This window comes from Baekduia sp. (genome assembly GCF_035685985.1).
GTDB lineage: Bacteria > Actinomycetota > Thermoleophilia > Solirubrobacterales > Solirubrobacteraceae > Baekduia.
Window position 1 is genome coordinate 1 of record NZ_DASRZV010000006.1, and the last position, 56702, is coordinate 56702.

55 protein-coding genes (1 of these 55 running past the window's edge) are annotated in these 56702 nt (G+C 73.5%); 39 read left to right on the forward strand and 16 right to left on the reverse strand.

Translation table 11 applies throughout. The annotated features are described in order from the left end of the window. Positions 1-239, reverse strand: a 239-nt coding sequence (locus VFG42_RS01860; protein WP_324904651.1) for an ATP-binding cassette domain-containing protein, incomplete at its 3' end; no start/stop codon positions are given. Positions 240-566: 327 nt separating this feature from the next. On the opposite strand from VFG42_RS01860, the gene VFG42_RS01865 reads away from it, so the two are divergent. From VFG42_RS01865 to VFG42_RS01880, 4 genes are all read left to right on the forward strand, one after another. Further along, entirely contained in the window at positions 567-1733 is a 1167-nt protein-coding gene (locus VFG42_RS01865) for a Re/Si-specific NAD(P)(+) transhydrogenase subunit alpha (RefSeq protein ID WP_349260370.1), read from the forward strand. Beyond that, a complete protein-coding gene (locus VFG42_RS01870) occupies positions 1733-2050 on the forward strand; it encodes an NAD(P) transhydrogenase subunit alpha (protein WP_324904655.1) in 318 nt (105 codons plus the stop codon). Before VFG42_RS01865 ends, VFG42_RS01870 begins: the two co-directional genes overlap by 1 nt. A gap of 14 nt (positions 2051-2064) precedes the next feature. After that, complete coding sequence (locus VFG42_RS01875; protein WP_349260371.1) at positions 2065-3459, forward strand: NAD(P)(+) transhydrogenase (Re/Si-specific) subunit beta; 1395 nt, start codon at positions 2065-2067, stop codon at positions 3457-3459. An 81-nt stretch (positions 3460-3540) separates the two neighbouring features. After that, on the forward strand, positions 3541-3927 hold the full coding sequence (locus VFG42_RS01880; protein WP_324904659.1) for a hypothetical protein: 387 nt from the start codon (positions 3541-3543) through the stop codon (positions 3925-3927). Between the two features lie 3 nt (positions 3928-3930). On the opposite strand, the gene VFG42_RS01885 is transcribed toward VFG42_RS01880, so the two are convergent. Next, positions 3931-4350, reverse strand: a complete 420-nt coding sequence (locus tag VFG42_RS01885) for a DUF1707 domain-containing protein (protein ID WP_324904661.1) — start codon at positions 4348-4350, stop codon at positions 3931-3933. A 143-nt stretch (positions 4351-4493) separates the two neighbouring features. Then, on the reverse strand, positions 4494-5960 hold the full coding sequence (locus VFG42_RS01890) for an MFS transporter (protein ID WP_324904663.1): 1467 nt from the start codon (positions 5958-5960) through the stop codon (positions 4494-4496). A gap of 100 nt (positions 5961-6060) precedes the next feature. Here VFG42_RS01890 and VFG42_RS01895 point away from each other — a divergent pair, with 100 nt between their 5' ends. Then, the gene (locus VFG42_RS01895; RefSeq protein ID WP_324904665.1) at positions 6061-6642 is read left to right on the forward strand and encodes a helix-turn-helix domain-containing protein; all 582 of its coding nucleotides are present in this window, start codon (positions 6061-6063) and stop codon (positions 6640-6642) included. A gap of 26 nt (positions 6643-6668) precedes the next feature. On the opposite strand, the gene VFG42_RS01900 is transcribed toward VFG42_RS01895, so the two are convergent. The 6 genes from VFG42_RS01900 to VFG42_RS01925 all read right to left on the reverse strand — a co-directional run bounded on the left by VFG42_RS01900 (position 6669) and on the right by VFG42_RS01925 (position 11582). After that, entirely contained in the window at positions 6669-7733 is a 1065-nt protein-coding gene (locus tag VFG42_RS01900; RefSeq protein WP_324904668.1) for an SDR family oxidoreductase, read from the reverse strand. 21 nt (positions 7734-7754) lie between these two features. Continuing rightward, on the reverse strand, positions 7755-8447 hold the full coding sequence (locus VFG42_RS01905; protein WP_324904670.1) for a response regulator transcription factor: 693 nt from the start codon (positions 8445-8447) through the stop codon (positions 7755-7757). Further along, positions 8440-9831 carry a PspC domain-containing protein gene (locus tag VFG42_RS01910; RefSeq protein WP_324904672.1) on the reverse strand — a complete coding sequence of 464 codons (1392 nt, stop codon included), beginning with the start codon at positions 9829-9831 and terminating at the stop codon, positions 8440-8442. The genes VFG42_RS01905 and VFG42_RS01910 overlap by 8 nt, the downstream gene beginning before the upstream one ends. A gap of 63 nt (positions 9832-9894) precedes the next feature. Further along, positions 9895-10074, reverse strand: coding sequence for a hypothetical protein (locus VFG42_RS01915; RefSeq protein WP_324904674.1), 180 nt, complete (start codon positions 10072-10074; stop codon positions 9895-9897). Beyond that, positions 10071-11207: a PspC domain-containing protein gene (locus tag VFG42_RS01920; protein ID WP_324904676.1), complete on the reverse strand. Its 1137-nt coding sequence runs from the start codon at positions 11205-11207 to the stop codon at positions 10071-10073. The genes VFG42_RS01915 and VFG42_RS01920 overlap by 4 nt, the downstream gene beginning before the upstream one ends. A gap of 48 nt (positions 11208-11255) precedes the next feature. Next, the gene (locus VFG42_RS01925; protein ID WP_324904678.1) at positions 11256-11582 is read right to left on the reverse strand and encodes a hypothetical protein; all 327 of its coding nucleotides are present in this window, start codon (positions 11580-11582) and stop codon (positions 11256-11258) included. 36 nt (positions 11583-11618) lie between these two features. Here VFG42_RS01925 and VFG42_RS01930 point away from each other — a divergent pair, with 36 nt between their 5' ends. From VFG42_RS01930 to VFG42_RS01950, 5 genes are all read left to right on the forward strand, one after another. Continuing rightward, entirely contained in the window at positions 11619-13271 is a 1653-nt protein-coding gene (locus VFG42_RS01930; RefSeq protein WP_324904680.1) for a glycerol-3-phosphate dehydrogenase/oxidase, read from the forward strand. A gap of 147 nt (positions 13272-13418) precedes the next feature. After that, complete coding sequence (locus VFG42_RS01935; protein ID WP_324904681.1) at positions 13419-15308, forward strand: hypothetical protein; 1890 nt, start codon at positions 13419-13421, stop codon at positions 15306-15308. A 9-nt stretch (positions 15309-15317) separates the two neighbouring features. After that, a complete protein-coding gene (locus VFG42_RS01940) occupies positions 15318-16043 on the forward strand; it encodes a RibD family protein (protein WP_324904683.1) in 726 nt (241 codons plus the stop codon). Then, on the forward strand, positions 16040-16954 hold the full coding sequence (folP, locus tag VFG42_RS01945) for a dihydropteroate synthase (protein ID WP_324904685.1): 915 nt from the start codon (positions 16040-16042) through the stop codon (positions 16952-16954). The genes VFG42_RS01940 and folP overlap by 4 nt, the downstream gene beginning before the upstream one ends. A 117-nt stretch (positions 16955-17071) precedes the next feature. Continuing rightward, complete coding sequence (locus tag VFG42_RS01950; protein ID WP_324904687.1) at positions 17072-18448, forward strand: Rho termination factor N-terminal domain-containing protein; 1377 nt, start codon at positions 17072-17074, stop codon at positions 18446-18448. A 59-nt stretch (positions 18449-18507) separates the two neighbouring features. On the opposite strand, the gene VFG42_RS01955 is transcribed toward VFG42_RS01950, so the two are convergent. Next, on the reverse strand, positions 18508-18972 hold the full coding sequence (locus tag VFG42_RS01955; RefSeq protein ID WP_324904689.1) for a hypothetical protein: 465 nt from the start codon (positions 18970-18972) through the stop codon (positions 18508-18510). 237 nt (positions 18973-19209) lie between these two features. On the opposite strand from VFG42_RS01955, the gene VFG42_RS01960 reads away from it, so the two are divergent. The 10 genes from VFG42_RS01960 (at position 19210) to VFG42_RS02005 (ending at position 28463) form a co-directional block, all read left to right on the forward strand. Then, positions 19210-19935 carry a response regulator transcription factor gene (locus VFG42_RS01960; RefSeq protein WP_324904691.1) on the forward strand — a complete coding sequence of 242 codons (726 nt, stop codon included), beginning with the start codon at positions 19210-19212 and terminating at the stop codon, positions 19933-19935. Beyond that, on the forward strand, positions 19932-20624 hold the full coding sequence (locus tag VFG42_RS01965) for a HAMP domain-containing sensor histidine kinase (protein ID WP_324904694.1): 693 nt from the start codon (positions 19932-19934) through the stop codon (positions 20622-20624). The genes VFG42_RS01960 and VFG42_RS01965 overlap by 4 nt, the downstream gene beginning before the upstream one ends. Continuing rightward, the gene (locus VFG42_RS01970) at positions 20621-20800 is read left to right on the forward strand and encodes a hypothetical protein (RefSeq protein WP_324904695.1); all 180 of its coding nucleotides are present in this window, start codon (positions 20621-20623) and stop codon (positions 20798-20800) included. Before VFG42_RS01965 ends, VFG42_RS01970 begins: the two co-directional genes overlap by 4 nt. Continuing rightward, positions 20797-21507, forward strand: coding sequence for a Flp pilus assembly protein CpaB (gene cpaB, locus VFG42_RS01975; RefSeq protein WP_324904697.1), 711 nt, complete (start codon positions 20797-20799; stop codon positions 21505-21507). Before VFG42_RS01970 ends, cpaB begins: the two co-directional genes overlap by 4 nt. A gap of 203 nt (positions 21508-21710) precedes the next feature. After that, positions 21711-23084: an IPT/TIG domain-containing protein gene (locus tag VFG42_RS01980; RefSeq protein WP_324904699.1), complete on the forward strand. Its 1374-nt coding sequence runs from the start codon at positions 21711-21713 to the stop codon at positions 23082-23084. 120 nt (positions 23085-23204) lie between these two features. Beyond that, positions 23205-24353 carry an MFS transporter gene (locus VFG42_RS01985; protein WP_324904701.1) on the forward strand — a complete coding sequence of 383 codons (1149 nt, stop codon included), beginning with the start codon at positions 23205-23207 and terminating at the stop codon, positions 24351-24353. Between the two features lie 43 nt (positions 24354-24396). Beyond that, positions 24397-25581 (forward strand): CpaF family protein, encoded by a 1185-nt coding sequence (locus tag VFG42_RS01990; protein ID WP_324904703.1) that lies wholly within the window; start codon positions 24397-24399, stop codon positions 25579-25581. Next, entirely contained in the window at positions 25578-26438 is an 861-nt protein-coding gene (locus VFG42_RS01995; RefSeq protein ID WP_324904705.1) for a type II secretion system F family protein, read from the forward strand. Before VFG42_RS01990 ends, VFG42_RS01995 begins: the two co-directional genes overlap by 4 nt. Further along, entirely contained in the window at positions 26435-27280 is an 846-nt protein-coding gene (locus tag VFG42_RS02000) for a type II secretion system F family protein (RefSeq protein ID WP_324904707.1), read from the forward strand. Before VFG42_RS01995 ends, VFG42_RS02000 begins: the two co-directional genes overlap by 4 nt. 94 nt (positions 27281-27374) lie before the next feature. Further along, positions 27375-28463, forward strand: a complete 1089-nt coding sequence (locus tag VFG42_RS02005; protein ID WP_324904709.1) for a quinolinate phosphoribosyl transferase — start codon at positions 27375-27377, stop codon at positions 28461-28463. Between the two features lie 74 nt (positions 28464-28537). Here VFG42_RS02005 and VFG42_RS02010 read toward each other — a convergent pair whose 3' ends face one another. Then, on the reverse strand, positions 28538-30163 hold the full coding sequence (locus VFG42_RS02010; RefSeq protein ID WP_324904711.1) for a DUF3352 domain-containing protein: 1626 nt from the start codon (positions 30161-30163) through the stop codon (positions 28538-28540). A 407-nt stretch (positions 30164-30570) separates the two neighbouring features. On the opposite strand from VFG42_RS02010, the gene VFG42_RS02015 reads away from it, so the two are divergent. Genes VFG42_RS02015 through mraY form a run of 7 tightly spaced genes read left to right on the forward strand, consistent with a single transcriptional unit; the run spans position 30571 to position 38351 of the window. Continuing rightward, positions 30571-31020 (forward strand): division/cell wall cluster transcriptional repressor MraZ, encoded by a 450-nt coding sequence (locus VFG42_RS02015; protein WP_324904713.1) that lies wholly within the window; start codon positions 30571-30573, stop codon positions 31018-31020. Between the two features lie 20 nt (positions 31021-31040). Next, entirely contained in the window at positions 31041-31991 is a 951-nt protein-coding gene (rsmH, locus tag VFG42_RS02020) for a 16S rRNA (cytosine(1402)-N(4))-methyltransferase RsmH (RefSeq protein ID WP_324904715.1), read from the forward strand. After that, the gene (locus VFG42_RS02025) at positions 31988-32959 is read left to right on the forward strand and encodes a hypothetical protein (protein WP_324904717.1); all 972 of its coding nucleotides are present in this window, start codon (positions 31988-31990) and stop codon (positions 32957-32959) included. Before rsmH ends, VFG42_RS02025 begins: the two co-directional genes overlap by 4 nt. A gap of 6 nt (positions 32960-32965) precedes the next feature. Continuing rightward, a complete protein-coding gene (locus VFG42_RS02030) occupies positions 32966-34639 on the forward strand; it encodes a penicillin-binding protein 2 (protein WP_324904719.1) in 1674 nt (557 codons plus the stop codon). A 31-nt stretch (positions 34640-34670) separates the two neighbouring features. Next, positions 34671-36098, forward strand: a complete 1428-nt coding sequence (locus VFG42_RS02035; protein WP_324904721.1) for a UDP-N-acetylmuramoyl-L-alanyl-D-glutamate--2,6-diaminopimelate ligase — start codon at positions 34671-34673, stop codon at positions 36096-36098. Further along, entirely contained in the window at positions 36079-37383 is a 1305-nt protein-coding gene (locus VFG42_RS02040; protein WP_324904723.1) for a UDP-N-acetylmuramoyl-tripeptide--D-alanyl-D-alanine ligase, read from the forward strand. The genes VFG42_RS02035 and VFG42_RS02040 overlap by 20 nt, the downstream gene beginning before the upstream one ends. Next, the gene (mraY, locus tag VFG42_RS02045) at positions 37383-38351 is read left to right on the forward strand and encodes a phospho-N-acetylmuramoyl-pentapeptide-transferase (RefSeq protein ID WP_324904725.1); all 969 of its coding nucleotides are present in this window, start codon (positions 37383-37385) and stop codon (positions 38349-38351) included. Before VFG42_RS02040 ends, mraY begins: the two co-directional genes overlap by 1 nt. Before the next feature lie 43 nt (positions 38352-38394). On the opposite strand, the gene VFG42_RS02050 is transcribed toward mraY, so the two are convergent. Next, positions 38395-39867: a metallophosphoesterase gene (locus VFG42_RS02050; protein ID WP_324904727.1), complete on the reverse strand. Its 1473-nt coding sequence runs from the start codon at positions 39865-39867 to the stop codon at positions 38395-38397. A 47-nt stretch (positions 39868-39914) separates the two neighbouring features. Here VFG42_RS02050 and murD point away from each other — a divergent pair, with 47 nt between their 5' ends. From murD to VFG42_RS02085, 7 genes are all read left to right on the forward strand, one after another. Continuing rightward, positions 39915-41246 carry a UDP-N-acetylmuramoyl-L-alanine--D-glutamate ligase gene (gene murD / locus VFG42_RS02055; RefSeq protein ID WP_324904730.1) on the forward strand — a complete coding sequence of 444 codons (1332 nt, stop codon included), beginning with the start codon at positions 39915-39917 and terminating at the stop codon, positions 41244-41246. A gap of 7 nt (positions 41247-41253) precedes the next feature. Beyond that, the gene (gene ftsW / locus VFG42_RS02060; protein WP_324904731.1) at positions 41254-42495 is read left to right on the forward strand and encodes a putative lipid II flippase FtsW; all 1242 of its coding nucleotides are present in this window, start codon (positions 41254-41256) and stop codon (positions 42493-42495) included. Then, the gene (locus VFG42_RS02065) at positions 42455-43480 is read left to right on the forward strand and encodes a UDP-N-acetylglucosamine--N-acetylmuramyl-(pentapeptide) pyrophosphoryl-undecaprenol N-acetylglucosamine transferase (protein WP_324904733.1); all 1026 of its coding nucleotides are present in this window, start codon (positions 42455-42457) and stop codon (positions 43478-43480) included. Before ftsW ends, VFG42_RS02065 begins: the two co-directional genes overlap by 41 nt. Beyond that, positions 43473-44810: a UDP-N-acetylmuramate--L-alanine ligase gene (locus VFG42_RS02070; RefSeq protein ID WP_324904735.1), complete on the forward strand. Its 1338-nt coding sequence runs from the start codon at positions 43473-43475 to the stop codon at positions 44808-44810. Before VFG42_RS02065 ends, VFG42_RS02070 begins: the two co-directional genes overlap by 8 nt. 62 nt (positions 44811-44872) lie before the next feature. Next, on the forward strand, positions 44873-45682 hold the full coding sequence (locus tag VFG42_RS02075; RefSeq protein WP_324904738.1) for a cell division protein FtsQ/DivIB: 810 nt from the start codon (positions 44873-44875) through the stop codon (positions 45680-45682). Positions 45683-45885: 203 nt separating this feature from the next. Beyond that, the gene (ftsZ, locus tag VFG42_RS02080; RefSeq protein ID WP_324904740.1) at positions 45886-46962 is read left to right on the forward strand and encodes a cell division protein FtsZ; all 1077 of its coding nucleotides are present in this window, start codon (positions 45886-45888) and stop codon (positions 46960-46962) included. Between the two features lie 227 nt (positions 46963-47189). Next, a complete protein-coding gene (locus tag VFG42_RS02085; protein WP_324904742.1) occupies positions 47190-47315 on the forward strand; it encodes a hypothetical protein in 126 nt (41 codons plus the stop codon). A gap of 63 nt (positions 47316-47378) precedes the next feature. Here VFG42_RS02085 and VFG42_RS02090 read toward each other — a convergent pair whose 3' ends face one another. Continuing rightward, positions 47379-47624 (reverse strand): hypothetical protein, encoded by a 246-nt coding sequence (locus VFG42_RS02090; RefSeq protein ID WP_324904744.1) that lies wholly within the window; start codon positions 47622-47624, stop codon positions 47379-47381. A 115-nt stretch (positions 47625-47739) separates the two neighbouring features. Here VFG42_RS02090 and VFG42_RS02095 point away from each other — a divergent pair, with 115 nt between their 5' ends. The 5 genes from VFG42_RS02095 to gcvPB all read left to right on the forward strand — a co-directional run bounded on the left by VFG42_RS02095 (position 47740) and on the right by gcvPB (position 52733). Continuing rightward, entirely contained in the window at positions 47740-48237 is a 498-nt protein-coding gene (locus VFG42_RS02095) for a ferritin (RefSeq protein ID WP_324904746.1), read from the forward strand. A 34-nt stretch (positions 48238-48271) separates the two neighbouring features. Beyond that, positions 48272-49354, forward strand: coding sequence for a glycine cleavage system aminomethyltransferase GcvT (gcvT, locus tag VFG42_RS02100; RefSeq protein ID WP_324904748.1), 1083 nt, complete (start codon positions 48272-48274; stop codon positions 49352-49354). A gap of 11 nt (positions 49355-49365) precedes the next feature. Then, positions 49366-49752, forward strand: coding sequence for a glycine cleavage system protein GcvH (gene gcvH, locus VFG42_RS02105; RefSeq protein WP_324904750.1), 387 nt, complete (start codon positions 49366-49368; stop codon positions 49750-49752). Between the two features lie 21 nt (positions 49753-49773). Further along, the gene (gene gcvPA / locus VFG42_RS02110) at positions 49774-51156 is read left to right on the forward strand and encodes an aminomethyl-transferring glycine dehydrogenase subunit GcvPA (protein ID WP_324904752.1); all 1383 of its coding nucleotides are present in this window, start codon (positions 49774-49776) and stop codon (positions 51154-51156) included. Between the two features lie 98 nt (positions 51157-51254). Continuing rightward, a complete protein-coding gene (gene gcvPB, locus VFG42_RS02115; RefSeq protein WP_349260373.1) occupies positions 51255-52733 on the forward strand; it encodes an aminomethyl-transferring glycine dehydrogenase subunit GcvPB in 1479 nt (492 codons plus the stop codon). A 49-nt stretch (positions 52734-52782) separates the two neighbouring features. Here the strand turns inward: gcvPB and VFG42_RS02120 are convergent, their stop codons facing one another. The 3 genes in view from VFG42_RS02120 to VFG42_RS02130 are tightly spaced (at most 5 nt apart) and all read right to left on the reverse strand, a layout consistent with a single transcriptional unit that may run on beyond the window. Then, positions 52783-54135, reverse strand: coding sequence for a hypothetical protein (locus VFG42_RS02120; RefSeq protein ID WP_324904756.1), 1353 nt, complete (start codon positions 54133-54135; stop codon positions 52783-52785). A 5-nt stretch (positions 54136-54140) separates the two neighbouring features. Continuing rightward, positions 54141-56381: an MMPL family transporter gene (locus VFG42_RS02125; protein WP_324904758.1), complete on the reverse strand. Its 2241-nt coding sequence runs from the start codon at positions 56379-56381 to the stop codon at positions 54141-54143. Further along, positions 56378-56702, reverse strand: the 3' portion of a protein-coding gene (locus VFG42_RS02130; protein WP_324904760.1) for a S8 family serine peptidase. The gene runs 635 nt beyond the window's last position; only the last 325 of its 960 coding nucleotides appear in the window; its start codon lies off the right edge, out of view; it ends in the stop codon at positions 56378-56380. Before VFG42_RS02130 ends, VFG42_RS02125 begins: the two co-directional genes overlap by 4 nt.

Consider the following 56702-nt stretch of genomic DNA (forward strand, 5'->3'; position numbering starts at 1 on the left):
ATCCGCACCAGCGTCGTCTTGCCGGCACCGTTGGGACCGAGTAACGCCACCACGGTTCCCTTCGGCGCCACAAGGTCGACTGCGGTGAGCGCCTCGGTGGCGCCGAACCGTTTGCTGAGCGCCTCAACCTCGATCATCGGCGTGGTCTTGGAGCGAAACCGACTTGGAGTGCTGCATCCGGCCACTCGCACGTCGCTGGTATCGAACCGCTCCGCAGATTTCTCATTGGTGACGCCCATCGGTTCCCTTTTTTCAGATCGCAGTGTTGTCGCCTCGAGCAGGATCTCGGGTCGACGCGCGTCAGCGCCGCAGTCCCTCGTCTGAGGAGCGTCCAACGGCCCGTGTGCAGACGGTTGGATGATGTCCCGAGCTTCGCGGACTGCCATCCGTGATTTCCCGCTTACAGCTGCGTGAATCGCCCCCAAGAATGCAGGGCGTGGCTGGACCTCGCCGCAGCACCATGCCGTGGCCACATACGGCTCGTCGGCGCTGCTGTGAGCAACTACGGATCGTTGTCGCGGTCGCGCCCCGATGATCGTCCGCGTCGGTGCTGCGACGGTGCCGTCATGACAGCCGATCCGCGTACGCTGACGATCGGGATTCCGGCGGCATGTCGCAACGGCGAGCGGCGGGTCGCGCTCGTCCCCGACGTCATCCGCCGTCTCGTGGCGGCAGGCGTTGAGGTGCTCGTGCAACCGGGCGCCGGAGCCGGCGCGCTGATCGACGACCGGCGGTTCACCGACGCCGGCGCGACGCTGTCAGATGACGCTTGGGGCGCCGCGGTGGTGGTGACGATCGCGCCTCCCAGTGGCGAGGAGATCGCCCGGCTGGCGCCCAACGCGGTGCTCGTCGGGTTCTTGGCGCCGCTGACCGCGACCGACACGCTGGCGTTGCTGCGCCAGCGCGGGGTGACCGCATTTGCGATGGAGTCGATCCCGCGGATCAGCCGCGCGCAGGCGATGGACGCGCTGTCCTCGCAGGCGAGCCTGTCGGGATACAAGGCCGTGATCGAAGCGGCCGAGCATGCGACGAGGCTGCTGCCGATGATGACGACGGCGGCGGGCACGATCCCGCCCGCGCGGGTGCTGGTGCTCGGCGCCGGTGTCGCCGGGTTGCAGGCGCTGGCGACGGCGCGTCGGCTCGGCGCGCGGACGACCGGATATGACGTGCGGCCCGAGGCCGCCGAGCAGGTGCGCTCGGTCGGCGCCGAGTGGCTCGAGCTCGGCATCCAAGCAGCCGGCGAAGGGGGATATGCCAGAGAGCTGACCGACGTCGAGCGCGACCGCCAGCAGCAGGCGCTGAGCGACGCGATCGCGCGCTTTGACATCGTGATCACGACCGCCCTGGTGCCGGGGCGGCCGGCGCCGCGGCTGGTGACCGCCGACGCCGTCGCGCAGATGGCCTCGGGCAGCGTGGTCGTCGATCTCGCCGGCGAGACCGGCGGCAACTGTGAGCTGACTCAACCGGGCGAGACCGTCGTCCGCCGGTCGGTCACGATCGTCTCGCCGCTCAATCTGCCGGCGACCGTTCCTGAGCACGCCTCGCAGCTGTACGCGCGCAACGTGCAGGCGCTGCTCGAGCTGATCATCGCCCGCGACGGCGAGGGGCGACCGCGACTGGCGCTCGACCTGTCGGATGAGATCCTCGCCGCCGCCTGCGTCGTCCGCGGCGCCGCGCTGCAGCAGCCGCCGGCGCCGACGACCGCCGAGGCTCGCGCGGAGGCGCTGCACTGATGCTGCTGACCAATCTCGCGACGCTGGGGCTGGCCGCGTTTGTCGGCTACTTCGTGATCTCAAAGGTGCCCAACACGTTGCACACGCCGCTGATGTCGGGCACCAACGCGATCCACGGCATCGTCGTGCTCGGCGGCATCCTGATCCTGGTCACCGGTGAGGCCGACGGGTTCCTGAACAAGCTGCTGCTGGTGATCGCGGTCGCCTTCGGCACGATCAACGTCGTCGGCGGCTTCCTGGTCACCGACCGCATGCTGGAGATGTTCAAGGCCAAGCCGAAGGACCAGATCGAGGCCGGCTCGGAGGACGTCAAGTGATCGCGTCGAGCTTCATCACGGATCGCAACTTCGTCGCGGTCCTCTACATCATCAGCTTCGGCCTGTTCATCTACGGGCTGAGCGGCCTGACGGGCCCGAAGACCGCGGTGCGCGGCAACCGCATCGCGGCGGTCGGCATGGCGATCGCGGTCATCGCGACGCTGCTGGTGCCGCACGTCAGCAACATCGTCTTGATCATCCTCGGCGTGGCGATCGGCACCGCGGTCGGCGTCCCGGCCGCGCGCCAGGTCAAGATGACCCAGATGCCGCAGATGGTCGCGCTGTTCAACGGCGTGGGCGGCGGCGCGGTCGCGCTGATCGCGTGGGTCGAGTTCCGCGATTCCGGCGGCTTTGCCGACGTGCCGACCTACGTGGCGATCTTCAGCTGCTTTGCCGCGATCATCGGCTCGGTCTCCTTCTGGGGCTCGAACATCGCCTTCGCCAAGCTGCAGGAGCTGATCGACGGCAAGCCGGTCAAGCCGTTCGGCAGCGCGCAGGTGCTGGTCAACGGCGCGCTGCTGCTGGTCGCGGTGGCCTGTGGCGTGGCGATCGTCGCCGGCAGCCACAGCGAGATCCTGATCATCGTCCTGCTCGTCGCCGCCGCGCTGGTGGGCAACTTCCTGGTGCTGCCGATCGGCGGCGCCGACATGCCGGTCGTGATCTCGACGCTCAACGCCTTCACGGGCCTGTCGGCCGCCGCGACGGGCATCGCGCTCAACAACACGTCGCTGATCGTCGCGGGCATGATCGTCGGCGCCTCCGGCACGCTGCTCACGCAGCAGATGGCGGTGGCGATGAACCGCACGATCACCTCCGTGCTGCTGGGCGGCTTCGGCGGCGAGGTCGCCGCCGCGGCGGGCGCGGGCGGCGCGTCGGGTACGGTGCGCTCCACCAGCGCGGCCGACGTCGCCATCCAGATGGCCTACGCGCGCCAGGTCGTGGTCGTCCCCGGCTACGGCATGGCGGTCTCGCAGGCCCAGCACGCCGTTCGCGAGATGGCCAAGCTCCTGGAGGCCAAGGGCGTGACGGTCAAGTACGCCATCCACCCGGTCGCGGGCCGCATGCCGGGCCACATGAACGTGCTGCTCGCCGAGGCCGACGTGCCCTACGAGCAGCTCAAGGAGATGGACGACATCAACGGCGAGTTCAGCCGGACCGACGTCTCCGTGGTCATCGGCGCCAACGACGTCACCAACCCCGACGCCCGCAACAAGGCCGACAGCCCGATCTACGGCATGCCGATCCTCAACGTCGACGAGAGCCAGTCGGTGATCGTCCTCAAGCGCTCGATGAGCTCCGGCTACGCCGGCATCGACAACCCGCTGTTCGTCAACCCGAAGACCAGCATGCTCTTCGGCGACGCGAAGTCCTCGGTGGAAGGCATCACCGAGGAGCTGAAGATCCTCTAGCACCGCTCTGGTCCGGGGCGGCGGGCAATTGCCGCCCCGGACCCCTTTCAAGCGGCGGCCCAGAGGGGTAGCCTCAACGGCGTGAGCGCACTGCCGCTCGAGATCAAGGCCATCGTTGCCGTCGCCCTGGTCCTCTCGGTCGCCCGAGCCTTCCTCGGAGTGCCCGCGCGACGAGCCCACGACCGGCTCGCCCGGACGCTCGTGGGCCTGGCGATCTGCCTGTACATCCTGGCCGGCGAGGCGCTGCTGGAGAACCAGGACGGGATGGCCGGCGCGTTCGTGATCTGCGGCGTCGAGGCGCTGTGCCTGGCCGCGTGGGTCAACCGCCGTCGCGACGACGACGACGGCTGGGACGACGGCGGAGGCGGCGGGGGCGAGGGCCCCGACGACGATCCGCCGATGCCGATCGACTGGGACGCGTTCGACCGCGCCCGCGACTCCTGGCGCCCGCGCGAGCCGGTCGCCTGAGGCCTACGGCAGGCGGCGCGGCGGACGCCGCTGGTGGCGGTGGCGACCGTGGTGGTGGCGCCGGCGATCGCGGCTGCCGTCCTCGCCCAGCGCGCCGAGCAGCGCGACGGCGGTCGGGATCAGCGGCCAGACGAAGCCGTGGGCGCCGGTGGCCAGCCAGATCACCCAGAAGATCGCCGAGAACGCCAGCGCGCCCGCGAGCTTCTCGCCGGTCTGCTTGACGCGGGAGGGCACGGGCGCGGGCGGCGCCGGCAGGTCGGCCTCCAGCGCGGCCAGCTCGCCGTAGGTCTTGGCCGCGTTGGCGGCGGCGGTGCGCTCCTCCAGCTCCTCGGCGTCGAGGCGGCCGGAGCGGAAATGCGCCGAGAGGCGGTCGATCGCCGCTTGGCGGTCGTCGTCGGAGGCGCGGAGGTCGAGGTCAGGCATCGGGTGTCCCGCAAGCGTAGTGCCGCGAAAAAGGCGGCGGGGGCGGCGCCACCACGCGCCGCCCCCGCCTCAAGCGCGGCCCACTCGGCAGAGGACCACGCAGTTGGTCCGCGCCCCGCTGGTCGCGGGGCGCGAAGCTTTGGTCAGGCCACCGCGGGCTGCGGCGCGTCGCCGCGCCGGGCGGCTTCGGCCTGCTCGCGCGAGTCGCGCGAGGAGATCAGCACCGCCGCCAGGATCGCGCCCGCCAGCGCGAAGCACGCGCCGATCGTGAACGCGGTCTGGAAGCCCTCGGTCAGCGCGACCGCCGGGTTGCGCTCGCCGGAGGCGAACACGTCCTCGGTGCGGCTGTTGGCGATCGAGGAGAGGATCGCCAGGCCGAGCGCGCCGCCGACCTGCTGCGAGGTGTTGATGAGCCCGGAGGCCAGGCCCGCCTCCTCCGGCTTGGTGCCCGTGACCGCGCCGATCGTGACCGGCACGAACGAGAGCCCGAGGCCGATCGCGGCGAGCATCGACGGGAACAGCACGTCGCCGACGTAGGAGCCGCCCGGCGCCGAGACCCGCGAGAACCACAGCAGGCCGGCCGCGACGAAGAGCAACCCCATGATCAACGTCGGCTTGAACCCGATCTTGGTCACCAGCGCCGAGGCGACGCCCGCCGACACGATGATCAGCGACGCCAGCGGCAGGTACGCGAGGCCGGTCTTCAGCGCGCTGTAGCCCAGCACCTGCTGGAGGTAGAGCGAGATGAAGAAGAACATCGCGAACAGCGACATGCCGATCAGCAGGCCGACGACGTTGGACCCGCGCAGCGAGCGCAGCCGGAAGATCCCGAACGGGACGAGCGGGTGGCGCGAGGCGTTCTCGACGACCACGAACAGCCCCAGCAGCGCGAGCGAGACCGCGCCGAGCACGAGCGTCTGCGTGGACGTCCAGCCCGCGTTGTTGGCGTCGACCAGCGCGTAGACGCCGAGCGCCAGGCCGGCCGTGACGGTCACGGCGCCCGCGAGGTCGAAGTTCCGCTCGCGGTCGGCGTCGCGCGACTCGGCCAGCAGGCGCGGCGCCACCAGCGCGGCGGCGATGCCGATCGGGACGTTGACGAACAGCACCCACTCCCAGCCCGCCCACTCGGTGAGCATGCCGCCGAGCAGCACGCCGGCGGCGCCGCCGGAGCCCGCGACCGCGCCCCACACGCCCAGCGCGGTGTTGCGCTCGGAGCCTTCCTTGAAGGTCGTGGTGACGATCGAGAGCGCGGCGGGGGAGACCAGCGCGGCACCGAGGCCCTGCACGCCGCGGGCGACGATCAGCCAGATCTCGCTCTGCGCGAGGCCGCCGGCCAGCGACGCCAGCGCGAAGAGCGCGAGGCCCGCGATGAACATCAGGCGCCGGCCGAGCAGGTCGGCGAGGCGGCCGCCGAGCAGCAGGAAGCCGCCGAAGGTCAACGTGTAGGCGTTGACAACCCAGGACAGGTCGTCCTGGGAGAAGTTGAGGTCCTTGCCGATGGACGGCAGCGCGACGTTGACGATCGACGCGTCGAGGACGATGACGAACTGCGCGGTCGCCAAGAGGGCGAGCGCGAGCCACTTGTTGGAGGGAGCGGCGGAGGAAGACAAAGGGGGAGAGCCTCCGGGTTATGGACCTTGCTTGGGGAGGGCCCGGACAATACGGAGATGCGGTTCCGCTTGTCAAGGGGCCGCGCTACAGTGCGGACCGGTGGCCTCCACGGAGCCCCAGAAGCCGCTTCGCGCCGACGCCCGCCGCAACCGCGAGCGGATCGTGGACGCCGCGCGCGCCCTCTTCGCCGAGTGCGGCGCGGGGACCCAGATGGACGACGTCGCGCGCCGCGCGCAGGTCGGCGTCGGGACGGTCTACCGGCACTTCCCGACCAAGCAGGCGTTGTTGGGGGAGTTACTCGCCGCCAAGTTCCGCGGGCACGCCGAGATCGCGCGCCGCTGGGCCGACGAGCCTGACGGCTGGACCGCGTTCGAGGGCTTCCTGCGCGAGACCTTCGCCCAGATCGCGCAGGACGCCACGCTCCAGCAGCGCGTCCACTGGGTCGACGACGACGAGGCGCTGGCGATCGCCGCCGCCGAGCGCGACGTCGTCGTCGAGATCCTCGGCGGGATGATCGACCGCGCCCAGGCCCAGGGCCGGATGCGCGCGACGTTCACCGTCGCCGACATCCCGGCCCTCATGTGCGCGGTCGGCGCGGTCTACTCGGCGCGCAACCGGTCCGAGCTGCGCGCCGACGCGTTCGTCGAGCTGCTCATCGACGGCCTGCGCGCGCCCGCCTAGCCGCGCGCCATGGCCCGAGCCCCGCGCTACTTCTCGTGCGCGGGCCGGTAGGCGTCGTCGTCCTCGTGGGCCTTGAAGAACGACACCATGGCGCCGACGTACTCCGGGAAGCGCGGGCAGCGCAGGCCGTTGCGGCCCAGGATCTCGGCCGCCTGCGTGACGTCGAACGTCACGGGGTGGTTGAGGTAGATGATGGACTCGCGCGGCGGGCCGCCGAACATCCTGCGGATCGGCTTGTACTTCAACGAGCGGTCCACGAGGCCGGGCGGCAGCGGCAGCGACGGCTCCTTGCCCGCGTACTCCAGCGCCAGCAGGCGGGCCAGCTCGAAGGACGAGACCGGCTCGGGGTCGACGAGGTGCAGCGTGTGGCCGACGGCCTCGGGGTCGCGCGCGCCGGCGGCGATCGCGTCGACCACGAAGTCGACCGGCACGACGTTGAACGCGGCGTCGCCGCGGCCGATCTGCAGCAGCGGGCCCTTGGCCGCCGCGTAGGTGCGCAGCAGGTAGTAGGGGCCGTCGAACTTCTGGGTCTCGCCGGTCCGGGAGTCGCCGACGACGATCGCCGGGCGGTAGATCGTCGTCGGGATCTCGTCCATCCGCGCGCGCACGACGACCTCGGCGGCGAACTTGGTGGACTCGTAGAAGTTCTTGAAGTCCTGGCCCTTGGCGAGGTCGTCCTCGAGCACCAGGCCCGAGCGCGTGCCGGCGACGTAGGCGGTCGAGATGTAGTGGTGGCGCTCGAGGTCGGCGCAGCGTCCGCAGAAGTCGACCACGTGCTGGGTGCCGGTCACGTTGACGCGCTCGGCGAGGTCGGCGCCGACGGCGAGGTCGTAGACCGCGGCCAGGTGGAAGACCTTGACGACGTCGGCGGTCAGCCGCTCGTAGGTCCGCTCGTCGAGGCCGAGCATGGGGTCGGTGATGTCGCCGGGCTGGATGTCGACGCCGTCGGGCGCCAGCGCGCGGGCGCGCTCGACCATCCGGGGCTCGACGAGCGCGACGATCCGCGCCTCTTCGTCGTCGGCCAGCAGTCGGGGGACGAGCCGGCCCGCGAGGAAGCCGGGGAAGCCGGTGAGGAGGTAGGTGCGGGGCATGAGCCCGGAGAACTTATGCGTTCAGTCGACCAGGCGTCGTTCCGCCGCCCACCGCGACAGCTCGTGGCGGGTCGAGAGCTGGAGCTTGCGCAGCACCGCGGAGACGTGCGCCTCGACGGTCTTGACCGAGATCCCCAGGCGCTGGGCGATCTCCTTGTAGAGGTAGCCGCGGGCGATGTGGCGCAGGACCTCGCGCTCGCGCGGGGTGAGCTGGTCGAGGTCGGCGTCGGCGGCCGCGACCTCGGCGGCCGAGCCGCCCGCGCCTCCTCCTCCGCCGCCGCCGCCCGAGGCGAACGCGTCGAGCACGAAGCCCGCCAGGCGCGGCGAGAAGACCGCGTCGTCGTCCTGCACGCGGCGGATCGCGTCGGCCAGCTCGGTCGGGGAGATCGTCTTGGTGACGTAGCCGCGGGCGCCCGCGCGGATGATCGCGATGACGTCCTCGGGGTCGTCGCTGACGCTCAAGGCCAGGCACTTGGCGCCCGGGGCCTCGGTCGCCAGCCGGCGCAGGATCTCCACGCCGCCACCGCCGGGCAGGTGGACGTCGAGCAGCACGACGTCGGGCCGGACCGCGGCGATCGTCGCCACGGCGCCGTCCACGTCGCCGGCCTCGCCCGCGATCTCGACCAACCCCTCCAACTCGCTGCGCACGCCGGCGCGGAACAGCGCGTGGTCGTCGACCAGCACCACCCGCGGGCACGTCCCCGTCTCAGCCATCCGCGATCACCAGCTCCACCTCCGTGCCCGATCCGGGCGTGCTCTGCACCGTCGCGCGTCCGCCGTGGCGCGCCATCCGGCCCACGATCGACTCTCGCACGCCGCGGCGGTCGGCGCCGACCGCCGCGGGGGCGAAGCCCTGGCCGCGGTCCCGGACGAAGACCTCGGTCCGGCCGTCCTCGACCTCCATGAACAAGGCGATCTCCGCGGCGCCGCTGTGGCGCGCCGCGTTGGCCAGCGCCTCGCGCGCGGCGGCGACCAGCGCGCGGTGGCGGTCGTCGAGGTCGCGGTCGCCGACGGTGACGACCTCGACCGGCACGCCGTGGGCCTCCTCGACCTCGGCCGCGGCGGCGCGCAGCGCGTCGGCCAGCCGCTCGTCGGGGCGGGCCTCCGGCGCGCCGCTCAGCCACGCGCGCAGCTCGCGCTCCTGGCGGCGGGCCAGCGTCGCGACCGCGCGCGGGTCGTCGGCGCGCTTCTGGACCAGCGCCAGCGTCTGGAGCACGGAGTCGTGCAGGTGCGCGGCGACCTCGGCGCGCTCCTGGGAGCGGATCCGCGCGTTGCGCTCGGTCGTGAGGTTGCGGTAGAGCTGCAGCCAGAACGGGGCGAGGATCAGCCCGAGGCCCAGCGCGACGACCACGAACGACAGCACGACGTCGCGCACGCCGCTGAGCAGGCCGTTGGCCTGCAGGAACAGCAGCGCCGCCCCGATGACGAGCGCGATCGCGAAGCCGCCCTGGTAGATCGAGCGCAGGCGCTCGGGGAGGCCGGCGCCCAGGGGACGGCGCGGCGCCGCGCCCACGGCCGCGCCGGCAGCCGCGCCCGCGCCGACCGCCCCGCCGGATCCGGCGCCCGCGCCGGCTCCGGCCCCGGCCCCGACACCGCCCGCGGACCCCGGCGTCGCCCCCGGCGCGCTCGCCGTCAGCGCCGCGCCCGGCTTCTCCCGCTCCCGCTCGCGCTCCCGCTCCCGCTCCCGGCCGGTCGTCTGGCGCCACAGCATCGCCAGGCCCGAGGCGGCGAGCACAAACGGCCAGACGATCGCGTCGCTCCACCACAGCCCCAGCTCGCGCAGGACCAGCAGGCCCGCGAGCGTCAGGCACGCGACGCCCGCGCTGATCTGCCACGCGCCGGGCCGGGTGCGCAGGCGCGCCGCCACGGCGGGACCGCCGTCGGAGGTCGGCATCAGCATCCAACCCGCGATGTACAGCGGCAGTCCGATGCCCGGCACGACCGTCAGGACGACCACCGCGACCCGGACGATCACCGGCTCGACGTTCAGCCACCGCCCGAGGCCGGCGGCGACGCCGGCGATGACCTTGCGGTCGTCGTCGCGCCGCGGCGGCGGGCGCCGCGGGTGAGCGGTGGGGGCGGCGACGTCGGCGCTCACGACAGGATCATGCGCCGCGCTCGGCCGGCAGGCAACGCCATCGGAGGTCGCAAGGATGACCGGTCACGCGCCATCGCGCTTGGCCAGCCCGCCCACCAGCAGGACGACGCCCAGCACGGCGAGCACGGTCGGGGCCAGCGAGCCGAAGTCGAGGTTGAGCTGACCGGCTTGGTCGAGCAGCAGCACGGTTCCGAGCACCAGGACGGCGAGGCCGGAGATCAGCGTGGCGTAGTTCGGCCTCACGCCCGCTCCCCGGCGCAGCCCGCGGCGGCCAACCCGTCGGTGATGGTGTCGCCGTGGTGCCCGTGGTCCCAGTTCCCGCTGTCGTGGCGGACGTGCAGGACCTCGACCGCCCCGATGCCCATGTCGGCGTCCAGGACCAGCTTGCGCCCGGGCGCCCGGGCGATCGTGCCGTGCTGGTCGTCGACGTCGGCGCCGCCGCCCTCCTCGCCGAGCACGCCGACGTAGCCCAGGCCGTTGTGGGTGTCGGCCTGCACGCAGGCGTCGCGCGGGACGAGCACGAGCAGGTGGCCCATCCCGACCTTGGCCTTGACGTGCGCGGTCTCGCCCTTCGGCCAGTCCATCTGGCGCAGGTCGACGACCAGCTGGCCGACGCCGAGCTCGTAGGACGGCTTGAGGTCGGCGATCGTCGCCGGCAGGTAGGAGCGCTGGCCGATGCCGTTGTCGGCCTTGACGCCCGCGGCCTGCACGACGCCCGAGGGGATCGCGATCGCCAGCGCGGGGACGACCAGCCAGCGCGCGCGGCGGTCCTGGAACGAGAGCCCGACGAGCGCGACGCCGAGGGCCAGGACGACGATCGCGACGACCGTGCCGCCGCCCGCGGCGGTGGCGATCGCCGAGGAGGCCGCCAGGATGACCGTGCCGACGAGGATCGCCAGCAGGATCAGCGCGGCGCCGACGATCCGCCCGGCCGCGGGCCGGCTCTCGCCGCGCGTGGCCAGCAGCCGCTGCCCGGCGACGGCGAGGATCACGACCAGGATCGCGGTCGGCACCAGCGCGCCGAAGACCCAGCCGGAGCCGATGCCCCAGTCGCCGTTGATCAGGAGGATGCCCGCGACGACGATCGTGACGGCGCCGACGATCGTCGAGAAGCGGCCGGGCTTGCCGGGTACCGGCTGACCGGTGCCGTCGTCCTGGGGGACGAGCAGCAGCGCCGCGATGTAGGCGACGATCGCGAAGCCGCCGACGAACACCAGCGCGACGGCCGCGATCCGGAAGATCAGCGGGTCGACGTTGAAGTACTTGGCCAGGCCGCCGCAGACGCCGCCGACGACGCGCTCGTCGCGGGAGCGCAGCAGACGGCGGGGAGGCTCCGGCCGCGCGGGGGAGGAGGTGGTGGTCTGGTCCTCGGACATGGCATCCACGATCCCGTGGCGCGCGCCCGCGCACCATCCGGGATGACCCTAGAGGGGCTCGGGGATGTCCCCCAGGTGGCGGGCCAGGGACGCGTCCGGGTGGCCCTCGACGAGCAGGCCCAGGATCGCCTCGGCGTGCTGGACCTCGAAGCGCACCCCGAGCGCGGCCGAGATTGCCGCGACCTCGCGCAGCAGCGCCAGCCCCTCTACGACTTCACGCGCGCGCACGTAGGTGCCCACGGTGCGAATCTCGCCCCCGTCCGGATCGTCGAAGAACCCGGCGCCCTCCACGCGGCGCGCCGCCGCCCGCAGCGCGTCGGCGTGGCCGTCGGTGGCGGCGTCGGCGACGAACAGGACCAGGTAGGCGTCGGGCATGGCGCGACCGACGGTACTGGCACACTGCTCAGCCCGATGATCGACCGTGCCGCCGCCGTCCACGCGCTTGCCGCCGAGGAGTTCGACGTCGTCGTCGTGGGCGGTGGGATCACCGGCGCCGGCGTCGCGCTGGACGCGGCCACGCGCGGCTACTCGGTCGCGCTGGTCGAACGCCACGACTACGCGTCCGGCACGTCGTCGCGGTCCTCCAAGCTCGTCCACGGCGGCCTGCGCTACCTGCAGAACTTCGACCTCGGCCTGGTGCGCGAGGCGCTGATCGAGCGCCAGATCATGGTCGGCCTGGCGCCGCACCTCGTCAAGCCGCTGCCGCTGATCGTCCCCGCGTTCGACGGCGCGCGGCCGGACCGCATGATGGGCGTCGGCCTCAACCTGTACGACGTGATGTCGGCGACGCGCCGCGGCCGGCGCGGCAGCGGGGAGACGACCTACTGGTCCCCGGACCGCCACCGGATCATCGACGCCGACGAGGTCGTCGAGGGCCTGCCGGCGCTGGCGCCGCGCGAACCGACGTCGGGCTACCTGTTCTACGACTGCCAGACCGACGACAGCCGCCTGGTCCTCACCGTCCTGGCCGAGGCCGAGCGCTTCGGCGCGGTCTGCGCCAACGGGCTGCTGGTGACCGAGCTGGTCGAGGAGGGCGGGCGCGCGCGGGGCGTGCGGGTCCGGCCGGCGGACGACGAGGCCGCCGAGCCGTTCGTGATCCGCGCGGCCAACGTCGTCAACGCCACCGGCGTGTGGGCCGACCGCCTGCGGCCGGAGGAGCTGCACGACGCCGCCGAGGTCCCGATCATCCGGCCCTCGCGCGGCACGCACGTCACGTTCGCCCGCGAGGACCTGCCGCTGAACGTCGGTGCGATCGTCCCGGCCGGCGGCGGGCGCTTCATCTTCGCGCTGCCGTGGCTGGGCGGCTCGCTCGTCGGCACGACCGACACCGACTACGACGCGACCGACCTCGACCACGTCCGGCCCGCCGACGACGACCTCGAGTACCTGCTGGACGCCGTCAACGAGTTCTTCGCCACCGAGCTGACGACGTCGGACATCACCGGCGCCTTCGCGGGCGTCCGGCCGCTGATCAGCAGCGCCGACGCGGGCAAGTCGGTGGACATCTCGCGCAAGGCCGAGCTGTACGAGACCGCGTCGGGCATGGTCACGATCACCGGCGGCAAGCTGACGACGTGGCGGCGGATGGCCAAGATGGCCGTCGATCGGCTGGTCGAGCGCGAGGCCCGCGACGCGCCCTGCCGCACGCACGAGATCCCGCTCGGCCAGGCGATCGAGGCCTCCGAGCTGCCGCGCGTGGAGGGCGTGGACGACGACGCCTACGCGCCGCTGGCCGCCCGCTACGGCCACGCCGCGCACGACGTCCTGGCGATCGCGGCCGAGCGCGGCGAGTACGCCCGGCCGGTCGTCGCCGGGCAGCCGGACCTGCTGGCCGAGGTCGTCCACGCGGCGCGCCGCGAGCAGGCGCGGACGGTCGGCGACGCGCTCCTGCGGCGCACGCGCCTGGGCCTGACGGCCGCGCGGGCGCTGGCCGGCACGCCCGACGCGGTGGCGCGCGCGGCGGCCGCGATGGGCGCCGAGCTGGGCTGGGACGACGCGCGGCAGGCCCGCGCCGTGGCGGCCTTCGCGGACGAGGCGGCGGCCGAGGGCAACGTCCCCGGCTGAGCGGGTCGCGCGGCATTTCTTCCGCGGATGTCCCCGCGCGAGCCGCAACCCGTCCCCGTCACACCGTAACTTCCAGCGTTCCGGCGGTTTCCCCGACACGACCGCCGTACCGTCGACCCCCTCTCGTAGGAGCGAGCTTCGCGACTCATGCGCCGCCGCCTGGCCCTCATCGCCACGTCCATCGCCGTTCTGGCCCCCGCCGCAGCCGCCGGCCCAGCGCACGCCGCGTTCTTCGCCGGCGAGCCGATCGACGGCCCCAGCCCCGACATCCGCTCGGTCGGCGACGTCGACATCGCCCGCGACGGCACCGGAGCCGTCGTCTACGTCAAGAGCGACGCGGGCGTCGACCACATCTTCATCTCGCGGCTGGTCAACGGCGCGTGGCAGGCCCCCGAGCGGCTGGACGCCGGCATCGACGCTACGTCGTCGCAGCCGGTCGTCGCGGCGTCGGACGGCGGCCGCCTCGCGGTCGCGTACATCAGCGGCGGCAGCGTCTTCACGACCGTCCGCCCGGCCGGCGCGCCGGCCTGGGGCCAGCCGCAGCTGATCGCCTCCGGCGCGAGCGACCCGTCGATCGACATGTCGTTCAACGGCGCGGCGTACGCGACGTACACGGTCAACGGCAACGTCCTCGGCGCGCGGATGGACCGCACGGCGGCGGGCTTCACGCCGCTGTCGGGCCCGCTGGACGCCGACCCCAACCTGCACGCGGCGGGCAGCGGCAACGGGCGCTCGCGCGTGTCGATCTCGGCGGACGGCACGGGCGTCGCGGTGTGGGCCGAGGCCAACCACGTCTACGCGCGGCGCATGTACGGGACCAACCCGTCGAGCGCGGTGCTCGACCTCACGCTGCCCACCTACGACGGCCATCCGGGCGGCGCGGCCGACCAGCCGGCGGTGGACATCGAGGACGACTCGTCGTTCGCGTGGGTCGCGTTCCGCCAGCAGTTCGCCGACGGCGCGGGCGGGACCCAGTCGCGCGCGATCGGCGTCCGGCTGCGCGGCTCGCGCGTCGACCCGGACGCGACCGTCGCCTACGACGGCCTGCCGTGGGGCGGCGAGAGCGTCGAGAACCCGGAGATCGACCTCAACGGCAAGGGCGTCGGCGTGGCGACGGTGGGGACCGCCGGCGGCGCCGCGCTGTCGGCCGTGATCAAGGACGACAAGCTGAACCCGGCCCGCGTGATCGGCGGCAGCGGCTCGCCGTCGCAGCCGGTCGGCGCGGTCGCCGAGACCTACGCCCGCGGCGTCGCCTTCGTCGGCGCCGGCGACGGCACCGTGCACGGCGCGTTCTACGACGACAAGTCCTCCAGCCGCGCGATCCCGGGCCCGAGCCCCGACGCGCTGCTGAGCAACGCGGCGCTGGGCCCGGTCGACCCGACGGCGGGCTTCGACGGCTCCGGCGACCGCACGGGCGACTTCGCCTGGGCGTGGGTCCAGGGCACGCCGTCGGAGCGCAAGCTCGTCGTCGGCAGCTACGACCGCCTGCCGGGCGCGTTCACGATCTCCACGTCCTCCAAGAACTGGCGCAACGTGCTGAAGAACCCGCTGGCGTGGGGGACGGCGCTGGAGCTGTGGGGCCCGTTGACCTACACGGTGCTCGTCGACGGCAAGCCGCTGCTGCAGACGCAGACGACCAAGGCGTCGCCCGCGGTCGGCGCGCTCAGCGAGGGCCTGCACACCTGGCGCGTGACGGCGACCGACCGCCGCGGGCAGACCGTGACGACCGCGGTCAAGCCGCTGAAGGTCGACACGGTGGCGCCGACGGTGTCGTTCTCGGTCACGCGCAAGAAGCGCGTGGTGACCGTGACCGCCAAGGCCAACGACGTGCTCCCGCCGTCCGGCCAGGCCGCCGGCGTCAAGTACGTGCGGATCGACTGGGGCGACGGCAGCGGCTATCAGCAGGCGCGCAAGGCCTCGCACAGCTACGACAAGACCGGCGCGTTCACGATCCGGGTCAGCGCGACGGACAAGGCCGGCAACTCGGTCGCGACCGAGCGCGAGATCCACATCAGCGGCGGCAAGAAGAAGAAGTAGGCCTCGCGCGTGCGACGTCTCAGCGACGACGGCGAGCGGTCCGCGCGGGCGTTCGTCGCGTCGCTGGGGCTGCGCACGCGGGACGTCGTCGTCGCCGACATGGTCGCGACGGTCGACGGGCGCGCGGCGGTGTCCGGGCGGTCGGTCGCGCTCGGCCACCCGGAGGATCGCGCGCTGCTGCGCGAGCTGCGCGCCGAGGCCGACGCGATCCTCGTCGGGACGGGCACGCTGGCCGCCGAGCGGTACGCCGACCTGCTCGACGACGAGGCGCGCGAGCGGCGGCTGTCCGAGGGACGGCCCGCGCATCCGGTCGTGGCGACCGTGTCGCGGCGGCTGAGGCTGCCGGTCGACGAGGCCCCGATCTTCGACGAGGCCGGCGTGCCGATCGTGGCGTTCGCGGAGGCGAGCGACGAGCTCGCGCCGCCCCCGGAGGTCGCGGCCCAGCTGGAGGTCGTCACGCTCCCGGCCCCGCTGACGCTGCGCGGCGTGCTCGACGGCCTGCGCCGCCGCGGCGTGCACGGCGTGCTCTGCGAGGGCGGCCCGTCGCTGCTGCGCCGCCTGGTCGCCGAGGGCCTCCTGGACGACCTCTGCCTGACGGTGTCGCCGCTGCTGGCCGCGGGGGACGCGCCGGCCGTCGTCGAGGGCGACGGGCTGCCCGATCCCGCGCGCCTGACGCTGCGCGACGTGCATCGCGCCGACGACCACCTGTTCCTGCATTACGGTCTCACCTCGTGACCGCGCCCACCGCCCGCCTGACCCTCCGCGACCGCGAGCTCGACCTGCGGCCCGGCCGTCCGCTGGTGATGGGCATCGTCAACGCGAACCCGGACTCGTTCTCCGACGCCGTGCGCACGACGACGCTCGACGCCCAGGTCGCCCTGGCGCACCGGCTGGTCGAGGAGGGCGCGGACCTCATCGACGTCGGCGGCGAGTCGGGCGTCACGTACACCGACGTCACCGCCGCCGAGGTCGAGCGCGGGCGCGTCGTGCCGCTGGTGGCGCGCCTGGTCACCGACGGGATCGTCGTCTCGGTCGACACGTGGAAGCCGCTGGTGGCCGAGGCGGCGCTGGACGCGGGCGCGCACGTGCTCAACGACGTGAGCGGCCTGCGCGACGTCGCGCTCGCGGACGCCGTCGCGCGCGCCGGCGCGTCGCTGGTCGTGATGCACACGCGCGCCGCGCCCAAGCAGGAGCACTTCGCCGACTACGGCGGAGACGTCGTCAGCGATGTGGTGTCTTTCGTGGCCGAACGATGCGCGGTCGCGGTCGAGCGCGGGGTCTCGCCGGACCGCCTGATCGTCGACCCGGGCCCGGACTTCGCCAAGTCGCCGGCCGAGTCGGTCGAGACGCTGCGCGCCATCGACCGCCTGGTCGCGCTGGGCCATCCGTGGCTGGCCGCGGTCTCCCGCAAGTACTTCCTGGCGGCGATCACGGGCCGCCCGCCGGCCGAGCGCCTGGCGGGCACGCTCGCGGCGGTGGGCTTCGCGGCCGCGCACGGCGCCGCGATCGTCCGCGTCCACGACGTGGCGGCGACCGTCGACTACCTCGGCGTGCGCGCCGTCCTGGCCGGAGAGGCCGAGATCGGCGCCTTCGACGCCGACGACGACGCGCTGAAGTGGATCCGCGCGCAGACGTCGGACCGGTAGTCACACAACAACCCGCCGCCGACTGCGCTACGGTCCGCGGTCACTGGAGAGTCGCCGTCCCGCTGCATGGCAACGCGGGGCGGACGCCGACCGACACCACCAACAAGGAGGACCATCTTGTCCGTCATCACCCGTTCCGCGCTCGAGGCCAGCCCTCTGGCCGACCTGCACACCATCGCGTCCGAGATCGGCATGGACGGCTACCGCCGTCTGCGCAAGGCCGACCTGATCGACAAGATCATCGAGACCCAGGGTGGGGAGGAGGCGGTCGCCGAGGCCGAGGTCGAGGCCGTCGAGACCGTCGAGGAGGAGGCGCCCAAGCGCCGCTCGCGTCGCGGCGGGCGCTCGCGCCGCAAGGACGCCGTCGAGGACGGCGCCACCGACGAGGACGCCGGCGACGACGTCGTGGCGACCGAGGACGAGGTCGTCGAGGAGCAGATCGAGGAGGACGTCGTCGAGGCCGAGGCCGAGGCCGAGGACGAGGACGCCGAGGAGGAGGCCAAGCCGCGGCGCCGTTCGCGCGGCGGGCGTGGCCGGGGCGGCGATCGGGACCGCGATCGGGATCGCGACCGCGACCGCGACGAGGAGCGCGAGGAGCGCGTCGTCGAGGGCGCGGTCGAGCTGCTGCCCAACGGCTCGGGCTTCGTCCGCCTGACGCCGCCGGAGCCCTCCGACGACGACGTCTACATCTCGGCCGCCCAGGTCCGCCGCTGCGAGCTGGTGTCCGGCGACACGGTCGGCGGCCCGGTCCGCGAGCCGCGCCGCTCGGAGCGCTACCCGTCGCTGGTCCGCATCGACACGATCAACGGCCGCCCGGCCGACGAGGTCGCCGAGGGCACGCACTTCGACGACCTGCCGTGCGCGCTGCCGACCGAGCGCTTCGCGCTGGGCTCCGACGACGCGACGCTGAAGGCGATCGAGTGGCTGACGCCGATCGGCAAGGGCTCGCGCGTGAGCATCGTCGGCGAGGCCCACGCGGGCAAGTCCGAGGCGCTGAAGCGTCTGGCGGGCGCGCTGAACGGCGTCGAGGGCCTCGAGGTCCACGTCGTGCTCGCCGCCGTGCGCCCGGAGGAGTGCGCGGAGTGGCGCGCCGGCGACGTCGAGCCGGTCGCCGCCCTGTCGCTGGGCGCCTCGCAGGACGCCGCGGCCCAGGCCGTCGAGCGCGCGATCGACACCGCCAAGCGCATCACCGCGCGCGGCGGCGACGTCGTCGTCCTGATCGACGGCCTCGACGGCCTGCCCACCCACGCGGCGCGCCGCGCGCTGGCGGCCGCCCGCAACGTCGTCGACGGCGGCTCGCTGACGGTCGTCGCCACGGCCGCCGCGCCGGTCGGCGGCGAGACGACGATCATCGCCCTGGACCGCACGCTGACGCGCACCGGCCAGTTCCCGGCGCTCGACCTCGTCGGCTCCGGCGCGCTGCGCCCGGAGCTCCTCGTCGGCGAGGCCGGCGCGGACGCGATCGCCAAGGCCCGCGCGCAGGCCCTGGGCTAGGGCTCGCCCAGAGCCTTGCGGGTGTTGGCCCAGGGGGGGGCCAAACCCGCAGGGTTCGGCTAGCGCGGCACGTAGGCGACCCGGCCCCACGAGGGCTCGGGCGCCAGCTCGACGGGCTCGCCGTCGCGGTCGGGCTGCACGTACATGAAGGTGTGCGAGTCGGCGTCGAACTCGACGTCGAGCTCGCCCTCCTTCACGCGCTGGTCCAGCCAGGCGGAGCGGAAGACGAGGCGGCGCAGCCAGTGCACGAGCGAGCGATCGCTCGGGCCGACCAGCTCGGGCCAGCAGTCGTTGACGTGCTCGCCCAGCGCGGACGCCGGCTCCTGGATCTCGCCGTTGACGCTCAGCGTCACGAGGTCCTCGAGCTCGGGGTCGTCCAACCGGCCGGAGACGAACCCCAGCTTGTTGGCGGCCTGCTCGCAGCGCTCGCGGAAGTCGCGCTCGTTGAAGGTGAAGCGGAGCTCCCCGTATTCGAGGACGAAGTCCTCTCCGCTGTCGTAATTGCCTCGGCGTGCGTCGTTCATCGTGATGATTCGGTGTGGTCGCGCCGAGGTAGGACGGCGGCTCCCGAAGTCGTCGGCATCGTATGCCCGATCCCTTCGCGTGCGCAGGTCATGGGATGGATCTTGCAGTCCGTCCGCTCGACCTGCGGCCGACCGTTGGGTGGCGAATTCGCCTCACCGACGCGCGCCCCTTCCGATGATCGGATTCGTTCACGGGGGAGGGGGGCGAGTTCTTGACCGTCGGTCCCTACGGGGATCATGAACGATACGCCCGCCACCATCCTCGTCGCCGAGGACGACGCGACGACGCGGACGTTCCTCGCCGACGAGCTGGCAGCCGATGGCCTCGAGCTGCTGGTTGCCGACACGGCCAAGGACGCGCTGCGCCTCATCGAGACGAAGTTCCCGGACCTCGCGGTCCTGGACGTCGGCCTCCCCGACGGCTCCGGCCTGGGGGTGATCCGCGACGTCCGCGGCGCCGACCGCGCCGGCTCACGGATCGACCGCCACCTGCCGGTGCTCGTGCTGAGCGGCCGCGGCAGCGAGCACGACCGCCTCCGCGCCTTCAGCGCGGGCGCGGACGACTTCGTGCCCAAGCCCTTCGCCTATGCGGAGGTCCGTGCGCGGATCAACGCGCTCCTGCGCCGCTCCGAGGGACGCCGACGCACGGGACGGCTGCGCGTCGGCCCGCTGGAGCTGGACCCGACGACGCGCGACGTCCGCGTCTCCGGGCGCAAGGTCGAGCTGACCCAGACGGAGTTCGCGCTGCTGCGGGTGCTCGCGGGCGCGCCGACGGCGGTCCACACGAAGGCCGACCTGCTCCGGACGGTCTGGGGCTTCCGCTCGCACTCCTCGAGCAGGACCCTGGACTCGCACGCCTGCCGCCTGCGCCAGAAGCTCGGCATCGACGGTGCGCGGTTCATCATCAACGTGTGGGGCGTCGGCTACCGGCTCATCGACGACCCCGGGCTGGAGTTGGCATGACCGCGCTGCTGACGGTGGCGACGCTCGCGGTCGTCGCGACGCTGCACGGCCGGATCGTCGCCCGCGGCCTGCGCGAGCGCGCCGCGCGGGTGGCGCACGAGGTGCGCGGCCCGCTGACGGCGACGCACCTCGCGCTGCACGGGGCGGCGCGGCGCGGCGAGATCCCACCCGCGACCGTCGCCGCGTTGGAGCTGGAGCTGCGCCGGGCGGCGCTGGCGCTGGAGGACCCGGCACACGCGCGGCCCGACGACGTCGACCTCCACGCGCTGCTGTCCTGCCAGGTCCGGACCTGGCAGGACGTCGCGGAGGCCCACGGGGCGACGCTGACGCTGGAGCCCGGCGTCGGCACCGCGGTCGTCCACGCCGACGCGCTGCGCATCGCCCAGGCGACCGGCAACGTGCTGGCCAACGCCATCGAGCACGGCGGCGGCGCGATCGTGGTCCGAACGCTGCTCGTCGGGGATCGCGTCCGCGTCGAGGTCAGCGACGGCGGCCCCGGGCTGCCCGCCGCGATCGGCGAGCTGACCCGGCGCGCGTCGGGCGGCCGGGGCACGCGAGGCCGCGGGCTGGCGATCGCCACCTCGGTGCTGCGCCACTGCGGCGGACGTCTCTCGGTGCCGACCGGCACGACCGGCGTCGCGATCGAGCTGCCCGTGCTCGCCGGTCCGGTCACGGAGCCCGTGGCATGACGCGTGCCCGGCTCATGCGCCTGCTGCTGCGGCCGGCGATCGCGCTGGCCGGCCTGCAGATCCGGGCCCTGCTCTTCGTCCTCGCCGTCTTCGCGGTGGTGGCGTTGGGCGTCGAGATGCCCTGGGGCGGCGGCTCCGCCATCGTCCTCTCCGCGGTCGCGGGAGCGGCGCCGTGACCCGTCGCCGCCGCGCCGCCGTCCTGCTCGGCCTCGCGCTCGTCCTCGGCGGCCTGGCGGCCTCCGACGTCGCGGGCCGCGAGGGCGCGTTGCGCCGTGCGGTCGGGCCGACCGTGCCGGTCGTCGTCGCCCGCGCGCCGATCCGTGCCGGGGCGACGCTCAGGCGCGACGACCTCGCGGTGCGGCAGGTGCCGGCGCGGTTCGCGCCGGCGCTGGCCTACGCGTCCCCCGCGGCGTTGGACCACGCCAAGGCCGCGGTCGCGGTGGACGCCGGGGAGGACCTCAGCCCCGCGGTGATCGACGACGGCGCCGCCGCCGCAGGCACCGCGGCCGGCGCGCCGGTGCGTGTCGGCGAGCGCGTCGCCGACCTCGTCGCGCGCGGCCCGTCGGGCCTGATCCACGCGGGCGGTCGCGTGGACGTCCTCGTCACCAGGGAGCGCGGCGACGGCCCGGCCGCCGGGTCCACGTCGGTCGCGCTGGAGGATGCCGAGGTGCTCGCCGCGCACGCCGTCGCGTCCGATCAGGACGGCGCCGAGGCCTCCGCGGGCTCCGACCGGGTGGCGGTCTCCCTGCGCGTCACGGTCCGGCAGGCCGTCTTCCTGGCTGCCGCGGAGTCCTTCGCGCGCGAGCTGCGGCTGCTGCCGCGCGCCGCGGGCGACCGCCGCCACGGCCTGACCGGCACGACGGTGGGCGCCGACCTCCGATGAAGCGCCCACACCGCACGCGCCGGTCTGTCCGCTCATGCCTCGGCCAACCGTCCAGCGCGGGGTCCCCACCTCAAGGGTTCACCCCCACGACCGATACCCGGGGCCGAGGCTCTCACATGCTGCGAATCCTTCGTTCCCTTTCCTTCGCCATCGTCGCCGCCGGTCTTCTGACCCCTGCGGCCGCCAACGCTGCGCCGAAGAAGGTGGTGGTCTATCCCACCGTCTCCAACATCAAGCCGCGCAAGATCACGATCGGCCAGCAGCTGACCGTGAAGGGCGCGCACTTCCGCGCCGGCAAGGGCAAGAGCAGCGTCGTCTTCTACCGCAAGGGCCAGCCCGTGGTCTTCGTCAAGGCCGACAAGGCGACGGCGACGTCGCTCGTCGTGACGATCCCGAGCAAGGTCGCCGAGCTGTTGGTCAAGCGCGACGACAACCTGGTCGCCACCCAGCTGCGCCTGCGGATCGTGGGCTCGCGGATGGGCAAGGCCTGGACGAAGAACAGCCGCTCGCCGATCGTCTCGCCGATCAAGAAGGCGGTCGTCTCCAAGCCGACGTCCGACGGCACCTCGACCTCGACCTCGACCCCGGCGCCCGCCGCGGCGGCCCCGCCGGCGCTGACCTGCCAGCAGCAGGCGGCCCTGACGCCCGACGCCGACACCGACGGCGACGGTCTCACCAACGGCCTCGAGCTGCGCTACCAGCTCGACCCGTGCCTGGCCGACACCGACGGCGACGGCATGGACGACGGCTGGGAGTACTGGTCGGCGCAGCAGCTCAACGGCGCCTCGGTCCCGTACCCCGGCACCAAGCCGTGGCCGAACCCGCTCGACCCGAGCGACCCCAACGACGACTTCGACGGCGACGGCCTCACCGCCATCCAGGAGTTCACGCTCTGGAAGGCCAGCAAGACCGGCTTCCCGCTCGTCGCCTACAGCGACGGCACGCAGAACTCCGGCGGCAAGCAGCCGGTGCTCCCCGGCAACCCGCTCGACCTCGACCACGACGGCAACCTCACCGACGACGAGCGCGACGAGGACGGCGACGGGCTCTCCAACATGGTCGAGCTCAACTTCCGCGGCGAGCAGGAGTGGTGGAAGACCGTCGACCAGTACAAGGACGAGAAGCCCTACGCGATCCGCCAGTTCTCCGATCTCGACCCGACCAACCCGGACAGCGACGGCGACGGCATCCTGGACGGCGCCGACGACCAGGACAACGACGGCTGGAGCAACTTCGTCGAGGCGCAGCTGAGCCGCTTGCAGGTTGGCTACCGCGTGCAGCCGTTCAACCCCTGCCTGCCCGACCCGCACGCCGCGACGTGCGGCCGCTGGACCCGCATCGGCACCGACGCCTGGCCGCCGTTCGACGGCAGCCAGCAGGTGGGCGACGCGATCCCGTTCGCCGCCTACGACGCCGACCCGGGCCCGGGCGTCACCGAGGCATACGACGTCACCTTCGCCGCCTGGGACACCGCCGGCCGGCCCGACCGCGCGACCGGTCTGCTCTTCGGCCCGTGGGATCCGTCCCCCTGGTTCGCTGACGCGGGCTGGGACGGCAAGGGCGGGCCCCAGGGCTGACCTCCCGCGATCGAGCAACTCCCTGTGCGAAGGCCGGGCGGAACTCCGCTCGGCCTTCGTCGTTTTTAGCAATCGATGCCGGAGCGGCGTACGGCGCCGCCTCCCCGATAGGTTGCGGCCGTGCGCCGACTGCTCCTGGTCCTCAGCGCGATCGTCTTCGTGGACACCACGTTCTACGCCGTGGTGGCCCCGTTGCTGCCGCATTACGCGAAAGACCTGGATCTCTCGAAGGCCTCGGCGGGCGTCCTGCTGGCGGCCTATCCCGCCGGGACGCTCGTCGGCGCCCTGCCCGGCGGGATCTTCGCGGTGCGCTTCGGACCGAAGCGAACGGTCCTCGCGGGCCTCGTGCTGCTGGGGGCGTCGAGCGTCGGCTTCGCGTTCGCGTCCTCTGCACTGGTTCTCGACCTCGCGCGGTTCGTGCAGGGCGTCGGCGGGGCGTGCTCGTGGGCGGGCGGTCTGGCGTGGCTGGTGGGCGAGGCTCCGGCGGCACGGCGCGGCGAGCTGATCGGCACGGCGCTGGGCGCCGCCGTCGGCGGCGCGCTGCTGGGGCCGGCGCTGGGCGCCGCCGCGGCGGCGCTGGGGACACGGCCGGTCTTCGGGGCGGTGGCGGCGATCGCCATCGGCCTCGGGTTCGCCGCGGCGGGCTGCCAGGGCGGCCAGGCGGGCGCGGAGCCGGGGGCCTCGCTGCGCCACACGCTGAAGACATCGCGGGTTCGCGCCGGCCTCTGGCTCGTGGCGCTGCCCGGCCTGTCCTTCGGCGTCCTCGACGTGCTCGTCCCATTGCGGCTCGACGAGCTCGGGGCCGGCGAGGCGGGCGTGGCGGCGACGTTCTTGATCTCCGCCGCGGTCGAGGGCGGCATGAGCCCGATCGTCGGCCGGGTCGCCGACCGGCGCGGCGCGCTGGTGCCGATCCGGATGGGCCTGCTGGCCGCGACCGTGATCGTCCTCGTCGTGCCGATCCCGCAGATCGCGGTGCTGTGCGCGCTGGTGATGGTCACGGCGACCGCCGCGTTCGGCGCGTTCTGGGCCCCGGCGATGACGCTGCTCTCGGAGGCGGCCGAGCGGGTCGGCGCCGACCAGGGCCTGGCCTTCGGCCTGGTCAACCTCGCCTGGGCGCTGGGAATGGTCGGCGGGGCGGCCGGGGGCGGCGCCCTGGCCAAGGCGACGTCCGACACCCTCTGCTACGTCCTGCTGGCCGTGCTCTGCGGTACGACGTTGGCCGGGCTGGTCCGCCGGCGCAGCCGCCAGATCGCCACGTCCGCGCGCTGACACCCCGGGGGCGAGCTTTCGGTCCCGCCCGCCTCAGCACGGCATGACCCACCATGCCATCGACGACCTCGCGGACCGGCTGCGCGAACGCCTCCTGGCCGAAGCGGGCGGCGCCACCGCCGACGCGCCGTTGGCCGAGCGCATCCGCGCGCTCGTCGACCGCGAGGCCGGCGTGCTGGACGAGCCCACGCGCGAGGACCTCGCCGCGCGCATCGCGCGCCGCTCGTTCGGCCTGGGCCCGCTCGAGCCGCTGCTCGCCGACCCGACCGTCGACGAGGTGATGGTCAACGGCGCCGGGCCGCGCGCCGCGGTCTGGGTCGAGCGCGGCGGGTGTCTGGAGCGCACCGACGTGGCGTTCGCCACCGAGGCCGAGCTGCGCCACGCCATCGAGCGGATCCTGGCCCCGCTGGGGCGCCGCGCCGACGAGGCCGAGCCGATGGTCGACGCGCGCCTGCAGGACGGGTCGAGGGTCAACGTCGTCCTGCCGCCGCTGGCCGTCGACGGCCCGACGCTGACGATCCGTCGTTTCCGGGCGCGTCCGATCGGCGCCGACGAGCTGGTCGCGCTGGGCACGTGGACGCCGGAGGTGAAGGCCTTCCTGACCCGCGCCGTGGACGCGCGGCTGAACGTGGTGGTCAGCGGCGGCACGGGCTCGGGCAAGACCACCACCTTGAACGCGCTGTCCTCGTTCATCGCGTCCGGCGACCGCGTGGTGACGATCGAGGACACCGCGGAGCTGCGGCTGCAGCAGCCGCACGTCGTGCGGTTGGAGAGCCGTCCCGCCAACGTCGAGGGGCGTGGCGCGGTCACCACGCGCGCGCTCGTGCGCAACGCGCTGCGCATGCGGCCCGATCGGATCGTCGTGGGGGAGATCCGTGGGGGCGAGGCCCTCGACATGCTCGCCGCGATGACCACCGGCCACGACGGCTCGCTGTCGACCGTCCACGCCGGGTCGCCGACCGAGGCGCTGCGCCGCATCGAGACGCTCGCCTTGATGGCCGACCTCGACCTGCCGCTCACGGCCATCCGCGACCAGCTGGCCGACGCCGTCGACCTCGTCGTCCACCAAGCTCGCGCCGCGGAGGGGCGGCGCCGCGTCACGGCCATCGCCGAGGTCGTCCGCGTCGCCGCGGGGCCCGCCACGCGTCCGATCCTCACGTTCGCCGACGGGCAGCCACGCTGGCATCCGCCCTCCGCGGCGCTGGCCGACCGGCTGGGGGAGACGTGACGTCCACGGCGCCCGCGTTGGCCGCGCTCGCCGCCGGGGCGGCGGTGTTCGGCGCGTGGGACCTGCTGACGATCGTCGAGGCCGGCGGCCCGGCGCGGACGGTCGCGCGCGTCCTGGCGCCGCTGCGGCTCGCGGGGCGGGCCGGGCGCGTCCCGACCCCGCCGGAGCGGCGACGGCTGGCGATCCTCGGGGCTTGCTCGATGCTCGCGGCGGGATGGCTGCTCGCCGGTCCCTTCGCGGGCTGCGCGCTCGCGCTGACGGCGCCCGCCTGCGTCGGACCGCTGCTCGCCGCGCGCCGCCGTCGCTGGAGGAGGGCGCTGGTCGCCGCGGTGCCGCAGGTCGCCCGCGCGATGGCCGATGCGCTCGCCGGAGGGCGGTCGATCCGCTCGGCGCTCGCCGACCTCGGCCGGCCGGGCGCGGTGACCGGCGCGGCCGGGACCGAGCTGCGTGGCGCCGCGCACCGCCTCGCGCTCGGGGAGCGAACCGAAGCCGTCCTGCTGTCCCTGCGTGACCGGGCCCAGGACCCGTCGTGGGACACGCTGGTCGCCGCGATCCTGCTGCAGCGTGAGGCCGGCGGCGACCTCGCCGCGCTGCTGCGGACCGTCGCCGACAGCACCGAGAACGCCCGGCGCGTCGAGGCCGACGCCCGTTCGCTGATGTCCCAGGCCCGCGCGTCGGCGCGGCTCGTCGCGGGCCTGCCGGTCGTCAGCCTCGTGCTCTCCGAGCTGGTCGCGCCCGGCTCGCTGAGCGGCATGGCCGCCGACGCACGCTCGCGCCTGCTGCTCGGCGCGGGCCTGCTGCTGGCCGCCTTCGCCATGTTCATCATCAACCGCATCGCGCGGCTGGGGGCGCCGTGAGCGTCGCGATCCTCCTCGCCGGCGTCGCCGGCGTGCTGTCCGCCGTCGGGCTCTGCGACGTGGCGGTGCTCTTCGCCGAGCGACGCGCGGCCGCCGCCGGGCGGGCCACGCCGTCGGGACCGCAGCGCGCCGTGACCGCGCTGGCGCGCCTCGGGCGCCGGATCGGGGCGCCCGCGGCGCCGCGGGACCTCGAGGCGCGGCTGGCCGCCGCCGGGCTCGCCGCGCGGCTCCGGCCCGCGGACGCCATGGCCATGAAGGCGGGCGGCGGCGCGGCGGCGGTGCTCGCGTCGGCGCCCGTCGTCGCGACCTTGCCGCCGCGTCTGATGCTGCTCGCGCTGCCGCTCGCCGCGGCGGCGGGGTTCCTGGCGCTCGACCTCCACCTCGCGCGGCGCGGCCGCCGGCGGGCGCAGCAGGCGCGGGTCGAGCTGGCCGACGTGCTGGACCTCCTCCGGGTGGCGGTCGCCGCCGGGCTGCCGACCGGTCGGGCGCTGACGGAGGTCGGCCGTCATCGCGGCGGCCTCGTCGCGGCGGAACTGCGCGCGCTGGCCGAGCGGCTGACGCTCGGCGTCCCACGGGCGGACGCGTTGGCCGAGCTGCGCCGGGCGCTGCCCGTCCCGGCGCTCGCCACGCTCGTCGCGGCGATCGACCGTGCCGACCGTCATGGGGCGTCGCTGGCGCCCGCGTTGACCGCGCTGGCCGAGGAGGCGCGCGCGGATCGGGCGCGCGCCCTGCGCGATCAGGCCGCCCGGGCGTCGCCTCGGATCCAGCTGGCGATCGCGCTGCTGCTCGTGCCCGCCGTCCTGCTCCTCGTCGCCGCCGGGCTTGTCCATGGCCTGGCGTAGGCGGAGCGGCACCGCGCGGGCGCCCGCGTCCGGCCGCCGATGGCGGCCGTCCCGTCGCACCACGTCCCGGCGCGGCGCTCGCTAGGTTCGCTCGATGGCGCCTGATCCGTTGCGACTCGATCCCGCGACCTTCCAGCTGCCCGTCGGCCGTCTGCGCGCCGGCTACTACAGCGACGCGTACTTCAACGGCACCAAGGAGCTGCTGGAGGCCGAGGACCGCCACCCGCGGGTGCTGATGCAGGTGTTCCAGAAGCAGGAGTCGCTGCTGGGCGGGATCGACGAGGCGATCGCGGTGCTGAAGGTGGGCGCGGGGCACGTCGGCGCCGACGGCGTGTGGGTGCCGGCCTGGGACGACCTCGTCGTGCACGCCCTGCACGAGGGCGACGCGATCGAGCCCTTCGAGACCGTGATGACGATCGAGGGCGACTACGCGCGGTTCGCGCACCTGGAGACCGTCTACCTCGGGTGCATGGCCCGCCGGTCGCTGGTGATGCGCAACGTGCGCGCGGTGGTCGACGCCGCCCGCGGCAAGGAGATCCTGTTCTTCCCGGCGCGCCACGACCACTGGCTCGTGCAGACCGGCGACGGCTGGGCCGCGCACGTCGCCGGGGCGATCGGCGTCTCGACCGACGCGCAGGCCTCGTGGTGGGGCGGTCGCGGCGTCGGGACCGTGCCGCACGCGCTGATCGCCGCCTTCGGCGGGGACACCGTCGCCGCCGCGCGCGCCTTCGCCCGCCGCTACAGCGGCCGCGTGAACGTCACGGTCCTCGTGGACTTCGAGAACGCCTCGGCGAAGACGGCGGTCGAGGTCGCCGACGCGCTCGGCGACGAGCTGTGGGGCGTGCGCCTGGACACCTCGGAGCGCCTCGTCGACGAGACCCTCTCCGACCTCGGGCCCGAGGCACCGCGCGGCGTGAACGTCGAGCTGGCCCGCCGCGTCCGCGCCGCCCTCGACGACGCCGGGCACTCCCGCGTGCGCATCGTCGCCTCCGGTGGCTTCGACGCGACCAAGATCCAGCACTTCGAAGCCGAGGGCGCCCCGGTCGACGCCTACGGTGTCGGCTCCTCGCTCCTACGCGGCCAGAACGACTTCACCGCCGACATCGTCCGCGTCGACGGCAACCCCGTCGCCAAGGTCGGCCGCGGCGAGAACCCGAACCCCCGCCTGGCCCGCGTGCCCTGAGGCCGCGGTCGCCGCGCGCCCGGTACAGGCGCCGCCGCACGTGGCGGCGCCCCGAACGCGAGCGTCTGCTCGTCCTACGGCACGGACACCGCGGCCTTGAGGTGCGTCACGTCGCCCTCGCGCACGGTGCCGGCGGCGGCCGGGCCGAAGGCGTCGAGCGTGGGCTTCGCCTTGGCGAAGTCCTGGTTGGAGCCGGCGACCGAGCCGATCAGCTTGACGACCTGCGGGGTGTCGAGGAAGAGCGACGGCTTGGCGCCCTCCAGCAGGCCCGCGGCGGTCTTGTAGGGATCGCTGTCACCGAGCTTGTCGCTGCCGTCCAGCGCGTCCTTCAGCGCGGAGGCGCCGTAGGCGACCACGAACTTGTCGTCCTTGGCCGCGACCTTGATGCCGCCGGCGACCGGGCCGCCGACGGCGACCGTGAAGCCGGTCGCGCCGCCGGTGCCCGGGCCCGACAGGTCGGCGGTCTTGACGTTCAACCCGGACAACAACCGCTTGAGCTTCGGGATCGCCGCCTTCGACGCGGCCGGGTCCTTGGAGGTCACGACCAGCGCGCCGCCGAGGTCGCTCATCGTGGTGCCCTTCACGAACAGGTCCGCCTTGCCCATCCACGCCAGCAGGTCCTTGTTGATGTCGATGCCGAGCTGGGCCTTCAGCTGCGCCATCAGCGTCGCGGGGTCGATGCCGCCCGTCGCGCCGGCGGAGCCCAGCGTCGAGAGCGACGACTTGAACGTCCCGCCGACGTCGCCCAGGCCGATGCTCAGCCACGCGCCCGCCGGCGCCGACGCGGCCGCCGCCGCGCTGTCGCCCGCGCCCGCGCCCGACGAGGACCCGCCGCCCTGCTTCAGGCCGATCGCCGCCGCGTCGATCCGCAGCGCGTTGCTCGTCACGTCCAGCGACGCCGCCACCGACTGCAGGCCGCTGCCCGTCAACAACCCCTTGAACGCCTGCAGCGACTGCGCGTTGGAGCCCTTCAGCGACCCGGACCCGTTCGCCGCGCCGAGCGCGAGGTCGAAGAACCGGCTCGGATCCACGTAGGCGAAGCCCAGGCCGTCGGTCCCGACGGTCCCGCGCGCCTTCTTGAACGCGCCCGCGCTCTCCAGCGACGTGCCCGACCGCGCGTCGAGCGCCGACTTGAACCCGCGCTCGGTTCCGACCAGCACCGCGTGGTCGACGACCGCCGCGGCCAGGTCGTCGCCGCTGTCGTACCGGTACTCGACGTCGCGGTAGGTCCGCGTCCCGCCCTTGACGTACTGCTCCAGGAACGCCTTGGCGGCGTCGTCGTCCTTGGAGGCGATCGCGCCGACCACGTCGACGTCCTTCCCGCCGCCACCGCGCACGCCGGTGACCGCGATGCCCGCCCGCTGCCCCAGCCACGGCTCGACGTCCTTCTCGTACGACCCGCCCTTCTTCTTGGCGGCGGCGTCGATCAGCCCGACGATCTTGCCGCCCGGGTCGGTCGTGCGCAGGATCTTGCCCGCGACCGTCTTGGCGTTGGCGGCCAGCTCGCCGGTCGGGCGCACCTGCGCCTCGACGTACACGGGCACCGACGCGGGCAGCAGCGCGGCCGGATCGGTCCCCGGCGCGCCGGCGGAGCTGTTGGACGAGGACGAGCCGCAGCCCGCGACGGGGATCGCGACCGCTGCGCAGGACACCGCGAGCAGCGCGACGCGCCGCCGGGCAAGCAGGAGGGAGGAGGGCATGAGCGAATCCTAGGCACGTCCGCTCGCGTGGGAGACGGTGGACAGCCGCCCGCCGGACGGGCGGACAACCGCCCCTCGCGCGTTCCTCCCACGACGCCCCACCGGACGCACACCCCGCGGACGGAACGGGCCAGATCCTGCAACTCGCCTTGCGCGGGCCGTTCCTGCAACCGCGCCTGCGCCAGGTGGCCGCATGTCCCCCCACCGGCTCCCACCGGCGAGAACCCAGCAACGGCAAGGGATCGCGCGGCTCGAACCCGACGTGTGGGTCTGTGCGTGGGGGAAAGTGTGGAATCGGTGTTGCATCGTGGGTGAGAGTGGGATAGAACGCCTTCTGCGGACCGGGGTGGAGGAGCTCCTCCCACTCCTCCACCCCGGCCCCTTCTTTCCGCGATGCGCACGTCCTCATGGACACCTCGTTCACCGGCCAGGCCGACTACACCCTCGACGCCAAGAACCGCCTCACGGTTCCCGCGCGCTATCGAGGGGCCCTCGAGGGCGGCCTGGTGATCGCCAAGGACATCGACCGGTGCGTCGCCATCTGGCCGACCGCGGGCTACGACGAGTTCCGCCGCGCCGCGCTGCAGGACGTGCACCCGATGAGCCAGCGCGGGCGCAAGATCATGACCTTCTTCTCCGCGAACTCGATGCCGGCGCAGCTGGACTCCGCCGGTCGCGTGCCGCTTCAGCCGTTCCTGCTGGACCACGGCAAGCTGCACGACCGCGAGGTGACCGTCGTCGGCGCCGGCGACCACCTCCAGATCTGGAACCGCGAGGCCTGGACGTCGTACAACGACCAGCTCGCGGCCGACATCTTCGACATCTCCGCGGCGTTCGACGCGCCCACCTCCGCGTGATGCTCACTATCCCTTATGACATGACCGCCTCCCATGTCCCCGTCCTGGCGGGCGAGCTGATCGAGGCGCTCGACCCGCAGCCCGGCCAGATCGCCGTCGACTGCACGTTCGGCGCCGGCGGCCACGCCCGCCTCGTGGCCGAGCGCATCGGCCCGACCGGCACGCTCATCGCGATCGACCGCGATCCGACCGCCGAGCAGCACTTCGAGGCGTTCGCCGCTGAGGTCTCCTGCGCGACGCGCTTCGTCAACGCGCCGTTCGCCGACGGCCTGCGCCAGCTCCTCGCCGAGGGCGTCAAGGCCGACCTGGTCTACGTGGACCTCGGCATCTCGTCGATGCAGGTCGACACTTGGGAGCGCGGGTTCTCCTACAGCTACGACGCGCCGCTGGACATGCGGATGGACCCGGGCCAGGAGCTGGACGCCGCGTTGGTCGTCAACACGTGGGACGAGCGTCGCCTGGCGCAGATCCTGCGCGAGTACGGCGACGAGCGCTACGCGACGCAGATCGCCCGCCGCATCGTCTCCACGCGCGCGAACGGCGAGATCACGACGACGAGCGCGCTGGTCGACGTCATCGCCAACGCGATCCCCGCGCGCGCCCGGTTCGCCGGCGGCCACCCGGCCAAGCGGACGTTCCAGGCCATCCGCATCGCGGTCAACGACGAGCTGGGGCAGGTCGACGAGGCCCTGCCGCTGGCCTGGCGCATCTTGCGCCAGAATGGCCGCTTTGCAGGCATTTCCTTCCACAGCGGCGAAGACCGCCGTGTGAAGCGCTTCCTCGCCGCCCGCGCCCAGGGCTGCACCTGCCCGCCGGAGCTTCCGGTGTGCGTGTGCGGCCGGACGCCGGAGGCCGAGTTGATCGGCCGCGGCATCGCGCCGACGGCGGGCGAGGTCGCCGCCAACCCCCGTTCGGCGTCCGCCCGGATGCGCGCCGCCCGCAAGCTCAGGGAAGAGGAGCACTCAGCATGACCCCGCCAGCCGCCGCCGCCACCGGCCGCACGCTGCCGCGCACCGTCGCGCCGCGCGCGCCCCGCCGGGTCTCCGGTCCCGTCGCCAAGCCGCGGCGTGGGGAGGACGCGCGCCCGCGGTCCGGCGCCCGCCGCGCCGCCGCGCCCGACCCCTTCATCATCCGCGCGATCGAGCGCACGATCCGGATGGCGGACTCGCGCTTTTTGGATCGCCTCATCCGCGGCCGCCTCTGGATCCCGCTCGTCGCGGCGGGCCTCATGGGCATCGTCTTCATGCAGGTGTCGATGTTGAAGCTGAACGCCGGCATCGGCCGCGCCGTGCAGAGCGCGTCGACGCTCGAGCGCCAGAACGCGACGATGCGCGCGCAGCTCTCGGGCATGGGGGCCGGCTCGAAGATCGACGAGACCGCCAAGGCGCTCGGCATGGTCGCCCCGGCGGCCTCGACGACCCCGAGCTACGTGAAGGCCGGCGGCGCCGCCCAGGCCGCCGCGGCCGCGCGCCGCATGACGCCCGCCGACCCGGACGCGGTCGCGCGCGAGAAGGCGGCCGCGAGCGCGGCCGCCGCGACCGCCGCGACGACGGGCGTCTCGGCGACGACCACCGGCGCGTCGACGACCGCGACGACCGCGGCCGGCGCCTCCGGCCCGGCCACGACCACCGGCGCGGCGACCACGGGCCCCGCGACCACGGCCACGAGCACCCCCGCCACGACCGGCGCAGCGACGACGCCCGCCGGCACCGCGACGGGCACCCCGTCCACCGGCGCGGCGACCGGCGACGCCGGCACGCCGACCGGCGCCGCCTCGGCCGGCACGGGCACCGCCACCGGCACGGGCGCCGCCACGGCCGGCACGGGCGCGACCTCGGCCGCCACCGGCGCCGCGACCGGCGGCGCCACCACCGTCACACCCACCACCCAACAGCAGCAGTCCACCTCCGGCGGCGCCGTCGCGCCCTCCGCGGGGTAGCCGGCGATGCTCCTGGTCGAGCGTCGCATCGGCCTGCTGTTCGCGTTCTTCCTCGGCCTCATCCTGCTCGCGGGCCTGCGCTCGCTGCAGCTCGGGACGCTGAAGGGCGGCATGCTCACCAAGGCCGCCGCCTCGCAGCAGACCGCCGACACCGTCGTCCCCGCCCACCGCGGCACGATCGTCGATCGCAAGGGCGTCGAGCTGGCGGTCTCCGAGGCCGCCGACGACATCTCGGCCACGCCGTACCTCGTCCCGGACAAGGGCAAGGCCGCCAAGCAGCTGGCGCCGCTCCTGGGCACCGACGAGGCCACGGTCCTCAAGAAGCTCTCCGACGCCTGCTGCTTCGTCTACCTCGGGCGCCGCGTCCCCGGCGACCAGGCCGACAAGATCCGCAAGCTCGACATCCCCGGCATCGACCTCGCGCCCGGCCAGCGCCGCGCGTACCCCGGCGACTACCTGGCCTCGCAGGTCCTCGGCTGGGTCAACATGGCGGGCAACGGCGCCAGCGGCCTGGAGTACTCGCTGGACAAGGTCCTGCACGGCACCGACGGCGAGCGTCGCGTCGTCCGCGACGGCGTCGGCGAGGACGTCAAGGTCGACACGCTCAAGGCCGCCAAGCCCGGTGCCGCGGTCGAGCTGTCGCTGGACTCCAAGATCCAGGACAAGGTCGAGGGCGTCCTGAAGGGCGTCGGCGAGACCTACCGCCCCAAGGGCGCGACCGCGATCGTCACCAACCCGCAGACGGGGGAGATCCTCGCGCTGGCCAACTGGCCGCGGATCAACGCCAACGACCCGTCGGCCGCGCCGACCTCCGCGCTGCAGAACCGTGCTGTGGGCATCACCTATGAGCCGGGCTCGACGTTCAAGGCCGTGACGGTCGCCGGCGCGCTGGAGGACGGCAAGGTCACGCCCGACACGTCGTTCAACCTGCCGCCACAGATCGTCGTCGCCGACCGCACGATCAAGAACGCCGAGGACCGCGGCTGGGCGACGATGACGACGCGCCAGATCCTGGCGCAGTCCGACAACGTCGGCGCGATCACGATCGGCCAGCGCCTGGGCAAGGCGCGCTTCGACTACTACGTCCGCAAGTTCGGCTTCGGCACGCCGACCGGCACCGACCTCCCCGGCGAGGAGCGCGGCATCGTCCCGACGCTCGAGCAGTACAGCGGCTCCTCGATGGGCAACCTCCCGATCGGCCAGGGCGAGGCGGTCACGCCGATGCAGATCGCCCAGTTCTACGGCGCCATCGCCGACGGCGGCATCCTCAAGACCCCGCACCTGGTCCGCCGGATCGACGGCAAGCTCGTCAACCACATGAAGTCCCGCCGCGTGATGAAGGCCTCGACCGCCGCCGCGCTGCGCGACATGCTCGAGGGCGTCCTGGCGCCGGGCGGCACGGCCTCCGAGGTCAGGATCCCCGGCTACCAGCTGGCGGGCAAGACCGGCACCGCGAACAAGATCGACCCGACGACCCATGAGTACTCGCAGTCGGCCTACGTCGCCTCGTTCGTCGGCTTCGCGCCCGCCAAGGACCCGAAGCTCCTGATCAGCGTCATGGTCGACGAGCCGCACGGCGCGATCTACGGCGGCTCGGTCGCCGCGCCGGCCTTCGGCAAGATCGCGCAGTTCGCGCTGAGCTACGAGAAGATCGCCCCGACGGTCGACGCGACGAAGTAGCGCGACGGCCTCCCTCGCTATGGTCGCCGCGATGCTCCTGGGGGACCTCTTCGAGGACGGCGCCCTTCCGGACGTCGACGTCACCGCGCTGCACTACGACGCGCGGGCCGTCACGCCGGGCTCCGTCTTCTTCTGCGTGCGCGGCTTCACGGCGGACGGCCACCGCTACGCGCCCGACGCGGTCGCCAACGGCGCCGTCGCGCTGGTGGTCGACCACCCGCTGGACCTGGAGGTCCCGGAGGTCCGGGTCGACGACGTGCGCGCCGCGATGGCGCCCGCCGCCGCGCGCCTGCACGGCGATCCGACCGCCGCGCTGGCGATGGTCGGGATCACCGGGACCAACGGCAAGACCACGACCTCGTTCTTGACCCGCACGGTCCTGGAGGCCGGCGGGCGCTCCACGGGCCTGGTCGGGACCGTGACGTCGTGGGTGGCGGGCGTCGAGCACCCGGTGGTGCGGACCACGCCGGAGGCGATCGACCTGCAGCGCATGTTCGCGGCGATGCGGGACGGCGGGGACACCGCGGCGGTCATGGAGGTCAGCAGCCACGCGCTGTCGCTCGGCCGCGCCGACGCGATCCACTGGGACGTCGCCGCGTTCACGAACCTCACGCAGGACCACCTCGACTTCCACAGCGACATGGAGGACTACTTCCTCGCCAAGCGCAAGCTGTTCGAGGTGGCGGGCGCGCAGGGCGCGACGCTGATCGTCAACGTGGACGACGAGTACGGCGCGCGGCTGGCCCAGGAGTTCCCCCAGGCGATCGCGATCGGGATCGACGCGCCGGGCGCCGTGCTGCGGGCGGTTGAACTGGACGCCGGCCCGGCGTCCAGCGACTTCACGGTCGACGGCGTGCGCTTCACCGCGCCGCTGCCCGGCCGCTTCAACGTCCTCAACTCGCTCGTGGCCATCGCCGCGGCGCGCGCCCTGGGGATCGACGACGCCACGATCGCCGCCGCGCTGCCTGGCGCGGGCGGCGTGCCCGGGCGCTTCGAGCCCGTCGCCGAGGGGCAGGGCTTCGCGGTCATCGTCGACTACGCCCACAAGCCCGACGCGCTGGACAACGTCCTGCGCACCGCGCGCGAGCTGGCCGGCGATCACCGGCTGATCGTCGTCGTCGGCGCCGGCGGCGACCGCGACCGCGGCAAGCGCCCGATGATGGGCGCCGCGGCGGCCCAGCACGCCGACGTCGTCGTCCTGACCTCCGACAACCCGCGCTCCGAGGACCCCGAGGCGATCATCGACGCGATCGCGGCCGGGGCGGGGGACGGCGCGCTGCGGATCGTCGACCGCCGCGAGGCGATCGAGCACGCGATCGCGCAGGCGGGCGACGGGGACGTCGTCGTCATCGCGGGCAAGGGGCACGAGACCTACCAGGAGGTCGCCGGCGGCGTGAAGCTGCCGTTCGACGACCGCGAGGTGGCCAGGGAGGCGCTGCGTGCGCGGCTGGACGGCTGAGGACATCGCCGCCGCCGCCGGCGCGCGGGTGGTCTCCCACGGACGCGGCGGCGAAGGCCCGACCCGCGCCGTCATCGACTCCCGCCACGTCGGGCCGGGCGACCTGTTCTTCGGCCTGCCGGGCGAGCGCGTGGACGGCGGGCGCTACGCGGCCGACGTGCTCGGCGCGGGCGCCTGGGGCGTCGTCGTCGGCGAGGGCTTCGCGGACGTGCGGGACCCGTCCGGCGAGGGCGCGATCCTCGTCGCGGCCGACCCGCTGGCCGCGCTGCAGCGCCTGGCGACCGCGTGGCGCCGCGCGCTCGGCGCGCAGGTGATCGGGATCACGGGCTCGACCGGCAAGACCTCCACCAAGGACCTGACGGCCGCGATGGTCGACCAGCGCAAGCGGGTCGTCGCCACGCCGCTGAACCTCAACACCGAGATCGGGCTGCCGCTGACCGTGCTCGGCGCGCCCGCCGGGACCGAGGTCCTGGTCCTCGAGATGGCGATGCGCGGCGCCGGGCAGATCGCCGAGCTGGCGCGCATCGCCGAGCCCGACGTCGGCGTGATCGTCAACGTCGGCCCGGTCCACCTGGAGCTGCTGGGCTCGATCGAGGCGATCGCGGCCACGAAGTCCGAGCTGATCGAGCGGCTGCGTCCGGGCGGGACCGCGATCGTCCCCGCCGAGGAGCCGCTGCTGCGGACCCACCTGGAGCGCCTGCCCGAGGGCGTCACGACGGTGACGTTCGGTTCGGAGGGTGACGTCCGCGCGCTGCCGGCCGGGCTGGAGCTGCCGTTCACGAGCGCCCACATGCGCGGCAACGCCCTGGCCGCGCTGGCCGCCGCGCGGGCCGTCGGGGTCGAGCCGACGGGCCGTCTGGAGGTCGCTCTGAGCGGGCTTCGTGGCGAACGGCGCGAGCTGCCGGGAGGCATCGTCGTCGTCGACGACTGCTACAACGCCAACCCGATGTCGATGCGCGCCGCCCTCGACGACCTTGCCGCGTCCGCTTCCGGTCGCCGCGTCGCCGTGCTCGGGGACATGCTGGAGCTGGGCCCCGACGAGGTGCGCTTCCACGAGGAGGTCGGGGCGCACGCCCGCGGCGTCGGCGTGGACCTGCTGGTGACGGTGGGGCCGCTGGCCCGCGCGATGGGCCCGGCGTTCGGCGGCGAGACGCTCGCGGTCGACCGCGCCGACGAGGTCGTCGGCGCGCTGCGCCCGCGCCTGGCCGACGGCGACACCGTGCTCGTCAAGGCCTCCCGAGGCGTCGGCCTCGAGGTCGTGGCCCAGGGGCTGGGGACGGCCTAGTGGGCGAGGTCCTCATCGCCGGGATGGCGTCGCTGCTCATCTGCATCTTCCTGAGCCCGTCGTTCATCTCCTACCTGCGGCAGCGCGAGTTCGGCCAGAACATCCGCGAGGAGGGGCCGGAAGGCCACCACTCCAAGGCGGGGACGCCGACGATGGGCGGCATCATCATCTTCACGGCGATCAGCGTGCCGTTCCTGCTGCTGAGCGACTACGACTGGCGCTCGGTCGGCGTCTACCTGGCGGCGGTGCTCAGCGCCGGCCTGGGTTTCGCCGACGACTTCACGAAGATCATCCGGCGGCGCTCGCTCGGCCTGAGCGGCAAGGCGAAGCTCGCCGGCCAGGTCCTGATCTCCGTGCTGCTGTGGTACATCGCGACGCAGAAGGCCGACCTGCCCGCGACGCTGCGCCTGCGCACGATCGACGCGACCGTCGACCTCGGCGTCTTCTACCCGCTGTTCATCTACCTGGTGGTGGCGGGGACGACCAACGCGGTGAACCTGACCGACGGCCTCGACGGCCTCGCCGCGGGCTGCGCGGCGATCGTGCTGCTGGCCTACATCGGCATCACGTTCATCACGGCGGGCCAGGACGACCTGGCGCTGCTGGCCGGCTGCCTGGTGGGCGCCTGCGTCGGCTTCCTGTGGTTCAACGCGTTCCCGGCGACGATCTTCATGGGGGACACCGGATCGCTCGGGCTGGGCGGCGCGATCGCGGGCCTGGCCGTCATGACCAAGACGGAGGAGATCCTCATCCTGCTGGGCGGGATCTTCGTGGTCGAGGCGCTGTCGGTGCTGATCCAGGTGTTCAGCTTCCAGACGTTCCGCAAGCGCGTGTTCCTGATGGCGCCCATCCACCATCACTTCGAGATCTTGGGGTGGTCGGAGACCAAGATCATCCTGCGCTTCTGGATCATCGCGGCGATCTGCGCCGCCAGCGGGTTCACGATCTACCAGCAGTCGATCCACTAGGCCGCGCCCTCGGGATCCGGGTCGCGTAGTGACTGCATAGCAGTCACTGGGCGACCCGGATCCCCCGCACCTGCTCGTCGACCCGCACGCGGCGGGCCGAGGTGTCGCCCGTGCCCGGGTCGATCGTCACCTGGTCCACCGCCAGCGGCAGCGGGCTCGGCCGCAGCCGGTAGGTGGCGATCGCCAGCGACAGGTTCGAGCGGTCGGTCAGGTTCCCGGTGCCGCCCGCCCCGATCGTCCCGGAGTTGACCTCCAGCAGGTTCGGGTCCGCCTGCAGGAACAGGTGGTGCGTGTGGGCGTCGATGATCATGATGGGGTGGTCGGGAGGCTGACGGCGCAACTCGCCCAGGACGCTCGCCGCCACCGCAGGCTCGTGGACGACCACGACGTCGACCTTGTCCTCGATCCCCTCGAACCAGCGCCGGAACTCCTCCTCGGCCGCGTTCGTGAGCCCCACCTTGAACTTGTCGTCGTACTGCTGGTCGGCCCGCCGCAGGAACGGGTCCGTGAAGCCCGCCATCCGCAGCCCGCCGACCTTCACGACCATCGGCCCGTGCGATCCGTCAGGCCGCAGACGCCCGAACTGCGTCAGCACGATCGCGCCGTCGCCCGCCAGGTCCTTCAACAACGTGTCGGAGTCGTGGTTGCCCCCGACGACCACGGTCGGCTTGCCCATGCGAGCGATCCGCTGGACCAGCGACGCCTCCAGCGGCGTGCCCTTGTCGGTCAGGTCGCCGGCGAAGACCAGCGGCAGGCCGCTCGTCGCGCGCTCCAGCGTCGGCAGCGCCAGGACGTTGTTGTGGAGGTCGCTGGCCACCACGAACCGCGGACGCCCGCTCAGCTCCGGCCGCTGCCCGGGCGCGACGACCAGCCGCGCCAGGCCGACGAGCTGCCCGTTGAGCTCCTGGTCCAACGCGGTGCTCGACCGCTGCAGGGACTGCAGCGCCTCCAGCGCCCGCGGCAGGTCCGGGCCGTGGGCGTAGTAGGTCGGCTCGGCGATCCGCCCGCGCGGCGGCAGCAGCACCGCGACGGCCGCGACGGTCGCCAGCGACGTGCCCACCGCGATCAGCCCGCCCCAGCGCAGCCGCACCGACGCCTTCGGCAGCACCGACCGCTCCGCCGCGGCGACGAGCCCGCCCAGCGCGACGCCGGCGATCAACCCGATGACCAACAGCTTCTCGATGACCGACACGACGGCGTCGCGCGCCTCGGCCCGCACGTTGTCGACGTCGAGCTTGTGCCCGCGCGCCAACGTCTCGGCCGCGCCGCGGTCGACCGACCGGACCTCGACGGTCAGCCGCGCGGGCAGCCGCACGCCGCCGAAGCGCGCGCCCCAGTCGACCAGCGGCACGTAGACGTCCAGCGCCCCGTGGTGGAAGGGCGAGATCCCGATGTTGATCGTCCCGACCGACAGCCGCCGCTCCCCCTGGACGAGCGACAGCGCGCCGACCGCGCCGGTGACGGCGGCGGCGACGATGAGCAGGATGGCGATCGTCCGTCGAAGGCGGGCGGCCATTCCCCAAGGGGATGCCCAATCGCGCGAAGGACTACCGTCCTGCGCCGATGTCCCCGCGCCCGCCGCTTCCGCCCGGCCCCTACCTGATCGTCGGCCTCGCCCGCTCCGGCCGCGCCGCCGCGGCGCTGCTGCACGCGCGCGGGCACGAGGTCCTCGCGCTGGACGGCGCGCCGCGCGAGCGCCTCAAGGGCCTCGACGAGCTGCCGCCGCCGGTGGAGGTCCACGCGGGGACCGACGGCGTCGCGCTGCTGGAGCGCGTCCGCGCGGTCGTCAAGTCGCCCGGCGTCCCGCAGACCGCGCCGGTCGTCGCCGCCGCCCGCGAGCGCGGCCTGCCGGTCTTCGGCGAGCTGGAGCTGGCGTGGCGCTGCGTGCCCAACGAGGTCATCGCGGTGACCGGCACCAACGGCAAGACCACCACGACCGAGCTGCTCGGCCACCTGCACCGGACCGCGGGCGTCCCGGTCGACGTCGTCGGCAACGTCGGCACCGCCTACGCCTCGCTCGCGCTGGCCGAGCGCGACGAGCGTGCCGTCGTCGTCTGCGAGTGCTCGTCCTTCCAGCTCGAGGACACCATCTCCTTCGCGCCCGAGTGCGCGGTCCTGCTGAACCTGGAGTCCGATCACCTCGACCGCCACGGGTCGATCGAGGCCTACCACCAGGCCAAGCTGAAGGTCTTCGCCCACCAAGGCAATGACGATGTGGCGGTCGCGCCCGAGGGCCTCGGCGTCGTCGACCTCGGCGGCTGCGCGCGGCGCGTGTGCGTCGGCGACTCGCCGGAGGCCGAGCTGTCGCTGCGCGCCGACACGCTGTGGTGGGACAGCGAGCCGCTGCTGCGCGTCGAGGAGCTGGCGCTGCGCGGCCCGCACAACGTCCGCAACGCGATGGCCGCCGCGGCCGCCGCGCTGGCCCGCGGGCTGCCGATCGACGCGGTGCGCCAGGGCCTGACGACGTTCGCCGGCGTCCCGCACCGCCTCGAGGAGGTCGCCCGGCGCGACGGCATCACCTACGTCAACGACTCCAAGGCCACCAACGTGGCCGCCGCGCTGGTCGGCCTCGCGTCCTTCGAGCAGCCGGTCCACGCGATCCTCGGCGGTATCGGCAAGGGGGAGGACTACCGACCCCTCAGGCCCGCCGTCCAGCGGCACTGCCGCGCCGTCTACCTGATCGGCGAGGAGGCCGGAGCGATCCGTTCGGCTCTTGACGGTCTCGAGGGGATCCCGCTGCACGACAGCGGCGACCTGGCCACCGCCGTGCGCTCCGCGCGCGCCGACGCCCGGCCCGGCGACGTCGTCCTGCTCAGCCCCGCCTGCGCCTCCTACGACCAGTTCGAGAACTTCGAGGTTCGCGGGGAGGCTTTCCGGGAGGCAGCGCGAACTTAAGGGCCTGATGGCCCGCCGCCGCCATCCCCACCCGATCGAGCACAGCATCTTGATCACCGCGACCCTCTGCCTGTTGGCAGCAGGGGCCGTCATGGTGTTCTCGGCCAGCTCCGCTCGCTCCGTCCTCTCCGGCCAGGGGGACGGCACGTCGTTCATGGTCAAGTACGTGATCTACGGCGGCATCGGGTTCGTCCTGATGCACGTGATCGCGCGCCGCGGCCTCGACCTGGTGTTGAAGGCGACGCTCCCGCTGCTGGCCTTCTCGTTCGTCTGCCTGGTGCTCGTGAAGATGCCGGGCTTCGGCGTCAGCGTCAACGGCGCGCGCCGCTGGCTGGGCGCCGGCCCGCTGGTCTTCCAGCCGTCGGAGCTGATGAAGCTCTCGCTCGTGCTCTACGCGGCCAAGCTGCTGGCCGAGCGACCCAAGGTCCTTGCCCACCCGCGCAACCTGATGCCCTTGCTGCTGGTCGCGGGCGGCGCGGTGCTGCTGATCGCCTCGCAGCCGGACCTCGGGACCTCGCTGGTCATCTGCTTCACGATGGCCTCGATGCTCGTCGCCGCGGGCATGCCGATCCGCTGGCTGGCGACGGCGACCGGCGGCGGGTCGGTGCTGATCCTGCTGTACGCCATGAGCGCCTCCTACCGGCGCGACCGCCTGATGACGTTCCTGGACCCGTGGGCGCACGCCGGCGACGAGGGCTTCCAGGCCGTCCAGGGCCAGATCGCGCTCGGCTCCGGCGGGCTCTTCGGCCGCGGCCTGGGCAACTCCCAGCAGAAGAACCTCTTCCTGCCCGAGGCCCACACGGACTTCATCCTGGCCATCGTCGGCGAGGAGCTGGGCGTCATCGGGATCTGCGGGATCCTCTTCCTGTACGGGTTGGTCGCCTACGCGGGCCTGCGCGTCGCCAAGAACGCGCGCGGCACCTACGCCAAGCTGCTCGCCGCGGGCGTGACCTCGCTGTTCCTCTCGCAGGCGATGCTCAACGTCTTCACGGTCCTCGGCCTCGCGCCGCTGACCGGCGTGCCGCTGCCGTTCATCTCCTACGGGTCGACCAACCTCATCGTGCTGCTCATGGGCATGGGCGTCCTGCTCAACGTCGCCGCGGGCGGGCACGTGACGCTCCGGGTCGTGCCCGGGGCGCGGAATGTGGCAGGGTCCAAGAGGAATGGCTCCAACGATCCTGATCGCCGCCGGAGGGACAGCCGGGCACGTGGTGCCGGCTCTGGCGGTCGCCGACGCGCTGCGGGCTGAGGGCGCGCACGTCGTCTTCGTCGGCGGCGAGCGCGCCGAGAAGACGCTGGTTCCCGAGGCCGGCTACGAGCTGCGCCCGATCCGCGTCGAAGGCCTCTCGCGCACCAACCCGCTGAAGGCCGCGCGCGGGGCGCTGAAGGCGGTCGGCGCGCTGCGCACCGCCCAGGCGATCCTGCGCGACGTCAGGCCCGACGCCGTGATGGGCGGCGGCGGCTACGTCGCCGGGCCGGTCGGCGCGGCGGCCGCGGCGGGACGCGTCCCGCTCGTGCTGACCGAGGCCGACAGCCACCTCGGGCTGACCAACCGCCTGCTCGCCGGCCGCGCGCGGCGGGTCTGCCTGGCGTTCCCGATCGCCGGGCGCGACGACGCCGCCAAGTACCTGGTGACCGGCCGCCCGGTGCCACCGCCCGCCGACCGTGCCGCCGCGCGCGCCCAGTTCGGCCTGGGGGAGGGCGAGACGATGGTGTTGGTCTTCGGCGGCTCGCTGGGCGCGCGGACGATCAACGAGGCGTCGATCGACGCGTTCTCCGACGCGCCGTTCCGCGTGCTGCACGCGTCCGGCACGCGCGACTACGCGGCGCTGCGCGAGCGGCTCGGCACGCCGCCGCCGGCCAACTACGACCTGCGCGAGTACATCTCGCCCTTCGGCCCGGCGCTGGCCGCCGCCGACCTCACGGTCGCGCGCGCGGGCGGCTCGGTCTTCGAGATCGCCGCCGCCGGGCTTCCGGCGATCCTCGTGCCCTATCCGCACGCGGCCGCCGACCACCAGACGACCAACGCGCGGTGGATGGCCGACGCGGGCGCCGCGGTCGTGATCCGCGACGGCGACGTGACCGCGCAGCGGCTCGACGACGAGGTCGGCGCGCTGCTGAGCGATCCTGCGCGCCTGGCGTCGATGGCGGAGGCGTCGCGCGGCCTGGCGCGGCCGGACGCGGCGCGGGCGATCGCGCGCGAGGTGCTGGACGCGGCGGCGAGCCGTGGCTGAGCCCGCCGCGGCCGGGCCGTGGGCCGGCCGCAAGGTCCACCTCGTCGGCATCGGGGGCGCCGGGATGAGCGGCTGGGCGCGCGTGGCGGTGCAGCTCGGCGCGACGGTCTCCGGCAGCGACCGCGCCGAGTCCCCGGCGCTGGACAAACTCCGCGCGCTCGGGATCACCGTGCACGTCGGGCACGACGCCGCCAACGTCCCGCCCGGCGCCGACGTCTTCGTCTCGACCGCGATCCCGGCCGACAACCCCGAGCGCGTGCCCGGCGCCCAGCCCCGCGCCGAGCTGTTGCGCGAGCTGACCTCGCTCAAGCGCGTCATCGCGGTCGCGGGCGCGCACGGCAAGACCACCACGACGTCGATGGTCGCCCACGCGCTGCTGGGCGCCGGCGCCGCGCCGGGGTACCTCATCGGCGGCGCGCTGCGCACGACCGGCGAGAACGCCGACTGGGGCGAAGGGGAGTGGCTGGTCGTCGAGGCCGACGAGTCCGACCGCTCGATGCTCGCGCTCGACGTCGACGTCGCGGTCGTCCTGAACATCGAGCTGGACCACCACGCGACCTACGGCGGCTCGCCGGCCGCGCTGAACGCCGCGTTCGACGAGCTTCGCGACGGCGCCGCGCGCGGCACCGTCGCGCCGCCCGACCTCGCGCGCCCCGGCGACGCGGTCTTCGACCCGCGGGACGTCACGCTCACGCCCGGCGGCTCGACGTTCGCCTGGCGCGAGCGCACGGTCACGCTCAACGTCCCCGGCGTCCACAACGCGCGCAACGCCGCGGCGGCGCTCGAGGCGATCCACCTGGCCGACGCGACGCCCGACCTCGACGCCGCCGTCGCCGCCCTCGCCACCTTCACCGGCGCCGGACGTCGCTTCGAGCGCCTGGGCACCACGCGCTCCGGCGCCGAGGTCGTCGACGACTACGCCCACCACCCGACCGAGGTCGCCGCGACGATCGCCGCCGCGCGCTCGCTGAGCCCGCGCCGCCTCGTCGCGGTCTTCCAGCCCCACCTGTACTCGCGCACGCAGGAGCTGCACCGCGAGTTCGGCGCGGCGCTGGCCACCGCCGACGTCGCCGTGGTCCTCGGCGTCTATCCCGCCCGCGAGCGCGCCGAGGACTTCCCCGGCGTCACGGGCAGGCTCGTCGCCGAGGCCGCCGCGGACGCCGCCCACGGCCGCACCGTCCTCTGGCTCCCGACGCTCGCCGAGGCCCACGCCGCGCTCGCGCCGCGCCTGCGCGCCGGCGACCTCGTGCTCGTCCTGGGCGCGGGGGACGTCGACCGGCTCGGCCGCGCGCTGGTCGCCCACGAGCCGATCGTCCCGTCGCCCTCCTGACGAGCAAGCAGGGACCGCCGCCCGCGCGGCGAACCAGGCAGCGGATGCACCGCGCCGCCGCCATGCCGCGGGTCCGCTCCCTGCCGCGTCTCCCGCGGTGGGCGGTCTGGGCCCTTGCCGTCCTCGCCCTGCTGATCGCGGGCGGGATGTGGCTGCGCGACTCGTCGCTGGTCGCGGTGCGCCACGTCGAGGTCGTCGGGCTCAGCGGCCCGGAGACCGCGCGCGTCACCCGCCAGCTGGAGAGCGCGGCGCGCGACATGACGACGCTGCACGTCCGCGGCGACCAGCTGCGGTCGGTCGTCGCGCCCTACCCGGTCGTCAAGGACCTCCGGGTCGGCACCGACTTCCCGCACGGCCTGAAGATCACGGTCGTCGAGAACACGCCGGTGGCGGTCGTCACCGTCGACGGCGCCAAGACGCCGGTCGCGGGCGACGGCCTGCTCCTGCGCGGGGCCGACCAGCGCGACCTCCCGACGGTCCCGCTGCGGGTCCCGCCCGGCGGCGACCACGTCGCCGACAGGTCCGCTCGCGGCGCCATCGCCGCCCTCGCCGCGGCCCCCGCCGCGCTTCGGGCACGTGTCATCAGGGCGACCACGACGAAGGCCGAAGGTCTGACGATCACGCTTCAGAGCGGCCCCGAGCTGCGCTTCGGCGGAGCCGACCGGCTCGCCGCCAAGTGGGCGGCGGCGGCCGCCGTGCTGGCCTCGGCCGACTCCCGGGGCGCCACGTACCTCGACCTCCGCTACCCCGAGCGGCCCGCCGCCGGGGGCCTGGAGGACCCCACGCTCCAGCAGGATCCGGAGGCGGTCAACCAGGCCGATCCGGCCGACACCACCACGTCGGCGGCGCCGGCCACGGGATCGACGCCATAGTAACCGTCAACCTCAACTCGAGCCTTGGGTCACCCTCAAGTCTCGAGTCGAACTACAGACTTCCGCAAACTGCAAGCAAGATTGCGCTCTAAGATGGTGATGGCATTGCTGAACGCCGATGCGTACAGTGCTTTTGCCGAGAGGCGCGCATAGAGCGCGAACTCTCGACGCTACCTAGAGGGTCGGACAGGAACTTCAAGCACATGGAAAGCGGCAGCTACCTCGCGGTCATCAAGGTCGTCGGCGTCGGCGGCGGCGGGACCAATGCGGTCAATCGCATGGTCGACGCCGGCCTGCGCGGCGTCGAGTTCGTGGCCGCGAACACCGACGCGCAGGCGCTCGCCATGTGCGACGCCGACATCAAGCTGAACATCGGGCACGAGCTCACCAAGGGCCTCGGCGCCGGCGCCAACCCGGACGTGGGCTTCGGCGCCGCGGCCGAGTCGCGCGACGACATCAAGGAGGCGCTGAAGGGCGCCGACATGGTCTTCGTCACGGCGGGCGAGGGCGGCGGCACCGGCACCGGCGCCGCGCCGGTCATCGCCGAGATCGCCAAGAACGAGATCGGCGCGCTGACCGTCGGCGTCGTCACCAAGCCGTTCGAGTTCGAGGGCACGCAGCGCATGCGGCAGGCCGAGGAGGGCGTCCAGCGCCTCCGCGACGTCGTCGACACGCTGATCGTCATCCCGAACGAGAAGCTGCTGGCGCTCGTCGAGCGCCGCACGACGATCCTCGAGGCGTTCCGCGAGGCCGACAACGTCCTGCGCCAGGGCGTCCAGGGCATCACGGACCTGATCACGATCCCCGGTCTGATCAACCTCGACTTCGCCGACGTCCGCACGATCATGCAGGACGCGGGCAGCGCGCTGATGGGCATCGGCCAGAGCGGGGGAGAGACCCGCGCCGCCGACGCCGCCAAGACCGCGATCAGCAGCCCGCTGCTGGAGCAGTCGGTCGAGGGCGCGACCGGCATCCTGCTGAACATCACCGGCGGTCCCGACATCGGCCTGTTCGAGATCAACGAGGCCGCCGAGATCGTCCAGGGCGCGGCCGACTCGAACGCCAACATCATCTTCGGCTCGGTCATCGACGAGTCGCTGGGCGACGAGGTTCGCGTGACGGTCATCGCCACGGGCTTCGACCACGGCCGCGCGCGTCCGCGTCAGGCCCGCGAGGAGACGCGCGAGACCGCGCGTCGTCGTGACCGTTCGCCGCGGGTCGAGCGCGAGTCGCTCGAGATCCGCGACGACGAGATCGACATCCCGCCGTTCCTGCGCTGAGCGGCCGCCACTGACCGAACGGTCGGCTCCGGGCGCCCTGTCGGCGCCCGGACGCCCCGGCCGTCTCGCGGGCGCCGACACCCCTCCGAACGACCAGGTTCGGTCCTCTGCCGGACGCTCGAATCCCGAAAACCGGGGATGGCGCGCGACGCTGGACTTGACGACACTAAGGGGAGCACACCCGTTCCACCTGTTCCCTTCGCAAGGACGCCCAGCAAATGCAAGACATGACCACGGACGAGCTCGCAGAGCTCTTGGCCCAGTTGGAGCTGAGCACCGAGGACTCGCGCGACGAGCTCCTCACCGACTTCCTCGTCCGGCCCTACCCGACCAGGGTCACGCAGGACAACTGACGTCCTGGGTCGCCTCGCCGGCCTCGACGCCCGCTCGGGCGGAGGCGACGCGCGAGGCGCGCGCTACGCCGCGACCGCCGCGGGGCTCTCGCCGCGCCGTGCCGACTCGAGCTCGTCGAGCATCCGCTCGATGTGGTCGGGCAGCGGGCGGCGGGCGATCCCGACGGTCCCGGTGAGGACCTCGCCGAAGAGCGAGTTGACGGCGTCGGCCTGGGTCTCGCGCAGGCGGGCTCGCGCGGCCGCCGCCAGCACGACCGGGCAGTCGTTGCAGCGAGGGCAGGAGCGGCAGCAGCGGGACGTCGAGGGCATGAGCCGAGCGGGAGCGTAGCACGACTCGTAGGGCGCCCTAAGCAGGGTGCCCTAAGGGAATTTCGGTGGCCCTAAGTTGTTGATGTTCTTGAAACTTTTGGGTAGGGTCGCCGCCATGCCCTCAGAGCGCTTCGTCGACGCCCTCAACGACCAGATCGCGATGGAGTTCGCGGCGGCCCATCAGTACACGGCGATCGCCGCGTACTACGCCGACAAGACCTGGCCGCAGCTGTCCTCGTTCTTCTACAAGCAGGCCGACGAGGAGCGCGAGCACGCGCTCAAGATGGTCAACTACCTGCTCGACACCAACGCGCCGGTGAAGATGCGCGGGGTCGACCAGCCGCAGACGGACTTCGACGACCACATCGCTCCGATCCGCCTCGCGCTCAAGCAGGAGCAGTCGGTGACGGTCTCGATCAGCAACCTCGTGTCGGTCGCGCGCGAGACCAACGACTACCGGTCCGAGCAGTTCCTGGACTGGTTCCTGGAGGAGCAGACCGAGGAGGAGTCCTCGATGTCGGACCTGCTCGACATCGCCGAGCGGACGGCGACGGTCCCGATGCTGCTCGAGGAGTACCTGGCGCGCGAGACGCCGGGCGGGCACGCGGGCTGAGGAGCCGCTCACAGCGACTGCTAGCCTCGGCCGGGTGGCCGCCGCCCCGACCGAATCCGCGCTGAAGCGCACCGCTCTCCACGACAAGCACGTCGCCGCCGGCGCGAAGCTCGTCCCGTTCGCCGGCTGGGAGATGCCGGTCCAGTACCCCGAAGGGGTGAAGGCCGAGCACCTCGCGACGCGGGCGACGGCCGGCGTGTTCGACGTCTCGCACATGGGCGAGATCGCCACGTCGGGCAAGGACGCCGAGGCGTTCCTGCAGCGCCTGCTGTCCAACGACGTCAGCAAGCTCCAGACCGGCGGCGCGCAGTACAGCGTGCTGTGCCGCGAGGACGGCGGCGTCCTGGACGACCTCTTCACCTACCGCCTGGCCGCGGACGAGTTCCTCACCGTCACCAACGCCGCCAACCACGAGAAGGACCTGGCGTGGTTCCTCAAGCAGGCGGAGGCCTTCGTCGGCGACGTGACCGTCGAGGACGTCGCGTCGCGGTACGCGATGCTCGCCGTGCAGGGCCCGCAGGCGCGCGAGATCGTCGGCGCGCTCTCCGACGGCCCGCTGCCCGATCGCTTCACTTGCCGCTACAAGGTGCTGCGCGGCCGGCGCGTGCTGGTCTGCGGCACCGGCTACACGGGCGAGGACGGCGTCGAGCTGCTGCTCGACCCCGCCGACGCGCCGATGATCTGGGACGAGGTCGTGCGCCGCGGCGCGGTCCCGACCGGCCTGGCCGCGCGCGACACGCTGCGCCTGGAGGTCGGGTACCACCTCTACGGCAACGACCTGATGGAGTCGCGCGGGCCGATCGAGGCCGGGCTCGGCTGGGCGTGCAAGGAGGACACCGGGTTCATCGGGTCCGACGCCGTGCGCGCGGTCCGCGAGGCCGGCCCGTCCGAGAAGCTCGTCGCGTTCACGATGGAGTCCGGGATCGCCCGTCAGGGCAATCCCGTCATCGGCGGCGGCGAGGTGACGTCGGGGACGATGTCGCCCTCGCTGGGCATCGGGATCGGCATGGCCTATGTGCCCGCCGCGTCCGCCGAGCCCGGCACCGTCATCGAGATCGACGTTCGCGGCAAGGCGCGCAGCGCCACCGTCGCGAAGAAGCCCCTCTACAAGAAGTAGGCTGCCGCGCCATGGCTGACGCGAGCTACCCCACCGACCTGCTCTACCACTCCGAGCACGACTGGGCCCGCATCGATGGCGACACCGCCGTCTTCGGGGTCACCTGGTACGCCCAGGACGCTCTCGGCGAGGTCGTGTTCTTCGATCCGCCCGAGGTGGGCTCGACGGTCACCGCCGGCGAGTCCTACGCCGAGGTCGAGTCCGTCAAGGCGGTCTCCGACGTCGTCGCGCCGCTGTCGGGCGAGATCGTCGAGGTGAACCTCGGGCTGGGCGACACGCCTGAGAACATCAACAACGATCCGTACGGCGACGGCTGGATGGTCAAGGTCAAGCTCTCCGACGAGTCGGAGACCTCGACCCTGCTGGACGCCGCCGCCTACGAGGCGACCCTCTCTTAACTCACTCCCCGAAGGACCCCCTTGACGCAGTACACCGCCGTCACGGACGCCGATCTGGCGGAGATGCTCTCCGCGATCGGCGTCGGCTCCGTCCAGGAGCTGTTCGACCGTCAGATCCCGGCCGATGTGCGGCTGGGGCGCCCGCTGGACCTCCCGGCCGGGCTGCCGGAGCAGGAGGTCTACGCGCACCTGCGCGACCTCGCCGCCCGGAACACCTCGGCCGAGGACGAGATCACGTTCCTCGGCGCCGGGATGTACGACCACTACGTCCCGGCGGTCATCGACATGCTGCTGGGGCGGTCGGAGTTCCTGACGCCGTACACGCCGTACCAGCCGGAGGTGTCCCAGGGCAACCTCCAGGCGATGTTCGAGTACCAGACCGCGATCAGCGAGCTGACCGCGCTGCCGGTCTCCAACGCGTCCGTGTACGAGGGCCCGTCCGCCGTCGCCTCCGCGGGCTACCTCGCGCGGCTGGCCAACGGCAAGCCCAAGTTCGTGGTGTCGCGCGGGCTGCACCCGCACTCGCGCGAGACGCTTCAGACCTACGCGCACGGGTTCGGCGCCGAGATCGTCGAGGTGCCGCTGAAGGACGGCGTCACCGACGCCGCCGCGTGGGCCGAGGCGATCGACGAGAACACCGGCGCGGTGTTCTTCCAGCAGCCGAACTTCCTCGGCGCGGTCGAGGACGCCGAGGCGCTGGCGACCGCCGCCAAGAACTCGCCCGCCGTCGTGATCGGCCAGTACGACCCGATCCCGCTGGGCATCCTCAAGCCGCCGGGCGAGTGCGGCGTGGACGTCGCCGTCGGCGAGGGCCAGCCGCTCGGCAACCGCCTGGACTTCGGCGGCCCGTCGTTCGGCTTCTTCGCCGCCACCGAGGCCTACCTGCGGCGGATGCCGGGGCGGATCGCGGGGGAGACCGTCGACGCCGACGGCCGCCGCGGCTTCGTGCTGACGCTCCAGACGCGCGAGCAGCACATCCGGCGCGAGAAGGCCACGTCGAACATCTGCACGGCGCAGGCGCTCAACGCGCTGGCCGGCGTCGTCTACCTGTCGTGGCTGGGCAAGGACGGCCTGGTCGAGCTGGGCGAGCTGCTGCTGCAGCGCACGCACCACGCGCGTGAGCGCCTGGTCGCGCTGGACGGCGTCGAGGCGCTGCACACCCAGCCGGTCGTCCGCGAGTTCGCGGTGTCGCTGCCGGGCGTGGACGTCACGGCGGTCATCCGCCGCTGCCAGGCCGAGGGCGTCAACCCGGGCTTCGCGCTCGGGCGCGAGTACGACGAGTTCTCCGACGGGTTGTTGGTGGCGTTGACCGAGCAGCGGTCCAAGGCCGACATCGACAAGCTGGTCGACGTCCTGGGCGCCGCGGTCGCGGCCGAGCGCGGCGCGGTGGGGGCGACGGCATGAGCCGGCCGCTGGACGACAACCACCTGCACGCCGACCCCGGCATCGAGGCCCATCCCTTGCATCACGAGATCCCGGTGTCCTCCGAGGGCGCCACGCCCATGCAGCGCGACCGCGCGACGACGATCTTCGAGAAGGGCGCCGCCGGGCGTCGCGCGTTCGTCGCGCCGAAGCTCGACGTCCCGCGGGTCGACGGGCTGCTGCCCGACGGCTTCCGCCGCGCCTCCGAGGCGCGCCTGCCGGAGGTCTCCGAGCCGGAGCTGGTGCGCCACTACGTCAAGCTGTCGCGCCGCAACTTCGACCTCGACACGGGCTTCTACCCGCTCGGGTCGTGCACGATGAAGCACAACCCGCGCCTGCACGAGCGGGTCGCGGGCCTCAGCGGCCACTCCCGCCTGCACCCGCTGCAGTCGCCCGAGCACTCGCAGGGCGCGCTGGAGTTGATGTACAACCTGGAGCGCGCGCTGGGCGAGGTGAGCGGCCTGCCGCACGTCTCGCTGCAGCCGAGCGCCGGGTCGCACGGCGAGCTGGCCGGCGTGCTGCTGACGCGTGCGTTCCACGAGGACCGCGGTCAGACGCGCACGAAGGTGCTGACGCCCGACACCGCGCACGGGACCAACCCGGCGACGGTGACGATGGCGGGCTTCACGGTCGTCAAGGTGGGGACCAACCCCGACGGCGGCGTCGACCTCGACGACCTCCGGGCCAAGGCGGACGAGACCGTCGCCTGCCTGATGCTGACCAACCCCAACACGTTGGGCGTCTTCGACCCCAACATCACTGAGATCGCCCAGATCGTCCACGACGTCGGCGCGACGCTCTACTACGACGGGGCGAACCTCAACGCGATCATGGGCAAGGCGCGCCCGGGCGACATGGGCTTCGACATCGTGCACTTCAACCTGCACAAGTCGTTCACCCAGCCCCACGGCGGCGGCGGCCCGGGCTCCGGCCCGATCGCGGTCAGCGAGCGCATGAAGCCGTACCTCATGAACCCGCGGATCGTGCGCGGCGAGGACGGCGTCTTCGACCTCGACGACCACGGCTACGAGAAGTCGATCGGCCGCCTGCGCGGGTTCCAGGGCAACTACGGGTGCTTCGTGCGCTCCTACGCCTACATCCGCTCGCTCGGCGCCGAGGGGCTGACCGACGCGAGCGAGACCGCGGTGCTCAACGCCAACTACCTGCTGGCGCGCCTGACGGCGCTCGGCGTGGCGGACAAGCTGCCCCTGGCCTTCGGGGACCTGTGCATGCACGAGTTCGTGCTGAGCGGGTCGCCGATGAAGAAGGACCTGGGGATCAAGACCCTGGACCTGGCCAAGCGGCTGCTCGACCACGGCTACCACCCGCCGACGGTCTACTTCCCGCTGCTGGTCGACGAGGCCCTGCTGGTCGAGCCGACCGAGACCGAGACCAAGGAGACGCTCGACGGCTTCGCCGAGGCGATCGCGGCGATCCTCACCGAGGCGGGCTCCGACCCCCTCATCGCGCAGAGCGCGCCGTACACGACGCCGGTCCGCCGCCTCGACGAGGCGGGCGCGGCCAAGCGGCCGATCATCCGGCAGCCGATCCCGGCCTAGCGCGGAGCGCGGCGCGCCACGCTCGGCGCGCCGCGCTTCCGCCCCTGCCTCAAGACGACGGCTTCGTCAGCCGCGCCAGCCGCGGGCTGCCCTGGCTCTTGGACGTGATGTCGCACAGCCACGACCCGAGGCCGTCCCCGCTGCTGGAGACCGCCAGCGACGGCTTCGCGCAGTTCTTGTCGCCGCCGCGCTGCGCCACCTGGTCGTAGGCGCCGGGCGGGTTGCTCGAGGAGCTGGAGCGGGCGGTGAGGATCCGGTTCGGCGCCGAGGACGCGGGGCCGTCGTCCCAGAGCAGGACGACGCGCCCGGAGGCGTCGACGCCGACCGACAGCGTCCGCACGCTCCGCTTGCCCGACGGGCCGACCGCGCGGGTGGCGCCCCAGGTCCCGGACGTCGAGCGCAGCGTCACCCGCGGGCCCGCGCTGGTCAGGTAGAACAGCGCGACGCGGCCGTCGAGCGCGCCCGCCCAGGAGACGGCGCCGGTGACGGCGGTCGAGATCGTCCGCGGCGCCCCGAAGGCGCCGCCGGCGGGCGCGTCGGCGGTCCGCAGCGTGGCGGGCGCGCTCGGCGTCGAGCCCGACTCGACCCAGACCGCGGTCAGCGCGCCGCCGTCGCGCACGAACGTCCGCTCGGACGACACCGGCGCCGTGGCGGTCAGCGTCTGCACGGTCGCGGGCGCGAACGCGCCGGTCCCGTCGCCGCGCGCGACGGCGATCGTCGTCGGCGTGCCGTTCGGGGTCGTCGACGTCCAGGTCACGGTCGGACGCCCGCTGCCGTCGAGCCCGGCCGAGAGGTTCTCGACCTCCGCCGAGCCCGTGTCGGTTCCCAGCACGGTGACGATCGGCGTCGCGTCGGCGCGCAGCGTCGCCGCCTTGATCCACGTCGTCGTCGCGTCGCTCTCGATCCAGGCGACGGTCGCGGTGTTGGCCTGCGACATCGTCGTCGCGACCGCCGACACGCTGCCGGTCGTCGGCAGGACCGTGCCGACCTGCGGCAGCGCGGTCCGCGCGCCGAGCGCCGCCGCCAGCCCGATCGGGCCGACGCTCAGCGTGTCCAGCGACCACGCCGACACCAGCTTGGCGTTGGTGTTGATGGCCAGCGACAGCAGCCCGACGCCCGGACGGCCGTTGGCGTCGATCGTCACGGCCTTGCCCTGCGTCGCGTCGCTCTTGATCGCGCGCATCGCGGCGGTGCGGCTCTGCGACGCGCCCGGCGTGGCGAACAGCTGCACGCCCTGGCCGTTGGGGGCGGCCCCGTAGATCCCGAACGGCACGACCGACGCCGTGTGCGGCGTCGACCAGCCCGGGGCGCTCGCGGTGGCGGCGGGCGCCATCGCGCCGGCCCCCGCGGCGGCGATCAGGCAGGCCGACGCCATCGGCGCCCGACGGAACAAGGACATCATCGACATCACGACCTTCGGCTCAGGGTGGGTTCGGGCTCGGGGAGGGGCGGAGGGGGCGGTGCGGGCGCGCCGCCCTCGATCGAGAAGTTGGGCACGATGCGGTCCAGCCAGCGCGGGAACCACCAGTTCGCGCGGCCCAGCAGCGTCATGACCGACGGGACCAGCAGGCAGCGCACGACGGTCGCGTCGACGGCGACGGCCACGCCCATGCCGACGCCGAACTGCTTGACGGTCGGGTCGCCGTTCAAGATGAAGGCGAAGAAGACGCTCACCATGATGAGCGCCGCGGAGGTGATCACGCGGCCGGTGTGCGCGACGCCGTCGATCACGGCCTGGCGGTTGTCCCCGGTGCGCTCCCAGGCCTCCTTGACGTGGGTCATCAGGAAGACCTCGTAGTCCATCGACAACCCGAAGAGGATCGCGAACATCATCAACGGCACGTAGCTGACGATCGCCACCGCGTCGGCCAGCCCGACGACCTGGACGCCCCAGCCCTTCTCGAAGACCGCGGTCACCACGCCGAACGCGGCGCCGATCGAGATGAGGTTCATGATCCCGGCCGTCAGCGGGATCACCAGCGAGCGGAATGCCAGCACCAGCAGCAGGAAGCTCAGGCAGACGACGACCGCGATCGTCAGGATCAGCCGGCCGGAGATCTCGTCGGCCAGGTCGACGTAGCCGGCGGTCGTCCCGCCGACGTAGGCGGTCATCTTCTGGCCGTCGGTCGCCGCCGGGATCGTCGTGTCGCGCAGGTCGCGCACGAGCGTCTCGGTGGCGTCGGCCGACGGCGCGGAGGTCGGCGTCACGGTCAGCACCGCGGCGGTGCCGTCGCCGTTGACCGACGGCGGGGTCACGCTCGCGACGCCCTTCGCGCCCGCCAGGTCGCGCGCGAGCGTCTGCAGCCGCGGGTCCTGCGCGCCGTTGGCCGCCGGCTGCCGGGAGAGGTCGACCGCGATCAGCAGCGGGCCGTTGGAGCCCGGGCCGAAGCCCGCGGTCATGCCGTCGTAGGCGCGCCGCGCCTGCGTGTCGGTCGGCAGCGCGCCGTTGTCCTGCTGGCCGAGCGTCAGCGACAGCGCGGGGAGCGCCAGCACGGCGAGGAGGATCAGCGCCGTCCCGGCGCCGAGCACCGGGCGGCGGGCGACCGCGTGCGCCCAGCGCGCCCAGCCGTGGGGGTGGCCGTCGGCCGCGCGACCGCCGGCGTCGGCGGCGCGATCGCCGCGCCCGGGCAGCGCCAGCCGGTCGATCCGGTCGCCCAAGATCCCCAACAACGCCGGGAGCAGCGTCGTCGCGGCGGCCATCGCGACGAGGACGACGATCGCCGCCGTGTAGCCGAGCGTCGTCACCAGCGGGATCCCGACGACGGCCAGCGACAGCAGCGCGACGATCACGGTCGTCCCGGCGAAGACGACCGCGCCGCCCGAGGACGCCGCCGCGGCCGCGATCGACGCGCGCGTCTCCATCCCGGCGCGCCGCTGCTCCTGGTGGCGCGTGACGATGAACAGCGCGTAGTCGATGCCGACGCCGAGGCCGATCATCGTCGCCAGCGTCGGCGCGACCGTCGGGACCTCCGCGACGTGGCTGATCAACGTGATGATCGACAGCCCCGCGACCAGGCCGAGGACCGCGGTCGCGATCGGCAGCCCCATCGCCACGACCGTGCCGAACGTGAGCAGCAGCACCAGCACGGCCATGCCGAGGCCGACGGCCTCGCTGGAGTGCGTCTCGGGCTTGGAGACCTTCTGGCCGACGTAGCCGCCGACGGCGACCTTCAGCCCGGAGCCGTGCAGGGCGTTGGTCGCGGCGTCGACGATCCGCTGGGCGCCGTCGACGGTCAGGTCGCCGGGCGCGGGGCGGACGTTGAGCCCGATCACGCCGATGCGGCCGTCCTTGGAGACCACGCCGCCTGCGCCGAGCGGGCTGGTGGCGTCGCGGATGTCGGGGTCGGCCTTCAGCGCGCTGACCGCGTCGTCGATCGGCGTCTTGTAGGCGCTGTCGGTGATGTGCTTGCCCTGCGGCGCGGTGAGCACCACCGGGTTGCTCCCGTTGGCCTGCTGGGGGAAGCGCGACGTGAGCAGGTCGGTGGCGTCCTGGCTGCCGGTGCCGGGCAGCGACAGGTTGTCGGTGGTGTTGGAGCCCACCGAGCCGGCCCAGATCGCCAGCGCGACGACGACGACCACCCAGATCCCGACGACCGGCCACCGGTGCCGGACGCAGAGCGCGCCGAGGCGGTGCAGGCGCGCGCTCACGGCGATCCCGTCAGCGTGCGCAGGAGGTCCAGGCGGCCGCCGGTGGCGACCTCGCCCGTCAGCGCCGGCAGCCGGTCGACGCCGCCCAGCAGCCGCGAGCGCAGCTGCTGGTAGGACATGCCGGGGTGCTCGGCGAGCAGCATCGCCGCCGCGGCGGAGACGAACGGCGCGGCCATCGACGTCCCGCTGAGCACCTTGTAGCGGTTGGTCGGGTAGGTGGACAGGATGCCCTTGGAACGGGCCTCGTCGACCGCGTCGTGCAGGGCCTGCGACGGCTGGGAGGATCCGAACGAGCAGTTGATGATCTTGGCGCCCGACCGG

Excerpts from the sequence above, each read along its gene's own strand:
- VFG42_RS01865 (WP_349260370.1), top strand. The coding sequence starts at position 567 with ATGACAGCCGATCCGCGTACGCTGACGATCGGGATTCCGGCGGCATGT.
- VFG42_RS01870 (WP_324904655.1), top strand. The coding sequence starts at position 1,733 with ATGCTGCTGACCAATCTCGCGACGCTGGGGCTGGCCGCGTTTGTCGGC.
- VFG42_RS01885 (WP_324904661.1), bottom strand. The coding sequence starts at position 4,350 with ATGCCTGACCTCGACCTCCGCGCCTCCGACGACGACCGCCAAGCGGCG.
- VFG42_RS01900 (WP_324904668.1), bottom strand. The coding sequence starts at position 7,733 with ATGCCCCGCACCTACCTCCTCACCGGCTTCCCCGGCTTCCTCGCGGGC.
- VFG42_RS01905 (WP_324904670.1), bottom strand. The coding sequence starts at position 8,447 with ATGGCTGAGACGGGGACGTGCCCGCGGGTGGTGCTGGTCGACGACCAC.
- VFG42_RS01920 (WP_324904676.1), bottom strand. The coding sequence starts at position 11,207 with ATGTCCGAGGACCAGACCACCACCTCCTCCCCCGCGCGGCCGGAGCCT.
- VFG42_RS01925 (WP_324904678.1), bottom strand. The coding sequence starts at position 11,582 with ATGCCCGACGCCTACCTGGTCCTGTTCGTCGCCGACGCCGCCACCGAC.
- VFG42_RS01930 (WP_324904680.1), top strand. The coding sequence starts at position 11,619 with ATGATCGACCGTGCCGCCGCCGTCCACGCGCTTGCCGCCGAGGAGTTC.
- VFG42_RS01935 (WP_324904681.1), top strand. The coding sequence starts at position 13,419 with ATGCGCCGCCGCCTGGCCCTCATCGCCACGTCCATCGCCGTTCTGGCC.
- VFG42_RS01955 (WP_324904689.1), bottom strand. The coding sequence starts at position 18,972 with ATGAACGACGCACGCCGAGGCAATTACGACAGCGGAGAGGACTTCGTC.
- VFG42_RS01960 (WP_324904691.1), top strand. The coding sequence starts at position 19,210 with ATGAACGATACGCCCGCCACCATCCTCGTCGCCGAGGACGACGCGACG.
- VFG42_RS01965 (WP_324904694.1), top strand. The coding sequence starts at position 19,932 with ATGACCGCGCTGCTGACGGTGGCGACGCTCGCGGTCGTCGCGACGCTG.
- VFG42_RS01970 (WP_324904695.1), top strand. The coding sequence starts at position 20,621 with ATGACGCGTGCCCGGCTCATGCGCCTGCTGCTGCGGCCGGCGATCGCG.
- VFG42_RS01990 (WP_324904703.1), top strand. The coding sequence starts at position 24,397 with ATGACCCACCATGCCATCGACGACCTCGCGGACCGGCTGCGCGAACGC.
- VFG42_RS02005 (WP_324904709.1), top strand. The coding sequence starts at position 27,375 with ATGGCGCCTGATCCGTTGCGACTCGATCCCGCGACCTTCCAGCTGCCC.
- VFG42_RS02010 (WP_324904711.1), bottom strand. The coding sequence starts at position 30,163 with ATGCCCTCCTCCCTCCTGCTTGCCCGGCGGCGCGTCGCGCTGCTCGCG.
- VFG42_RS02015 (WP_324904713.1), top strand. The coding sequence starts at position 30,571 with ATGGACACCTCGTTCACCGGCCAGGCCGACTACACCCTCGACGCCAAG.
- rsmH (WP_324904715.1), top strand. The coding sequence starts at position 31,041 with ATGACCGCCTCCCATGTCCCCGTCCTGGCGGGCGAGCTGATCGAGGCG.
- VFG42_RS02025 (WP_324904717.1), top strand. The coding sequence starts at position 31,988 with ATGACCCCGCCAGCCGCCGCCGCCACCGGCCGCACGCTGCCGCGCACC.
- VFG42_RS02030 (WP_324904719.1), top strand. The coding sequence starts at position 32,966 with ATGCTCCTGGTCGAGCGTCGCATCGGCCTGCTGTTCGCGTTCTTCCTC.
- VFG42_RS02035 (WP_324904721.1), top strand. The coding sequence starts at position 34,671 with ATGCTCCTGGGGGACCTCTTCGAGGACGGCGCCCTTCCGGACGTCGAC.
- VFG42_RS02050 (WP_324904727.1), bottom strand. The coding sequence starts at position 39,867 with ATGGCCGCCCGCCTTCGACGGACGATCGCCATCCTGCTCATCGTCGCC.
- murD (WP_324904730.1), top strand. The coding sequence starts at position 39,915 with ATGTCCCCGCGCCCGCCGCTTCCGCCCGGCCCCTACCTGATCGTCGGC.
- ftsW (WP_324904731.1), top strand. The coding sequence starts at position 41,254 with ATGGCCCGCCGCCGCCATCCCCACCCGATCGAGCACAGCATCTTGATC.
- VFG42_RS02075 (WP_324904738.1), top strand. The coding sequence starts at position 44,873 with ATGCCGCGGGTCCGCTCCCTGCCGCGTCTCCCGCGGTGGGCGGTCTGG.
- ftsZ (WP_324904740.1), top strand. The coding sequence starts at position 45,886 with ATGGAAAGCGGCAGCTACCTCGCGGTCATCAAGGTCGTCGGCGTCGGC.
- VFG42_RS02085 (WP_324904742.1), top strand. The coding sequence starts at position 47,190 with ATGACCACGGACGAGCTCGCAGAGCTCTTGGCCCAGTTGGAGCTGAGC.
- VFG42_RS02090 (WP_324904744.1), bottom strand. The coding sequence starts at position 47,624 with ATGCCCTCGACGTCCCGCTGCTGCCGCTCCTGCCCTCGCTGCAACGAC.
- VFG42_RS02095 (WP_324904746.1), top strand. The coding sequence starts at position 47,740 with ATGCCCTCAGAGCGCTTCGTCGACGCCCTCAACGACCAGATCGCGATG.
- gcvH (WP_324904750.1), top strand. The coding sequence starts at position 49,366 with ATGGCTGACGCGAGCTACCCCACCGACCTGCTCTACCACTCCGAGCAC.
- gcvPB (WP_349260373.1), top strand. The coding sequence starts at position 51,255 with ATGCAGCGCGACCGCGCGACGACGATCTTCGAGAAGGGCGCCGCCGGG.
- VFG42_RS02120 (WP_324904756.1), bottom strand. The coding sequence starts at position 54,135 with ATGATGTCCTTGTTCCGTCGGGCGCCGATGGCGTCGGCCTGCCTGATC.